This window comes from Pseudomonas capeferrum, from assembly GCF_013523055.1.
In the GTDB taxonomy this organism is placed as follows: Bacteria; Pseudomonadota; Gammaproteobacteria; order Pseudomonadales; family Pseudomonadaceae; genus Aquipseudomonas; species Aquipseudomonas capeferrum_A.
The window spans coordinates 114,377-164,592 of record NZ_JAAMQM010000016.1 but is presented as its reverse complement, the minus strand read 5'-3'; the positions used below and the strand labels follow the sequence as shown (position 1 = coordinate 164,592).

Here is a 50,216-nt window from a genome sequence, read left to right as displayed (position 1 = left end):
CTACGGACAGCGCGGCAGCGGCCTGAAACTCAAGCCGGGGATGGTGTTCACCATCGAACCGATGATCAATCAGAAAGGTCGGGGCGTACGGACCTTGCGCGATGGTTGGACGGTGATCACTCGCGACAGGGCCGGCAACGACACAGAAGATCTCGGAATCCGGAAAATGCGTTACTGCACCAAAATAGAATGTTTACTCTGACTGACGGGCACTGAGGGCCTAGTGGTTCACACGAGGCAGGTCTCGGAGCCCCCTATTACGCCGGAGCCCCGAAGCGGGAACGAAAAAAAAGCGACCCTAAGGTCGCTTTCTTCGTTGCTTCAGGGAGTTCAGTGGGCCCTGGAAGCTAAATATGGCGCAGCGGACGGGACTCGAACCCGCGACCCCCGGCGTGACAGGCCGGTATTCTAACCGACTGAACTACCGCTGCGCGATACACTGAGAAGTGGTGGGTGATGACGGGATCGAACCGCCGACCCTCTGCTTGTAAGGCAGATGCTCTCCCGGCTGAGCTAATCACCCTTCGTCTCGGTGTGGCGCGCATTCTACGGAGCACCCGCCACCCTGGCAAGCACTTTTTTAAATTATTTTTTCAGCCCTTTCAAAGACCTACGGCTCTGGCCTGAAACTGCCACTCGGAGAATAATGCCCTCCTTATGCATTAAGGAGAGATTCACCCAATGTGGTTCAAGAACCTGCTGACCTACCGCCTCACCCAGGACGTCGAGTTCGACCCTGAAGCACTGGAAACCGCCCTGGCCACCAAGCCGGCGCGTCCCTGTGCCAGCCAGGAGCTGACCACCTATGGCTTCGTCGCGCCGTTCGGCAAGGGCGAGGATGCTCCCCTGGTACACGTCAGCGGCGAGTTCCTGCTGATCGCTGCGCGCAAGGAAGAACGCATCCTGCCTGGCAGCGTGGTTCGTGACGCGGTCAAGGAAAAGATCGACGAGATCGAGACCGAGCAGATGCGCAAGGTCTACAAGAAGGAACGTGACCAGATAAAGGACGAGATCATCCAGGCCTTCCTGCCGCGCGCGTTCATTCGCCGCTCGATGATCTTCGCCGCCATCGCTCCACGCCAGGGCTTGATCCTGGTCAACTCGGCCAGTGCCAAGCGCGCCGAGGACCTGCTGTCGACCCTGCGCGAAGTCATGGGCTCGCTGCCGATCCGTCCGGTCACCGTCAAGAGCGCGCCCAGCGCGACCATGACCGAGTGGGTCAAGTCGCAACAGGCCGCGCCTGACTTCTTCGTCCTGGACGAGTGCGAACTGCGCGATACCCATGAGGATGGCGGCATCGTGCGCTGCAAGCGCCAGGACCTGACCAGCGACGAAATCCAGCTGCACCTGGGAACCGGCAAGGTCGTCACCCAGCTGGCCCTGGCCTGGCAGGACAAGCTGTCGTTCCTGCTGGACGACAAGATGGTGGTCAAGCGCCTGAAATTCGAGGAGCTGTTGCAGGAGCAGGCCGAGCAGGACGGCGGCGACGAGGCCCTGGGGCAACTGGATGCCAGCTTCACCCTGATGATGCTGACCTTCGGAGAGTTCCTCCCGGCGCTGTTCGAGGCATTGGGCGGGGAAGACATCCCGCAGGGCGTCTGAGCCGCGAATCACCCGTTTCAAGCTGCAAGCAAGACAAGATCCCAAAGCAATCAACGATATGACTTCGGGACAGGGCTGCAGGCAAGACGCGCACGCAGGGACGGCAACGTCCTTGCTGGCGCCTGCGGCCTGCCGCTTGAAACCTGAAGCACGATCCGGAGGTCCTCCTCGTGCGTGTGCTCGCCGCCTTCAGCCGCTTCATCGGCAATACTTTTGCCATCTGGGTGCTGCTGTTCTCCTGCCTGGCATTCTTCCAACCCCAATGGTTCATCGGCCTGAAAGGCGCCATCGTGCCTTTGCTGGGCCTGGTCATGTTCGGCATGGGCCTGACCCTCAAGCTTGAGGATTTCGCCGTCCTCGCCCGCCAGCCCTGGCGGGTAGCCCTGGGGGTGGTGGCGCATTTCGTCATCATGCCTGGCATGGCCTGGCTGCTCTGCCAGCTGTTCCACCTGCCGCCGGAGATCGCCGTGGGCGTGATCCTGGTCGGTTGCTGCCCGAGCGGTACCGCTTCCAATGTCATGGTCTGGCTGTCACGAGGCGATCTGGCCCTGGCCGTGGCCATCGCCGGTGTGACCACGCTGCTGGCGCCGCTGTTGACCCCGGCGCTGATCTGGTTCCTGGCTTCGGCCTGGCTGCCGGTGTCCTTCATGGATATGTTCTGGTCGATCCTGCAACTGGTGATGCTGCCGATCATCCTCGGCGTGCTGGCCCAGCGTCTGCTCGGTCCACGGGTGCAACTGGCGGTGCAGGTGCTGCCGCTGGTCTCGGTGGTGAGCATCGTCATGATCGTCTGTGCGGTGGTCGCCGCCAGCCAGGCGAAGATCGCCGAGTCGGGTCTGCTGATCATGGCGGTGGTGATTCTGCACAACAGCTTCGGCTACCTGCTCGGCTACCTCACGGGCAAGCTCTGCAAGCTGCCGCTGCCCCAGCGCAAGTCGCTGGCACTGGAGGTGGGCATGCAGAACTCGGGGCTGGGCGCAGCCTTGGCGGCGGCGCATTTCTCGCCGCTGGCGGCGGTGCCCAGCGCGCTGTTCAGCGTGTGGCACAACATCTCGGGGGCGCTGCTTTCCACCTGGTTCCGGCGCATGGGAGCGCCTGGGGCTGAAGGTGAGCAGGCGGCACCGGTTAAGCATTGAGGTTTCCTGTACTGGCCTTTTCGCGGGTAAACCCGCTCCTACTGGCTCGGCAAAACCTGTAGGAGCGGGTTTACCCGCGAAGAGGCCAGTACAGGCTTGCCCCAGGATCTGCACATAGGCACCATGGTGCGCACTGTGAGGACGGCCTCACGACGCGCAGCGTGAACATCCTGGGGACGGCCCCGTCATTGACGATGGAGAACCCTCATGTCCTGGATCATTCTGTTCTTTGCCGGCCTCTTCGAAGTGGGTTGGGCGGTAGGCCTGAAGTACACCGACGGCTTCAGCCGCCCGCTGCCCACGGCCCTGACCGTTGCGGCCATGGCTATCAGCCTCGGGCTGCTCGGTCTGGCCATGAAGGAACTGCCGCTGGGGACGGCGTATGCCATCTGGACCGGCGTCGGCGCGGTCGGCACCGTCATTGCCGGGATCATCCTGTTCGGTGAGTCCATGACGATCGTTCGGCTGGTCAGCGTAGGGCTGATCGTGGCCGGCTTGATCGGCTTGAAGGTCAGCGCCAGCTGACCTTTCCCGCCCCGCTACCTCGATTGGCCGCGCAGGGCAGAGACCTGGGCGCGCAACGCGTCAGGCTGCGCCGCCTCCACCGGGACGGCGGCGCCAGCCACCAGGGTCACGCGCGACCAGAGCCGACGGAAGAACCCTTTCTGCGGATCACGGCTGAAGAAGCTGCCCCACAGCCCTTGCAGGGCCAGCGGGATCACCGGTACCGGTGTCTCGCGCAAGATGCGTTTGATGCCGCTGCGGAACGCATCGATTTCGCCATCGCTGGTCAGCTTCCCTTCCGGGAATATGCATACCAACTCCCCCGCCGCCAGGTACTGGGCGATACGCGCGAATGCACGCTCATAGGTGGCTTCGTCTTCACCGCGTCCCGCGATGGGAATGGCCCCGGCCGTGCGGAAGATGAAATTGAGTACCGGTAGACGATAGATCTTGTAGTACATGACAAAACGCACGGGACGACGAATCGCGCCGGCGATCAGCAGTGCATCGACGAAGGACACGTGGTTGCACACCAGGAGCGCCGCGCCCTCATCGGGAATGGATTGGAGGTTGCGGTGCTCGACGCGGTACATCGAATGGCTGAGCAGCCAGATCATGAAACGCATGGTGAATTCCGGAACGATCCGGAATATATAAGTATTGACCGCGATGTTGAGCAGCGAGACCACCAGAAACAATTGCGGGATGGTCAGCTCGACGATGCTCAGCAGGACGATGGTGACGATGGCGGACACCACCATGAACAGCGCATTGAGGATGTTGTTGGCGGCGATGACCCGGGCACGCTGCTCGGGTGGCGTGCGAGCCTGGATCAGAGCGTAGAGCGGCACTATATAGAAGCCACCGAATATCCCCAGACCGACGATCGATCCGAGAATCCACCAGGCCTGCCCCATGCCCAGCAGCGCCAGCCAGTCATGTGGAGCCTGCGCTGCCGGTACATCGCCCGAATGCCACCACCAGAGCAGACCGAACACGGTCAGACCGAACGAGCCGAACGGGACCAGGCCGATCTCCACCTTGCGGCCGCTGAGCCGTTCGCAAAGCAGGGAGCCGACGGCGATGCCGACCGAGAACAGGGTCAGCACCAGGGTCACGACCGTTTCGTCGCCGTGCAGCCAGTCCTTGGCATAGGTCGGGATCTGGGTCAGGTAGATGGCGCCGACAAACCAGAACCACGAGTTGCCGACGATCGAGCGCGACACGGCGGGCGTCTGCCCCAGCCCCAGGCGCAGGGTCGCCCAGGATTGGCTGAAGATGTTCCAGTTCAGCTTCATCTGCGGCGCGACGGCGGCCGTGCGCGGAATCGCGCGGCTGGCCAGGTAGCCGAGCACGGCGACGCCTACCACGCCCGCGCCCACCAGCGGGGCATAGCCACTGCTGGACATCAGTACGCCCGCGCCGATGGTCCCCGCCAGAATGGCGATGAACGTGCCCATCTCGACCAGCCCGTTACCGCCGACCAGTTCGTTTTCGTGCAAGGTCTGGGGCAGGATCGAATACTTGACCGGCCCGAACAGGGCCGAATGGGTGCCCATGGCGAACAGCGCCAGCAGCATCAGCTCCAAATGATGGGTGATGAAGCCAACGGCACCGATGGCCATGATCACGATCTCGGCCAGCTTGATCGCCCTGATCAGGGCATCCTTGGCGTATTTCTCGCCGAATTGACCGGCCAGGGCGGAAAACAGGAAGAACGGCAGGATGAACAGCAAGGCGCACAGGTTGACCCAGATCGAGCGATCGCCTTCCAGCGTCAGCTTGTAGAGGATCGCCAGGATCAGTGACTGCTTGAACAGATTGTCATTGAAGGCGCCTAGCGACTGGGTGATGAAGAAGGGCAGGAAACGCCGCTTGCCGAGTAGTGAAAACTGCGAAGGGTGGCTCATCGTCCATGTACCTGGGGTGGGCTTTGTGATTGGAGGCACGAAAGGCGCTTGGGGCCACAAATCTGCATGGAGTCGACGGGCGAGGCAAGCGTTGGTCGCGCGGCGTGGGGCAGTCGTTAGGTTGGCAACTCCAGCCTCGAAGGCGAAGGTGATTTGCGACGAATGTGGCTGGCTTGCGTGCCACCACTTCCCTCGCGTCGCTTGATGATCTGTATTGCCAGGCGAGCCCTTCGGACTCGGTCGCGGGACAAGCCCGCTCGCCACCGGGACTGTGTGCACTCACAACAACATGGGAACACCCCACTGCTGACGGATCCCTCAGGCCATCCCTATTAACCGGTATCACCCCAGTGGCGAGCGGGCTTGCCCCGCGACCGAGTCCGCAGGGCTCGCCTGGCAATACAGATCATCAAGCGAAGGGTCAGTCGGGGGTGAACAGCTATAAGGCCCCCTACGGTAGCAGGGATACCTGAATACCAGACCGTCCGCGAAACACCCTGTGGGCGGCGTTCGATCTCAGGCCGTCAGGAAATCCAAGGCATACTCCAGGCCTCTCTCATGCAATCTTCTGCACGGCCATATCCAGGCTATCCTTCGCTCCCTGCGACGCTCTGCCACTGCGACCATCGTCGGCGCTGACGAGGCGCGGGCGGCGTGCCAGACTGACCTATCGGGCATGGAGCCCGTCACGGTGCGTCATTCATTGCCTCGGAGTTGTCATGTCGTTGTCCAGCGGGCTGATCGCGGTGGTCGCCCTGGCCTATATGGCCATCATGTTCGCTATCGCCTTCTACGGTGACCGTCGCCGCAGGCCCTTGTCGCCGCGCGTACGGGCCTGGGTCTATAGCCTGTCATTGGCCGTGTACTGCACGAGCTGGACCTTCTTCGGTGCGGTGGGTCAGGCCGCCGAGCAACTCTGGGCATTCCTGCCGATCTACCTGGGCCCGGTGCTGCTGATGCTCTTCGCGCCCTGGGTGCTGCAGAAGATGGTGCTGATCAGCAAGCAACAGAACATCACTTCCATCGCCGACTTCATCGCGGCCCGCTACGGCAAATCGCAAAGCCTGGCCGTGGTGGTGGCGCTGATCTGCCTGATAGGCGTGCTGCCTTATATCGCCCTGCAGCTCAAAGGCATCGTCCTGGGGGTGAACCTGCTGATCGGGGCTAGCGCCGACGCCACCGGTAGCCGGGTCCAGGACACGGCCCTGGTGGTATCGCTGGTCCTGGCGCTGTTCAGTATCGTCTTCGGCACTCGCAGCCTGGATGTGACCGAACACCACCGGGGCATGGTCCTGGCGATCGCGTTCGAAGCCATGGTCAAGCTGCTGGCGTTTCTGGCCGTCGGCGCGTTCGTCGTCTTCAACCTGTACGACGGCTTCGATGACCTGTTCAGCCAGGCCTTGGTATCGCCTCATCTGGACAGTTACTGGCAAGAAACCATCAATTGGCCGTCGATGGTGGTTCAGACCGCGGTGGCCATGATGGCGATCATCTGCCTGCCCCGGCAATTCCATGTCACCGTGGTGGAGAACATCGAACCACAGGACATGCGCCTGGCACGCTGGGTCTTCCCGCTGTACCTGGTGCTTGCCGCGCTATTCGTGGTGCCGATTGCCCTGGCCGGCCAGATGCTGCTGCCCGGCACCGTGATCTCCGACTCCTTCGTCATCAGCCTGCCCCTGGCCGAAGCCCACCCGAGCCTGGCCCTGCTGGCGTTCATCGGCGGCGCTTCGGCCGCGACCGGCATGGTCATCGTGGAAGCCGTGGCGTTGTCGACCATGGTTTCCAACGACATGCTGCTGCCCTGGCTGCTGCGGCGCAACAACGCGGAGCGACCGTTCGAGGTGTTCCGCCACTGGATGCTGTCGGTGCGCCGCGTGACCATCGTGGTCATTCTCCTGCTTGCCTATGTCAGCTACCGCCTGCTCGGCTCCACGGCCAGCCTGGCGACCATCGGCCAGATCGCCTTCGCCGCGGTGACTCAACTGACCCCGGCCATGCTCGGCGCGTTGTACTGGAAACAGGCCAACAGGCGTGGTGTGTTCGCCGGCCTGGCTGCCGGTATCTTCCTCTGGTTCTACACCCTGGTGCTGCCCATTGCCGCCCATAGCCTCGGCTGGTCGCTCGAACTCTTTCCAGGGCTGGCCTGGCTGCACGGCAACCCGCTGAACTTGCCGATCACCCCTCTGACCCAGGGTGTGGTGCTGTCGCTTGCCGGTAACTTCACCTTGTTCGCCTGGGTGTCGATCCTCTCGCGCACGCGGGTCTCGGAACACTGGCAGGCCGGACGCTTCATCGGCCAGCAGACCAGCGCCAGGCCCAACAGCCGGTCACTGCTGGCGGTGCAGATCGACGACCTGCTCAGTCTCGCCGCACGCTTCGTCGGTGAAGAACGCGCGCGGCAGAGCTTCATTCGTTTCGCCTACCGCCAGGGCAAGGGGTTCAACCCCAACCAGAACGCCGACGGTGAATGGATCGAGCACACCGAGCGCTTGCTTGCCGGCGTGCTGGGCAGCTCGTCGACGCGCGCAGTGGTCAAGGCAGCCATCGAAGGCCGCGACATGCAGCTCGAGGATGTCGTGCGCATTGCTGACGAAGCGTCGGAAGTGCTGCAGTTCAACCGGGCGTTGCTGCAGGGCGCGATCGAGAACATCAATCAGGGCATCAGCGTGGTCGACCAGAATCTGCGCTTGGTGGCTTGGAACCGGCGTTACCTGGAGCTGTTCAACTACCCGGACGGCCTGATCAGCGTGGGTCGCCCGATCGCCGACATCATCCGTTACAACGCCGAGCGCGGCCTGTGCGGTCCGGGCGAGGCCCAGGTCCATGTAGCCAGGCGCCTGCACTGGATGCGTCAGGGCCGGGCACATACCTCCGAGCGTCTGTTCCCCAACGGACGCGTCATCGAGTTGATCGGCAACCCCATGCCCGGTGGCGGCTTCGTGATGAGCTTCACCGATATCACGCCGTTCCGCGAGGCCGAGCAGGCGCTCAAGGAAGCCAACGAGAGCCTGGAGCAGCGGGTCGCCGAACGGACCCATGAACTGTCGCAGCTCAACCAGGCACTGAGCGAAGCGAAGAGCCACGCCGAAGCAGTCAGTCAGTCGAAGACGCGCTTCCTGGCAGCCGTCAGCCATGACCTGATGCAGCCGCTGAATGCCGCTCGCCTGTTTTCCGCCGCGCTTTCCCAACAGGACGAAGGGTTGTCGGAAGACGCCCAGCAGTTGGTCCAGCACATGGACAGCTCGCTGCGCTCGGCCGAGGAACTGATCAGCGACCTGCTGGACATTTCGCGCCTGGAGAACGGCAAGATCACCCCGGATGCCAAACCCTTCGCCCTCAACGAGCTGTTCGACACCCTGGGCGCGGAGTTCAAGGCGCTGGCCCAGCAGAAAGGCCTGGAGTTCCGCCTGCGCGGCAGTCGCTTGCGGGTGAACAGCGATATCAAGCTGCTGCGACGGGTATTGCAGAACTTCCTGACCAATGCCCTGCGCTATGGCAAGGAGCCCATCCTGCTCGGCGTTCGCCGACGTGATGGCCGCCTGTGGCTGGAGGTCTGGGACCGTGGGCCGGGAATTGCCGACGACAAGCTGCAGGTGATCTTCCAGGAATTCAAGCGCCTGGACAGCCACCAGACCAGGGCCGAGAAAGGCCTGGGCCTGGGCCTGGCGATCGCCGATGGGCTGTGCCGGGTCCTGGGGCATTCGCTCGAGGTGAACTCCTGGCCGGGCAAGGGCAGCGTGTTCCGCGTCAGCGTACCGATCGATCGGACTCCCGCCAGCGCGCCTGCGGTTTCCGTGGAGCAGGCCAAGCAGCCGTTGGCCGGCCTGCAGGTCCTGTGCGTGGACAACGAAGACAGCATCCTCATCGGCATGAACAGCCTGCTCGGTCGCTGGGGCTGCCAGGTCTGGACCGCGCGTAACCGGGATGAGTGCGAGGCCTTGCTGGCCAGCGGCATGCGCTTGCACCTGGCGCTGGTGGACTACCATCTCGATGACGGCGAAACCGGCACCGAGCTCATGGCCTGGCTACGTACCCGCCTGGGCGAGCCGGTGCCGGGCGTGGTAATCAGTGCCGACGGACGCAGCGAGACCATTGCCCAGGTGCATGCCGCGGGTCTCGACTACCTGGCCAAGCCCATCAAGCCCGCGGCCTTGCGAGCGCTGCTCAATCGCCATCTGAGCCTGGTTCAGTAAGGGACTCGTCGCTCAGCGCGCGCTCTAGCAGATCGGCAGGCAGGCTCTTGCTGGCGCGCGCGCCCAGGAGCTTGAGCTGCTCGCTGCGGCTGACCAGGTTGCCGCGCCCTTCGCAGAGCTTGTTGCGGGCCGCGGCATAGGCCTTGTCTACCTGCTGCAGGCGATTGCCCAGCTCGTCGAGGTCCTGGATGAAGAGCACGAACTTGTCGTAGAGCCAGCCAGCACGCTCGGCGATTTCACGTGCGTTCTGGCCCTGCCGCTCCTGCTTCCAGAGGCTGTCGATGACGCGCAGGGTCGCCAGCAACGTGGTCGGACTGACGATCACGATCTGCTGATCGAACGCTTCCTGGAACAGATTGGGTTCAGCCTGCAGCGCCGCCGAGAATGCCGCCTCGATGGGCACGAAGAGCAGGACGAAGTCCAGGCTGTGCAAACCTTCGAGACGGTTGTAGTCCTTGCCGGAGAGGCCTTTGACGTGACCGCGTAGCGACAGCACGTGCTGCTTCAGCGCGGCCTGGGCCTGGGCCGCGTCAGGGTCGCTGACGAACTGTTGATATGCCGTCAGGCTGACCTTCGCATCCACCACTACCTGTCGACCGCCCGGCAGCATGATCAGCACATCGGGCTGGAAGCGTTCGCCTTCGGCGCTCTTGAGATTGACCTGGGTGTGGTATTCGCGGCCCTTCTCCAGCCCCGCATGCTCCAGGACCCGCTCCAGGATCAGCTCGCCCCAGTTGCCCTGGGTCTTGTTGCCCTTGAGAGCCTGGGTGAGGTTGGTGGCTTCGTCGCTCAGGCGCTGGTTGAGCTGCTGCAGGCGCTCGAGCTCCTTGCCAAGCGAGAAACGTTCGCGGGCTTCCTGCTGATAGCTTTCCTCTACCCGCTTCTCGAAGGACTGGATGCGCTCCTTGAGTGGGTCGAGCAACTGCCCGAGACTCTGCTGGCTGGTCTGCGCGAACCGCTGCTCGCGCTCGTCGAAGATCTTGGTCGCCATTTCCGCAAACTGGGCACGCAGGGTGTCGCGGGCCTGCTGCACGTCTTCGAGACGCTGCTGATGGCTTTCCTGTTGCTCGCGCAGTTCTGCCTCCAGGCGCGCGGCCTGAGACTCCAGGCGCCGCAGCTCGGCTTCGCGCGCGGTCCGTTCGGTCTGCCAGCCGTGGATGGCATCACGGGCGTTGTCGCGATCGATCTGCAGGAGTTCGAGCTCGCGCTGCTGGGCAGCCAGATTGGCCTGTTTGACGGCATTGGCCTCACTGAGGTCGCTGATCTCGTCGCGGCTGGCCTCAAGTTGAGCCTGCAATCCCTCCTGAGCCAGCTGCGCGCTGCCCAAGCGCTCTTCAAGCATTGCCATTCGCGCTTGCAGGGCCCCTGCACGGCGCTGTCCGTGTAGGGCCCAGGCCAGACACGGCAAGGCTGCTGCCACGATGCCCAGCAACAGGCTGGCCAGATCCACTGTCATGGTTACCCCGGTGTTGGCTGATCCTGACGGCAGCTTATCAGGCCGACGCCCCGCTGGTCTCAGTGCAGAGGCAACTGCGTGAGCAGGCGTTGTGCCTCGTGCGAACCCTGCGCAGCCGCCAACTCCAGCCAGTAGCGTGCCTGTTCGGGCTCGTTGAGCTGCGGCTGGGCGCACAAGCGGCCATATTCGAGCTGCGCGCGACGGTCGCCGGCCCGCGCGGCCTGACGCAGCAGTTCGTGACCAATGCGACGATCCCGTGCGTTGCCACAGTCACGACACAGCATCTGCCCCAGTCGACTCTGGGCCACGACCACGCCCTGGCGCGCGGGTTGCTTCAACAGACGCCCGGCGAAGTGCTTGACCCTGGGGCTGCCACCCAGACTCGGGCTGTCGAGCAGCCACAAGGCTACCTTGAGTGAAAATCGCCCGGTATTGGGCGTTGAGGAAGATGACGCGAAAGCGAGAGGTTTACTACGAGGCTTCATGACAAACAGTGAGGACAGCTCGAGAGGCGCGCACTCTACTCCTTTTTCCTGCATATGGCCCGAGCGATTTCCATACGATTTGGAAAAAATTTTACCGTACATTTCTTGACGTTTTCCGTAACAACCAGAAACAAGGACTTTCCACGTCAGATTGTCAGACAGACCTCAATTGGCTGGCACGCCCGTCCTAGAGCAACCGCTCGCGACAATCCACAGAAGCTGTGGATAACTCAGTGGACAACCTCCTCAAGCTGCCTTAAAACCCTTATGGAATGGGGCCTGCAGTCAAACTGACGATTTTTTCACCAGTAAAAATTAGTGTTTTTTTTCATTGACTTAACGCCTCCGTCAAGTCATTGGCTATGACTTTCAGGGCTGTAGCGGCCGTGTTACATCTTTAATTTCGCGTGTGCACAAGTGCCGATCCCACGTAACAATCCACCCTCTCGTCGATAAGCCGAGGTCATCGCCCCTTGTTGTTGCCCCTTTCCAATCGTCCGCGAAGCCGCCATACTGCTCGGCTACCTACGGCAGAAGCAAAGCTTGCCAAGTACACTTTATCGGTGTAATGTGGCCGCCGTTAGTACCCAAGCTGAAAGTCAACTCTGGCCAAAGCAGTCTCTGCAACGTGTCATCCACCACTTGGATTTTCACCTCTTGCCGTCAGACCGGCCCATTCGATGATTTCCTCGACAGCCAAACGCTGCTCAAGCACGAATCACGTATCAGATTGATCAGGATCTTCACCCTCGGCATCGAACCTTGGCCGTCGTGTGTTGCCTGCCTTCCCAAGTACCTACCAGTCAGCTCAGCGCCCACTTTTGCATGCGCCACTACTGGCTGCCCTGTTCCAGGCAGGTTCTGCGCCATCCTTTTCGGCGCCACTGGAACGTTTCTATCGTGCACGGTTCCAATCCGTGTCTATAGCAGGAACATCCAAATAATCATGACTACACATCACAATATCCAGGCTGCCATTGGCACCCTCTCCCAGGCGTTTGCTCCCCTCAAGTGCGTCATTCAGGCTCCACGCAAGGGAAGCTTCAGTTTCACTCTGGTCGACCAGTACGGTATCGCCTGTCATAGCGAACGGCTGTATCCCGAGCAGTACCGTAATCCAGCACCTTTGCAGGCTGTCATCGAGCGCACTCGACAGTCGTTGGTCGCATAACGCACCGTGGGCCTAATTGCCTTGTGGCATATAGGCCGGGCGTTGAGACCGTAAACGATTTAAAAACAGCCCTTTACATCATGTTGATCACACTACACTTCAACTCAGGTGGTACACGCCGCCTCCGACGGGCCTGATCATTCATCAGCTGCCAAGCTCCAGAGCCCGTCGACCTCTGACAGTTCGGGGGCACCATGGGCATCGCTGCTAACGAGTTGAGCCAGTATGTGATCAGACCGACCCTTGTTTATCTGGATCGGCAATGCGACAGCGCGCAAGCCTTGCTCCTGGGCGTTGCCGCCAGCCAGTCGGCACTGGGTTCGGCACTGCATGACCGACGCGGGCATGGCCTGTATCGGATCGGCGAGTTACGTCATCAGACTCTGTGGGACGACTTCCTTTCCAAGGATCCCGATCTCGCCAGCCTGGTCCGAGGGTTGGCCAGCCAGCATGCGTTCCTGCGCGGACCGCATCTGGAATTGACGGTCAATCTGCGTTATGCCACGGCAATCGCCTGGCTGTTGATCGAACAACAGACGACTACCCTGCCCGCCGCCGACGACGTGCTCGGACTGGCTCGGATCTGGCGGCAGATATTCCACCCGCAAGGCCGCCTGCGAGACTTTACCCAAGCCTGGCAAACATGCATCGATCCGGCGATCCTCATCGCCTCATGAGAAGGATCTCAAATACATCGGAAAAATCTTACGAATCTGGTCGGATTGTCCTACAAATCCGCTAAAACTCCTGAGATCTCGCCTATAGCGCCCCATGAAAAATGTTGGTAGCTTCTGGCCCCGGAGATCTCAAGGAGTTCTAATAATGAAAAAAGTAATGCTCAAAACCTCCCTCGGCATTGCCGTCACCCTGGCATCCAGCCATCTGCTCGCCAGTGGCTTCGCCATCAACGAGCAAAGCATCAGCAGCATGGGGACGGGCTTCGCCGGTCGTTCATCTTCCGCGGACGATGCCAGCACGATCTACGGAAACCCTGCCGGCATGTCGCGCATCAAGCGTGAACAGGTCACCGTCGGTGGCGCCGCCATCATCGCCAAGACCGATATCAGCGGCGGCAGCAACCTGGGCGGCGAGACAGACGGTGATATGGTCCCTGTCGTCGGCGTCCCCATGGGCTATTACGTCAAGCCGATCGATGATCACTGGAGCGTCGGCTTCGGCCTGTATGTGCCATTCGGCCTGGTGACCGACTACGGCAGCGATGACGCCGCCCGCTATTGGGGCAAGAAGAGTCACGTCGAGGTCATCACCTTCCAGCCAACGGTCAGCTATGCCTTCAACGACAAGGTCTCCATCGGCTTCGGTCCGACGATCAACCGGATCAAGGGCGAACTCGGCTCCAGCCTGATCAATCCGGCCAGCCCTGGCCGCAACGACGGTGAAGTGAAGATCAAGGGCGACGATACCGCCGTGGGCTATAACATCGGCATCCTGGTCCAGGCTACCGACCGCACCCGCCTGGGCCTGACCTATCACTCGATGGTCGATTACAAGCTCGAAGGCAAGACCCGCGTCAGTTCCACGCTGATCGGCCCCTTCAGCGGCAGCAAGTTCGACGCCGAGCTCAAGATCAAGACGCCCGAGTCGGTCGACTTCTCCGTCACCCACGAGCTGGATGACCAGTGGACCCTTCATGCAGGCAGCACCTGGACCCGCTGGAGCCGTCTGGAAGACATCACGGTCAACAACGAAGTGCCGGCGCCGCTGGCATCGACGCCCTTCGCTACCATCAGCGAAGAGCAGAACTGGCACGACACCTGGGCACACGCCGTGGGTGCATCGTACAAGCTGAACAAGCAGTGGACCCTGCGTACCGGGTTCAGCGTCGATCAGTCGCCAACCAACAACCAAGACCGTTCGCCACGCATCCCTACCGGTGATCGCCGAATCTTCAGCCTCGGCGCAGGCTGGAGCCCGACCGACGACTTGACCGTGGACGTTGCCTATTCCTATCTGTGGGAAGAAGACACCAAGGTCAACCAGGTCAGTGCGACCAAGGGTGCCTACCAGGCCAAGTACGAAAACAGCGCGCATGGCGTGGGTGCCTCTCTCACCTATCGCTTCTGACTCGCCTAGCTCGTTGGAAAGACCGTCTTCGAGGCTGATGCCTGTCAGTTAAGCCCCACAATCTGCAACTGGGGCTGCTTCGCCCCCCCTTCGCGGGCAAGCCCGCTCCCACAAGTTGAGCGCTGAATTCAGGAACTGCGCACTTCCTGTGGGAGCGGGCTCGCCCGCTAAGGGGGACGAAGCAGCCCCATTGCCTTAACTGACCAGCATTAGCCTTCTAAGCGGTTTTTTTCATGCCTGATCGGCCAGTTTTCTCCCAGACAGGCCTGCAGGTAGTCCATGAATGCTCGCACACGGGTCGTCATGGCGAAGCGGTCCGCCAGACACAGGAAGACATCCATTGGCTCCGTCTGGGCGTAGACCTCGTTATCCTTGCCATATTCGAACAGTGGCACCAACCGTCCTGCATCCAGGTGAGGTCGAGCAACGAACTCGGCCAGGCGGGTGATCCCACCATCGTTGATAGCCATCTGGGCCAAGGCGTCGATGTCGTCACTGATCAGCACCGTACCGAATTCTGCCTCGAAACGTAGCCCATCGCGCACGAAGCCCCAACGCATTAATCGACCGTCGACGGGATAACGCAGCACCAGACATCGGTGCTCGCGGATGGCCTCGGGAGTAGCAGGCAAGCCGGCAGCGGCAAGGTAGGCCGCAGAGGCGCAGCAGATGAAAGGGATCCTGGCGATATGTCGCGCCAGCAGGCTGTCTTCCAGTTGAGGCGTGATCCGCACACTGAGATCGATGTCCTCACGCGCATGATCGACCCTGCGATCAGTCGCTATCAATTCTATCGAAAGCTGGGGGTAGCGAGCGCTGAAGCCGGGAAGCAAGGGGGCAATCACATGCCGCCCGAACGCAGAAGTCGAGGCAATGCACAGACGCCCTTGGGGAATGCTTTCTGGCGTCGTCACGGCCTGCTCGGCCATCAGCAGGTCACGCTCGACATTGCGGATCTTGTCGTAATAGACCCTTCCGGCAGGTGTCAACGCCATGCTGCGCGTGGTACGCGATATCAGCCGCACGCCGAGGTGCTGCTCGAGGCGAGCCAGGTTCTGGCTTACCGCCGCAGGTGTCACGCCCAGCCGACGCGCGCCACCGGCAATGCTGCCGGCTTCGGCCACTTTGATGAAGCTGCGAATGGCATTGAGCAGGTCCATGTGCCTTTCCTGGATTCGTAATGATTTCTTTATAAAGAACTCACCGGGTCGGGTCTACCGTCTATTGCCAGGGCATTGCTAACCTCGCCTACCTATTTCCAGGAGGCATCATGAATACATCGACCCAGCAAACATCCAGGCGCAAACTCCATCCCAGGACCACGCCCTATGTCTTCGCCTTTTTCATGTCGTCCATCATGGCCTTGCTTATGTGCTTCGTGATCACCGCTGCCAATGGCGGGCTGGACGCCCACTACCTGCGCAATGTGCTGAACGCCTATCAGCTGGCAATGCCGGTGGCGTTCGTCTGTGTCCTGATGGTGCGCCCGCTGGTCACGCGCCTGGTTGCACTGACGGTTCATGCGGGCTGAGCGATCATGGCGAGGAGGCAATGGCCTTTTCGATAGCCGCCCGGAAGGCGGGATCTTCCGGCTTGGTCAGGCTGGAAAAGTTGCCGATCACCTTGCCTCGACGATCGACTACATACTTGTAGAAATTCCACTTGGGCGCACTGCTTTGCCGAGCCAATTCGTTGAACAGCGGGACGGCGTCCTTGCCACGCACCGCTTGGGCCTTGGTCATGGTGAAGGTCACGCCGTAGTTGGCGTAGCAGACGTTGGCCGTCTTTTCGCTGTCGGCGTCCTCCTGCTTGAAGTCGTCGGAAGGCACGCCGAGCATCTCGAGGCCTTGCTCGTGATATTCCTTGTAGACCTTCTCCAACCCCTCGAACTGAGGCGCGAACCCGCAATAGCTTGCGGTATTGATGACCACCAGGGGCTTGCCGGCAAACGCCTCGCAGAGATCGACCTGGCCCTTGCCACGCAGCTCCGGCAGGCTGCCCTCCAACAGTGCCGGACATTGCGTCGCCCAGCACGATGTCGCGGCGAACAGGCTCAACAGCGGTACCGCCAACCAGCGTACGTGCATTTTCGGTCTCCTGAGCAAACGGTCCTTGAGCTTGCAGAGTAGCGCCTGAGACTTGATGTTGCCCGCTCGAGATGCAGGGTATGTGGTCCCTGTCGCCTTCTACCCGCGACGAATCCTTGCCAATGATCATGAGAACGTCAGATGAACCGTTCGGCAGGTAACGGCAACCGTTGCCGCCAAGTTGGCTCAGATGCAGTGAAGCATCCCAATAACAGGTAGACCTGGAGATGTAACCATGACCAATCACCACAAGCCGCACTACGGCCCGTCGGATCCGGAAAAGGCAAGCCATGGCGGCGGCGGCACGCCACCACCTGTCGACATCAAGACCGATCGCGCGGAGAAGGCAAGGGTAGGCGGCCAGCACAGTAATGGCGGTACGCGTCGGCGTGATGACAAGTAGCACAACCGACAGACTCTGATGGCTTGTCCATGAAAGTGATGCCACAACTCACTGCATGGAAGTCATCAGAGCCGCTTCGATCCGATGTACACCCGACGTTCGCCCTGCCTCAGAAAAGGTAGTGAATGATCTCTTTCGAGCATGCCCTACCCTACGGAACAACCGAGCGTGCCTGCAGCATTTCCGCAGGGTCGTGGCTGCAGAAGATCTCCACATGCCCTGCCTGGCCTAATGCCAGCGCACGTAACCGTTGCTGGTTATGAAGGCGCGCCTGCCGATCGGTGTCCATCATGCGTTGATACAGCCGCATCCCCGGCGGGCATTGCCGCTGGGAAAGATGGACTTCATCGTGATGGAAATAAGCGTCACCGGCGTGCAATTTCCACCCCTCGGGCGTACGAACCGCCACGCCCGCATGACCTTCGGTATGTCCGCGCAGAGGCACCAGGAGAATGTCTTCGCGCTCGGCGCCTAACACGGCCCGTACCGAGTCGAAGCCGAACCAGGCCTCGCCCTCGGGACCGTAGAGCTGCCAGTCTTCGACACCACGCCATTGGGGTGCGCGAAATCTGCGTCGCCCCTTCCAGCCGACTGCGCCGAAAGCCTGCTCCCGTTCCGCGGCCATGACGTGGACCCGGGCCTTGGGAAAGTCCTGCAAGCCACCGGCATGATCGAAATCGAGGTGGGTAAGGAGGATATGACGAACATCGTCAGGGCTGAAGCCCAGGCGCCGTACCTGGTCCAGCGCGGTAAAGCGATGCTCCAGACGGATATTGTTCAGCACCCGGAAGAACAGACTCAAACGCTCCGGATGCTGGACGTCACCCTGGCCAAAGCCGGTGTCCACCAATACCAGGCCACTGTGATCGGTTTCGATGAGCAGACAGTGGCAAGGTACCGAGGCGGTCAGGCCACGACTGTAGCCGTCGAACAGCGCCCCGCCCAGGGGACACATGCAACCACAGTTGAGATGATGGACATGCATGGCCTGTCTCCTTGCGCATTGTGCGGTGCCGGATGGTCCCCGGTGGCCTGTGGGGCCACTAGGCAACCGACTCGACACCGTCCGCCGGATTCCACCTAGACGACAGGTGGCTAGGTGCTCAACAGGCGCCCATGCCCAATTGCATCAATGCCAGGCCACCCTGCTGCCAGCCCCACCAGACAACGGCCAAGAGCAGCGAGCCAGCCGCCAGCACGGCCAGTCGCGTCATCCAGAGGTTCATGCGCCCTGGGCCTGCAGCCGTGCCACGGGCCGTTCGCGCACAGGCCAGTTCAGCGCAGCGGCCAGGAGGCTGAGCAGTATCGATATCTGCCAGACCAGGTCGTAGCTGCCGGTAGCGTCATAGACCACCCCGCCCAACCAACCGCCAAGGAAGGCACCCAACTGGTGGAAGAGAAAGACGATTCCGCCCAGCATCGACAGGTTGCGCACACCGAACAGCGTGGCCACCGTGCCGTTGGTCAGCGGCACCGTGGAGAGCCACAGCAAGCCCATGGCGATGCCGAACAAGTAAGCGCTGATCTGCGTGACGGGTGCCAACAGGAACAGCACGATCACCACGCCACGCAGCAGATAGAGACCAGTCAGCAAGCGCGGCTTGGACATGCGTCCACCGAGCCAGCCAGCGGTAAAGGTGCCGACGATGTTGAACAGGCCAACCAGCGCCAGCACGGTCGTGCCGGTGGTCGCGGGTAAATGCTGATCCACCAGGTAGGCCGGCAGGTGTACGCCAATGAACACCACCTGGAAGCCGCAGACGAAAAAGCCAAGCGCCAATAACCAGAAGCCTGAATGCGAGCAAGCCTCGCGTAGCGCTTGGCCGAGAGTCTGCTCGGCGCCACGGCTGGGCAAGGGGCGGTCACGCAGCATGCCGACCAACGGCACGATGAGGGCGACCAGTCCGCCAAGTACCAGCAAGGCAGCCGACCAACCGAGCCAGCTGATCAGACCCAGGGTGCCCGGCAACATGGCGAACTGGCCGAATGAGCCGGCCGCACTGGCGATGCCCATGGCCATGCTGCGCTTTTCGGCCGGCACCGCACGCCCTACCACGCCGAGGATGACGGAAAACGACGTGCCGGACAGTCCGATTCCGATCAGTAGCCCGGCACTCAGCGACAGCGACCAGGCCGAGTCGGCCATGCCCATCAGCCCCAGGCCCACCGCGTAGAACAGCCCACCGAGGATAACGACCCGCGCGGCGCCAAAACGGTCCGCCACGGCGCCCGCGAAGGGCTGCGCCAGGCCCCAGATGAGGTTCTGCAGCGCGATCGCGAAAGCGAACACGCCACGTCCCCAGCCGTAATCGGCGCTCATCGGTGCCAGGAACAGGCCGAACCCATGCCGGACGCCCAGCGACAGCGCAAGGATCAACGCTGCCGCCAACAGAACCCAACCGCTGGTTCGCCATACCGAGGTCATTATTGTTATCTCCAGCAGTTCGCAAGGCTCGCGGGTGTAGACCCGCTTATGGTTGTCGTCGCTCTCGACATGGATAGGTGTCTATACCCGCAACTCAAAGGTTGCAAGATATATCCGGCAACGTTTTATCCCCCATAGGCTACATAGAGTCAGTTTCCGGTTAGCGGTAACATCGGGATAAGGCGATCCAATTGCTCCTGTGCCCGACGGCCGAACACCAGTAACAGGTCGTTCAACGTATGGGGCAGCGCTTCGGTGGCACGAGTCACCGCGTATAGGGTAATGGGCAACGACGGTTCCAAGGGGCGAATGGTCGTTGCGGCGGGGGAGGCACCGAGCGCAGTGAATGGATCGATCAGCGCCAGACCGGCACCGGATTCCACCATCGCCCTGGCCAGTGAATAGGTCTGTACGGCAATGCGCACCCTGGGCGGTGGCTCGACCGCTTCGAAGTAGCTGTCGAGCCGGGCCGCCAATGGGTCGGTGCTGGACAAGCCAATCAAGGGTGCATCGGCCAGGGCCATCAGCGGCAGGGGTTGCCCAGCCTCTTCGTCCAACCAATAACCTTTCGGCGCCAACCCCACCATTACCCCCGAAGCCAAGGCTTGAGCCTTCAATCCAGGATGATCCGGCCGCTGCAGGGTCAGGGCAACATCTACTTCGCGCATCAGCAGGTTTTGCACCAGTTCGCGGCTATGGGCGCTGGACAGCTCGCAGGCAATGTCGGGGTAACGCCTAGCCCACTCGTGGATGGCCGGTGGCAGTAATGACAGGGCCAGCGCTGGGGTGGCGCCGATCCGCAGGCTGTGGCCCGGTTCACGTCGCAGGCTCTGGGCCAGGCGCCGCACGCCTAGCAGGCTTTCGCTGACCTTGTCGACTTCGCGTTCCAGCTCCAGCGCTTCCGGCGTCGCCTGCAACTTGCCCCGTACGCGCAAGAACAACGGAAACCCCAGTTGCTGCTCGGCATGCTGTAGCACCTTGGTCACCGCTGGTTGCGAGACGTGCAGCAATTGCGCGGCCGCGCTGATCGAACCGGTCTGGCGGATGGCCTGGAAAATCTCGATATGACGTAGTCGCATGGGCAGGTCCATAACCTTCGCTTATGGGGTTGGCATCTTTATTCATTGTTCGCCGCTTGTCATCTGGCTCTACTCTCGGCCTGGTCTTCACGGTTTTAGGGACGGACATGGCTCAGCGTATATGTATTATCGGCGGCGGCGTGATTGGCCTGACAACGGCCTATGCGCTGGTGCGTGACGGCTTCGAGGTGACAGTGGTTGAAGCCAGGGACTCGCTGGGCAGCGAAACCAGTTTCGCCAACGGCGGCCAGCTCTCCTACCGCTACGTCGCGCCACTGGCCGATGCCGGTGTGCCGTGGCAGGCGATCGGCTGGATGCTGCGCGGCGATTCGCCCTTGAAGCTGCGCCCGCGGCTGGACCCGGCACAGTGGCGCTGGATGGCTTCATTTCTCGGGGCTTGCCGCCGCTCGATCAACCGCGAGAACGCCGCGCACTTGCTGCGCCTAGCGCTGTTCAGTCAGGACACGCTGAAGACCTGGCGCGAGGAAGATGGGCTGGCGGGCTTTCAATGGCGACGTAACGGCAAACTGGTGACTTTCCGCCAGCGCAGCAGTTTCGAACATGCGCGCCGTGGTCTGGCAGATCCCCGGCAACAGCAAGTGTTGTCGCCGGCCGAATGTGCGCAACTGGAACCGGCACTGGCCGATACGCCTTTTGTCGGCGCGATTTATACCCCGGACGAAGAAGTCGGCGATTGCCACGCGTTCTGTCACCAACTGGCTGCGCGCCTGAAAGCATCCGGTCGCTGTGAGTTCCGCCTAGGGCAAGCGGTGACCGGGATTCGTCAAGCCAATGGCTGTGTCAGTACCATCGAGTTGGGCGAAGAAGTGCTAGCAGTCGAACAACTGGTGATTGCCGCTGGCCATCGCAGCCCTCTGCTGGCGTTGCCCGGTCTGCAATTGCCACTGTACCCACTCAAGGGCTACAGCCTGACGGTGCCGATTGGTGCCGAGCACCGGGCTCCGGAGGTAAGCATCACTGATTACGATCGTAAGATCGTCTACGCCCGCATCGGCGAACAGTTGCGGGTGGCGGCGATGGTCGACATCGTCGGCTTTGACCCCGCTGTGGACCCCAAACGCCTGGCGCTGATCAAGCGCCAGGCCCGTAGCACCTTTCCCGATGCCGGCGATTACGAGGCTGCCGTGCAATGGGCCGGCATGCGCCCGGCCACCCCCAGCGGGGTGCCATTGCTGGGTGCTACGGCATATCGCAACCTCTGGCTCAACCTCGGCCATGGCGCGCTCGGCTTTACCCTGGCCTGCGGCAGTGGGCGCTTGCTCAGCGAACTGATCGGCCAGCGTCAGCCTTCTATCGACCTGCACGGTTTCAATCATCGTGCGGCGTGAATTTCTGCTCAAAAGGATACCGTCATGAATATTCAATGCCTGCATAGCAACCCGCGCCTCTCCGGTGCCGTGATCTTTGGCGATCTAGTGTTTCTCTCCGGCCAGGTACCGGGCGATGCCCTGGACGCGAGTGGCCAGACCCGCGAAGTACTGGCGAAAATCGACGCCTTGCTGGCCGAGGCCGGCAGCGACAAGGAGCATCTACTCAGCGCAACCATCTACCTGAAAAACATCGCCGAGGATTTTGCCGCAATGAACGAAGTCTGGTCGGTCTGGCTATCGCCCGGGCATGCACCGAGTCGCACCACCGTGCAGGCCGAACTGGCTCGCCCACAGGTGCTCGTGGAAATCACCGTCATCGCCGCACGCGTGAAATGACCAGCACCCAACACCCACAACGGAGAATAACAATGCAAAAAATCACGTTGCTCGGCTGCACCCTCGGGCTCCTGTTCGGTAGTCAAGTCCTGGCCAATGAAGCGGCACAGACCGGCACCTTAGGCAAAATCGCCAGAACCAACTCCATCACTCTGGGCTATCGCGATGCGTCGGTGCCGTTTTCTTATGTGGGTGATCACACCGGCGAACCGATGGGCTATTCGGTGGATCTGGCGAGCAAGATTGTCGAGCGTATCCAGCAGCAACTGGTGCTGCCAGATCTCAAGGTGCGGCACAATCTGGTGACCTCGCAAACCCGCATTCCACTGGTGCAGAACGGCACCGTGGATCTGGAGTGCGGCTCCACGGGCGTGACCGCCGAGCGGCAGAAACAGGTGGCGTTCTCCTACGGCTTCATCTACGTCAAAGGCCAGTTGCTGACCGCCAGGGACAGTGGGATCAAGAATTTCGCCGACCTGCGTGGCAAAAACGTGGTGACGACCGCCGGCACCACCAACGAACGCTTTCTGAAAAGCTACAACGTCGACCATAAGATCGACATGTTCGTGATCAGCGCCAAGGACCATGGCGAAGCCTTCCAAATGCTGCAATCGGGGCGCGCCGCGGCGTTTTACATGGACGACGCGTTGCTCTACGGCGAGCGAGCAAAGGCTCGCGACCCGCACAAGTGGGTGGTGGTCGGGGAGGAGCAATCGCGGGAAATCTACAGCTGCATGGTGCGCAAGGACGATCCGCAATTCCTGGCCCTGGTCAACGGTGTATTGGGCGATTTGTATAGTTCAGGGGAAATCAACGGCATCTATCGGCGCTGGTTCGAACAGCCGATTCCGCCGAAAGGATTGAACCTTGAGTTTCCCATGACCAGCGAACTCAAGGCGATCATTGCCAAGCCGGTGAGTGATCCGGTGCAGTAGTTCTTCAGCGTTTGCCCTCTAGACCGTGGCGCGGCTATTCAGGCACGCTGGTCGTTCACGGTCAACGACACCCAGTACATGGACCTGGATTGTCCGATTCAGTGGAAACCTGCGTGAAAGCCGGTCGATTCCCTTATCGCCCGCCTCCATCCCTCTGAAGTCAATCTGCGCCAGTAATCACTGCGCAAGCCGCCGCCGTATCGGCTCGAACGCCAGCGCGGCCTTGCGCATTATCGGATCAGGCTTCCCCTGCTCGATCGCCTGCCAGTACGCCCACGGCACCTTGGCCGAGCCCAGCTCGTAGTCCATCCCATCCCAGCTGTCTTCGCGGAAACTGTAGAACGCCCAGTGCAAGCGGTGCTCGTCGAGCACGGTCAGGACATCCTCCAGGTATTGCCGACAACCAGGCAACCTGCGCATGCAGCCGAACTCGCCCACCACCAGCCGCGAATGCGGTAGCTGCACGGCATCGGCCCAGCGCAGCGGTTGCTGCAGATACTCCTTGACCCGAGCCGCGTCCCAGTACTCGGTCTCCCCGGCGAAAGGCACGCTTCCCGGATAATCCAGCGGCTGTTGCCGAACCATGTTGGGCGCACTGGTGGCGGCATAGGGTTCATACATGTGCACGCTGTAGAGCACGCGCTCGTCGGCCAGCGCCCGTGGCCAATAGCTGAAGGCATCGGCACCGGCATACCAGCCGGCATCGACCATCACCGGGGTCACGGGGTCGACTTCGCGAATGGCCGCGATGACATGGGCATAGAACTCAGGCAGATCACGCGCGGTGCCTTGCGCCTGCGCATACCACTGGCGCATCGCCTGGGCATTGGCATGCTCCATCAATCCGCTCTCCTTCTCCGGCGCAGGCTCGTTGATCAGGTTGTAAGCGGCGATGGCTGGATGGTCCTTGAGCGCCTCGGCAAGGTCGCGCCAGAAACGCGCGGCTTGTGTCCAGTAGGCTTTGTCCTGCCAGAGACGGTCGTCGAAGCGACCCTGGTTGTTCTGGGACCAGCGCATGCCCGGCAACGACAGTGGCGCGATCACTACCTTGAGCCCGGCTTCGTGCGCGTGATCGAGCGCTCGCTTGAGTCGTTCCAGATCGGCCGGAGCCAGCCCCTCGTAGTGGTCGGCGTTGCCCAGGAGAAAGTCCCGATCAGCCGCCTGCCATTTGTCGTACGACAGCCTTGTCCACGTCGCGCCGTAATCGCTCAGGGCCTGAAAATAGGCCTGGTCCGGTGGCAAGCGATTGAAGCTGTTGCCACCGTAACGAGGGATATTCCAGAAGCTGATCAGGTCAGCAGCAGCGGTGGGCAGGCTGCACAGTACCAACAGCCATGCCAGTAACGTTCGACGCATAAGGGGCCTCCCTGGCCTGGATGAAAGGAGTGCAATCTTAAGTCCTCATTGGCCGGGAAAGCAGTCTCGGAAATTTGACTGAAGGTTACGTTTAGCCGCCCAGGCCCAGTGCCAGGCTCAACAGCACCACCAATTCCAGCAGCTCGAGCACTGCGCCCGCAGTATCGCCGGTGGTGCCCCCCAGCCGTTGGCACATCATCTTTCTCAAGGCACCGAAGGCCACTGCTGCGAGCACCAGCGCGGTGACGCCTGCCACGCCGGCGAGCAGCACGCATGCAATTGCGCTGCCGAACAATACCCACCGCGCCAAGTGGCGTGGCAGATGCTTGGCCAGGGCATCGCCAAGCCCACCGGGTCGCACGTAAGGGGTCGATAGAAACAGCCCCAGCAACCCCGCGCGACCGATGACCGGCGCCAGCAGCAGCGCGACAGGTTGCTCATGCTCGACCAGCACCCAGAGCGCGCAGAACTTGAGGAGCAGCACCAGCATCAGGGTCACGACGGCGATGGGGCCGCTGCGGGGGTCCTTCATGATGCGCAAGGTTCGCTCGCGATCGCCGAAGCCACCGAGCCAGGCATCGGCGCTGTCGGCCAGGCCATCGAGATGCAGCGCGCCACTGAGCACGACCCAGAGCGTCAACAGCAGGGCCGCGTGCAGAGGCGCCGGCGTACCTTGGAGCAATGCGCTTGCCCCCCACAGCAACAGGCCGAACAACAGCCCGACAACGGGATACCACAAGAGCGAACGGCCCATCTGCTCGGGGGCCGGCATGCCGGGCAAACGCACCGGCAGACTGCTGAGAAATTGCAGTGCAATCCAGAATGGCAGCATCTCAGCGCACCTCGCTCATCCAGTTGTCGTCCTCGACACGCAGCCGCATCAGGGCGCCATGGCCGACCTCGACCTGGAGCAGCTGTTCGCGGGGCAAGCCGCGAGCACTCGCCAGCAGCAAGCGCATGACGCCCCCATGGGTCACCAGCAGGACGCGCTTGCCGGCATGTCTGGAGCGCATGCGCTGAATGGCGGCCGTTACGCGCTCCGCAAAGGCTGCCACCGGCTCGCCCTCGGGTGGCGTGAAGGCATAGGGATCGGTCCAGAACCGCCCCAGCGCGTCGGCATCGGTCTCCATCAACTGCGCCGCGCTGCGACCTTCCCATTGCCCGAAATGCAGCTCCTGCAGGGCGGGGTCGCGGAACACCGGCAACCGCAGGCGCGCGCCAAGTTCGTCGGCGAAGAGGCCACAGCGCTGTAACGGCGAGCTGACCAGGACGTCCCAACCACCGTGGTTCGCCACGGCCTCGCGCATCTGGGCCCAGCCTTTGGCGGTCAGGGCATCGTCGAGACTGCCGCGCAATCCGCCGCCTTGTTCGGTTTCGCCGTGGCGCAGCAGGTCGAGGATCATGCCGGGCGATCCGCTACGGCGGCTTCGGCGAAGGTCGCCATCTGGCCGTGCAGGGCACAGGCCAGGCGCAGCAACGGGACCGCCAGGGCCGCACCGCTGCCCTCGCCCAGGCGCAGGCCGAGGGCAAGCAACGGCTCGGCATCAAGGGCGCCGAGCACCGCCTGATGGCCGGGCTCGGCGCTCTGATGACCGAACAGCAACCATGGCTGGCAGTGCGGATTGATACGGACCGCGACCAGCGCGGCGACGCTGCAGATGAAACCGTCCACGAGCACGGCGATGCCTAGCTGGGCACAGCCCAGGTAGGCACCGACCAGGGCGGCGATCTCGAAACCGCCCACACAGGCCAAGGCCTTCAGCGGATCGCCAGGCTGTAGCGCGTGCAGCGTCAATGCACGTGCTATGACATCTGCCTTATGCCGCACGCCGGCGCTGTCCAGGCCGGTGCCAGGCCCGCTCAGCTCGGACGGCGAGCACGCCAGGAGCACGCTGGCCAGGGCGGCGGCGGCCGTGGTATTGCCGATGCCCATCTCGCCACCGATGAACAACTGCGCGCCCTGTTCGTTCGCACGCATGGCAGCCTCGCGGCCTGCCTGCAGGGCTGCCTCGAGCTGCTGCTCGGATATCGCCGCCTGCCGGGCAAGATTCGCCGTGCCCGGGCCGATATGCAGATGCCGAACGCCCGGCAGTTCCAGGCTGGGATCGATGGTGCCCAGGTCGATGACATCGAGCCTGGCACCCAGCTGCTGCGCCAATACGCTGATCGCCGCGCCGCCACCGACGAAGTTGCGCAGCATCTGCCCGGTCACTTCCTGCGGATACGCCGAGATCCCCTCTTCCGCCACGCCATGGTCAGCCGCGAAGATCGTGATGCTGACCTGCTCAAGGGCGGGTCGCTCGCACCCTTGCAGACCCGCCAGGCGCACGGCCAGGGCTTCCAGCTGGCCGAGCGAACCGCTGGGTTTGGTCAATTGTCGTTGACGAACCAGAGCCAGCTCCCTGGCGGCGCCGTCAGGTGTTTGGCAGGCATCGCGCCACCAGGCTTGAGTCATAAGGTAGGTCCCTTGAGCATGAGAGGAAGGCCGGCGACCGTGAGCACCACGCGCTGGCAACGTTCGGCCACGGCTTGGTGCAGCCAGCCGGCCTGATCGACATAGCGACGGGTCAATTCGCCCATGGGTACCACCCCCAGGCCGGTTTCGTTGCTGACCAGGACAAGCGTCCCTGGCAGCGTTTGCAGGCAGTCGAGCAGTGCGTCGCGCTCGGCCTCGAGCCGCTGCGGGTCATCGAGCATCAGCAGATTGGTCAGCCACAGGGTCAGGCAGTCCACCAGCAGGCAGCGATCCGCCGCCGCTTCGGCGCGCAACACCGCGGCCAACGCCAGCGGTTCCTCGATCAGACGCCACTCGGCCGGGCGGCGATCGCGGTGCAGGCGAATACGCTCGTTCATTTCGCCATCCAGGGGTTGGCTGGTGGCGATGTAGGTCACCGCCAGGCCGCTGGACGAGGCCAGTTGCTCGGCCAGCCGGCTCTTGCCGGAACGGGCGCCGCCAAGGATCAGGTTGAGCATGTCAGTCGAGTCCACAGAGTTGTCGCAGGCGCGCACCGTCCAGGTGTTCTTCCACCAGGTCGGCCAGGCGCTCGATATCGCGTTCACGCAGGGCTGCATAGTCGATGAGCCGGACGTCTTCGAGCCCGGCCCAGCGCAGCAGCGCGGCACAGGACTCGCCGCTTTCGAACAGCCCGTGGAGGTAGGTGGCAAGCACCTGGCCATCCTCGCTGATCGCACCGTCGTGGCGTCCATCCGCCAGGTGCAGCGCCGGGCGCTCGAGGGCGGCGCCCGTGGTCACGCCGGCATGAATCTCGTAGCCGCTGACCGGCATCCGCTCGAGCTGCAGCGTTCCCGAGACATTGCGCAGCTGCTTGTCCGCTTCCAGGACCGTCCTGTAGTCGAGCAGGCCCAGCCCGGAACTGTCGCCGGGCGCGCCTTCCAGGCCCAGCGGGTCGCGCACCTGCAGGCCGAGCATCTGCAGGCCACCACAGATGCCGATGAGCTTGCCGGCATAGCGCAGGTGCCGTGCGATGGCCTGCTCCCAGCCACGGGCACGCAGCTGGGCGAGATCGCTGCGGACACTCTTGGAGCCGGGCAGGATGATCAGGTCGGCGGGCGGAATCGGCTGACCGGGGCCGATGAATTGCAAGTCCACCTGAGGATGCAGGCGCAGGGGGTCGAAATCGGTGTGGTTGCTGATGCGCGGCAGCACGGGGACGATGACCTTGAGAACGCGTCCCTCCTTGGCGGGCTGACGCGCATCGACGGCATCCTCGGCTTCCAGGTGCAGATCGGTGACGTACGGCAGCACGCCCAGCACCGGTTTGCCGGTACGTTGCTCCAGCCAGTCCAGGCCCGGCTGCAGCAGCGCGATATCGCCACGGAAGCGGTTGATGACGAAGCCCTTGACCCGCGCCTGTTCGCTGGGCGAAAGCAGCTCGAGCGTGCCGACCAGGTGGGCGAAGACGCCGCCGCGGTTGATGTCGGCGACCAGGATCACCGGGCAGTCGACCGCCTCGGCGAACCCCATGTTGGCAATGTCGCCGGCACGCAGGTTGATCTCGGCCGGGGAGCCCGCGCCTTCGACCATCACCACCGGATAGGCCTGGCTCAGGCGCTGGTGCGACGCCAGCACCGCCTGCATGGCGATGGCCTTGTAGTCGTGGTAGGCAACGGCGTTCATGCAGGTCACGGCGCGACCGTGGATGATCACCTGGGCGCCTGTGTCGCTATTGGGCTTGAGCAGGACCGGATTCATGTCGGTATGCGGCGCCAGACGGCAGGCCTGGGCCTGTACCGCCTGGGCCCGGCCGATCTCGCCGCCATCGTCGGTCACGGCGCTGTTGAGGGCCATGTTCTGAGGCTTGAACGGCACCACGGCGACGCCTTGGCGCAGTAGCCAGCGACACAGCGCGGTCACCAATGTGCTCTTGCCGGCATCGGATGTGGTGCCTTGTACCATGAGGGTAGTCATGCCGATTCCTTCTGATAGATCGCGAGGGCCTGGCCCAGTCGTTGCCAGTCTTCCTCCGTGGCGGGCAGGCCTAGACGCAAGGCCGAGGGCTGTTCGAACAGGCGTACCAGGATGCCGCGTCGGGCGAGGAACTCGTGCAGCCGCGCAGCCCGCTCGATCCGCACGTACTGGAACAGCTCGCAACCGCCAGCAGGGCTCAGGTCGGCGCTGTCGAGCAGGCGTGCCAACCGTTGGCTGGCGGCCGCGCAACGGTGTTTCTGCGACGCATGGGCAGCGGTGTCCAGCAGGCATGCCTGGGCGAGTGCGCGGGTCGGTCCGCTGATGGCCCAGGGGCCAAGCCATTCCGCCAGTCGCTGCAACAGCGAGACCTGGGCCACAACGAACCCGAGGCGCACCCCGGCCAGGCCGAAGAACTTGCCGAACGAGCGCAGCACGATCAGGCCAGGCCGCTGGGCAGCCCCGACGATGCTGTGCTGGGGCGTCATGTCCATGAAGGCTTCGTCGACCACCAGCCAGGCGCCGCGACGGCTGAGTCGGGCATGCCAGTCCAGCAGGCGCTGCGCGGACAGCAGGCCGCCGGTAGGATTGTTGGGGTTGACCACGACCAGTACATCGAGGCTGTCGAGCGCCTGTTCGGCCCGGGTTTCATCCATGTCCACCAGCGCATGGCCAGCCCGTTGCCAGGCGTGGGCGTGTTCGGCGTAACAAGGTGACAGCACGCCGACTTTGCCGGGGCGGCGCAGGTACGGCAGTGCCTGGATCGCCGCCTGCGATCCGGCGACCGGCAACAGGTGTTCGACCTGGTAATAGGTACGCGCTGCCTGCTCCAGACCATCCTCCATCTCCGGCAGGCGAGCCCAGGCCTGCGTGGCAATCGGCGGAATCTCGAAAGACCAGGGGGCAATCCCGCTGGACAGGTCGAGCCACTGCTCCCGGGGGATGCCATAGTGCTGCACGGCCCGCAGCAGGCGACCGCCATGTTCAAGCATGGAGTTCCGCTCCCAGGCAGATCAGCAACAGCCACAGCCAGACGCCCTTGCGTACCAGCTGCCAGCCACGCTCGACGGAATCGGCGTTCGCCTCCGGCCCCTCGCCCAGGCGCGGACGCTCGTGCAACTCGCCGTGATAGACCGCTGGCCCGCCCAGTTCCACGCCCAGCGATCCGGCGCCCGCCGCCATCACCGGGCCAGCATTCGGGCTGTCCCATAAGGGTGCCTGGCGACGCCAGCAGGCCAGAGCCAGGCGGGTCTTGCCAAGCACCGCATAGGTCAAGGCCACCAAGCGCGCCGGCACATAGTTGAGCACGTCATCGATGCGCGCCGCCGCCCAGCCGAAGCGCTCGAAGCGTTCGTTGCGATAGCCCCACATGGCGTCCAGGGTATTGCTCAGGCGATAGAGGACCACGCCCGGCGCGCCCGCGACAATGAACCAGAACAGCGCCGCGAACACCGCATCGCTACCGTTTTCGAGTACCGACTCGGTGCCGGCGCGAGCGATGGCGGGCGCGTCCAGTTCGCCGGTTTCGCGGCTGACCAGGTAACCCACGCGTCGTCGCGCCTCTTCCAGGTCACCGCGGCGCAGGGCTTCTGCCACGGGCAGCACATGTTCGCCCAGGCTGCGCATGCCCAATGCGACATACAGCGCGAGAATGTCGACCAGCCAGCCGATATACGGCAGCCAGGACAGGATCAGGGCAACCAGGGTCAAGGGCACCACGGCGATGAACCAGGCACTGACGCCATGGCTGCGCCAGCCTCGGCCACCGGCGTTCAGACGCTGCTCCAGGCGCGATGCCAGACGACCGAACGCGACCAGCGGATGGCGGCGTTGCGGCTCGCCGAGCAAGGCGTCCAGCGCGACGCCGGTCACGGTCAACAAGGCCACGCTCATCGTCTGGTCCCCCATTGGTTCTCATACAGCATTTCACTCAAGGGTTTCTCTTCGGCCCAGCCTTCCCGAACCAGCATGGGGGTCGGGTAGAACTCGGCGACCGGTCCCAGGCACAGCACTGCCAGCGGCTTGGCGCCAGCGGGCATGCCCAGCAGGTCGGCCAGGGCGCCAGGCTCGAACAGGGACACCCAACCCATGCCCAGCCCTTCGGCGCGGGCCGCCAGCCACAGGTTCTGGATCGCGCAGGACAACGAAGCCAGGTCCATCTCCGGCAAGGTGCGGCGACCGAAGATGTGCGGCTCGCGATTGTCCATCAAGGCCGCCACCAAGACTTCGGCGCACTCGCCAATGCCTTCGACCTTGAGTTGCATGAAGGCATCGGAACGTTCTCCCAGGGCCTGGGCGGTGCGCACGCGCTCTTCCTCCACCAGTGCCTGGATCCGTTGCCGCAATGCGCGATCGCTGATGCGGATGAAGCGCCATGGCTGCATCAGGCCCACGCTGGGTGCCTGGTGCGCGGCGCCGAGCAGTCGCGTCAGCAGCTCGGGGGCCACCTCGCCACCCGTGAAGTGGCGCATGTCGCGTCGCTCGCCAATCACGCGGTAGACCGCGGCGCGCTCGGCTTGGCTGAAATCCTGTGTACTCATGGTCGTAGCAACGCCGCCGCCACGTCGGGCCCGGAGGGGAAATAGAAATGCACGTACGACGCCGTGAGCCGACCGCATCGATAGACCGCTTCGGCTCCGCGCCCGCCATTGGGGCTTTGCCCTCGGGCGATCGGGTCGAGCGGCGTGCTGGTCAGCGAGTGGTGATAGGTATGCCCACGCAGGCTGCCTTCGGGCAACTCGACCTGCTGCAGGGCCAGGGCCGCCAGGCGCTTCTGCATGGTCGCCTCGCCAGGCAGCAGGCCGAGCAGGTGCGCACGTTCGCCGGCGACATCGGTCAAGGCATCGAGCAGGTAGAGCATTCCGCCGCACTCGGCGAGCAAGGGTTTGCCTGCCTGATGATGGGCACGAATGGCTTCCAGCATCGACCCATTGGCCGCGAGGGCATGGTGGTGCAGCTCAGGGTAACCGCCTGGCAGGTAGAGGCTGTCGACGCTGGGCGGACGCTGGTCATGCAGCGGCGAGAAGAAGGTCACATCGGCACCCATGGCGCGCAGCAGATCGAGGTTGGCCCCATAGAGAAAGGCAAAGGCTTCATCACGGGCCACGCCGATGCGCACGCCCTCCAGTAGCCGCTCCGGCGGCGACAGTTCGGGCGCGGCAAAGGTCACTGGCGGCGGCAGCGTGGCGTCACAGCTGGAGCCCAAGGCGTCGGCGGCCGCATCCAGGCGCGCATCGAGGTCGTTCAATTCGCTGGCCTGGACCAGGCCCAAATGTCGGCTTGGCAATTCGATGCCGCTTTCGCGCGACAGCCCACCGTACCAGCGCAACCCTTCGGTCAGGCTGCCTTCGAGCAATTGCGCATGGCGCAGGGTGCCGACCCGGTTGGCCAGGACCCCGGCGAACGGCAGGTCCGGCTGGTAGCGCGCCAGACCCAATGCCAGGGCGCCGAAAGTCTGCGCCATGGCCGTCCCATCGATCACGCCAAGCACCGGCACACCGAAGTGACGGGCCAGGTCCGCACTCGACGGGGTACCGTCGAACAGGCCCATGACCCCTTCGATGAGAATCAGGTCGGCGTCGGCGGCAGCCTCCCAGAGCAGGCGACGGCTTTCCGCTTCGCCGATCATCCACATGTCGAGCTGGTACACGGGCGCACCGCTGGCGCGCTCGAGGATCATCGGATCGAGGAAATCGGGCCCGCACTTGAACACCCGCACCTTGCGACCGAGGTTGCGGTGCAGGCGCGCCAGGGCCGCGGTGACCGTGGTCTTGCCTTGCCCGGAGGCCGGTGCCGCGATCAGCACCGCCGGACACTGTCGGGGCTGGCTCACAATTCGACGCCCTTCTGCGCGCGAATCCCGGTCTGGAAGGCGTGCTTGATCATGCCCATCTCGGTGACGGTGTCGCCCAGCTCGACCATTTCGGGCTTGGCGGCACGTCCGGTGACGATCACGTGCTGCATGGGCGGGCGGGCCTGCAGGTCGTTCAGCACCTGTTCCAGGTCGAGGTAGCCATGCTTGAGCGCGATGTTCAATTCGTCGAGCACCACGAACTGGATCGAAGGATCCTGCAGCATCTGCCGCGACACCGCCCAGGCCGCTTCGGCGGCGGCGACGTCACGCTGGCGGTCCTGGGTCTCCCAGGTAAAGCCCTCGCCCATCACGTGGTAGCGCACCTGCTCGGGAAAGCGCCGGAAGAACAGCTCTTCGCCCGTGCTGTTGCGGCCCTTTATGAACTGCACCACGCCGCATTGCATGCCGTGACCGAGGGCCCGCGCCAGCATGCCGAAGGCTGAGCTGCTCTTGCCCTTGCCGTTGCCGGTCAGCACCAGCAGCAGGCCGCATTCGTTAGGGGCGTTGGCGATACGCTCGTCGATTATCGCCTTCTTGCGCTGCATGCGCGCGAAGTGGCGTTCGTCACGCTCGGTGGATTCGCTCATCGAAGTTCTCCGCAAGCTGTCGGTGCATCGGCAAGGCGACGCACGCTGGCGGGTACCAGGCGACGACAGGTAAATGGACAGGCTCACGGGAACACGCAGGGCTACGGCAGACACCGCCATGCACCGCGCATCACCCTCCGTGATGCCGTTGGCTGTAACAGGCCGGTCTCCGGACTCGTGAGCGGGGCTGATAACCCGGAACCGCGCGCCTTCCCGGGTACGGGCACCCAGTGGCCATGCGCAGCCTTGACTCACTTACCGTTGCGGGGGCAGCGCCGGACTCGCGCCTTTAAAGGCGCCCACCGGCTTCCCAGTTTCACTCTGCCGGACCATGGTCCGCAGAGCACCTGAAACACGCCGCGAAGGGTAGAGGGTTGCACCCTGAGCGTCAATGAAAGGGGCAGGATTCGACCGCTTGCGGCTTTCCAGAAGCGCTTTAGCCACACAGTCGCCCTGCCCTGCCGGCAAATGAACCTACAGGCGACTCGTCGCATCTCAATCTTGACACCCAACGAGGACATCGAGCATGGAGAAGTCACGCATTGCGGTACTGCTGGTACTGGCTACGGGTCTGGCAGGCTGCGGCGAGACCGCCCTGCTCAATGTCAGCGATGGCACCGGACCGTCGCCCCGGTTACCCGCGCCCAACAAAACCCTGCTGCCCACCGTCAACATCGCACCGGCAATCGGCTGGCGGGACGGAGCGTACCCCACCGCCGCATCAGGCACGCGCGTGGTCGCCTTTGCCGAGGGGCTCGACCATCCGCGCTGGCTGTACGTGTTGCCCAATGGCGACGTGCTCGTGGCCGAGACCAACGCGCCACCCCGCCCGGAGGAAAACAAGGGGATTCGCAACTGGGTCCAGGCCAAGGTGATGAAGAAAGCGGGTGCGGGCGTCCCGAGCGCCAACCGCATTACCTTGCTGCGTGATGCCGACCACGATGGCGTCGCGGAGATGCGCCTGCCTTTCATCGAAGGGCTCAACTCGCCATTCGGGATGACCCTGGTAGGCAAGGACTTCTATGTCGCCGACACCGATCGTCTGCTGCGCTTCCATTATGAGCCAGGGGCCATGCAGATAAAGGCGCAGGGCGCCAAGGTCGTCGACTTGCCGGGCGGAGAACTGAACCATCACTGGACCAAGAACGTGGTGGCCAGTCGCGATGGCAAGAAGCTCTATGTGACGGTCGGTTCGAACAGCAACGCCGGTGAAAACGGCCTGGACAAGGAACAGGGTCGCGCGGCGATCTGGGAGGTCGACCCGAGCACTCGCCAGAAGCGGCTATTCGCCTCCGGCCTGCGCAATCCTAACGGGCTTGCCTGGGAGCCCAACAGTGGAGCGCTTTGGACCGCCGTCAACGAGCGCGACGAAATCGGTAGCGACCTGGTGCCCGACTACATCACTTCGGTCAAGGATGGCGGTTTCTACGGATGGCCCTACAGCTACTACGGCCAGCACGTGGACGAAAGGGTCAAGCCGCAAGACCCGGCCAAGGTGGCCCAGGCCATCGTGCCGGACTATGCGGTCGGTCCCCATACGGCGTCGCTGGGCCTGACCTTCGCCGAACCGGATGCGCTGCCAGCCCCTTTCGACCGCGGCGCCTTCATTGGCCAGCATGGCTCGTGGAACCGCAAGCCGCTCAGTGGCTACAAGGTGATCTTCGTGCCGTTCGACGCCCAAGGCAAGCCGGCCGGCAAGCCGGTCGACCTGCTCACCGGCTTCGTCGACAAGGATGGCAACGCGATGGGGCGCCCTGTGGGCGTGGTGAACGACAGGCAGGGCGGTCTGTTGGTGGCCGACGACGTGGGCAACGTGATCTGGAGAGTCAGCAAGGCGCCCTGATGACAAGCTCGGGGCCATTCGGCCCGAGCCCGGGATCTCAGGGATTTTGCGCCAGATGACCTTGAGGCAGTACGCGCTTGGCCTGCAGGTAGGCCCTGGCCCAATAGCTGTTGGACAGGAAGTCCAGACGTACGGTACCGCCGGTGCGCGGGGCATGCACGAAACGCCCTTCGCCGACATAGATTCCGGCATGGCTCACCTGCGAGCCGCCGTTGGTGGCGAAGAACACCAGATCACCGGACTGCAACGAATTGATATCGATGCTCGGAGCACGCATGACGATCATCTCGCGGGTCGATCGCGGCAGACTGATACCGGCGGCATCGCCGTAGACGTATTTGATCAGGCCACTGCAGTCGAAACCGGAATCAGGGGTATTGCCACCCCAGCGGTACGGGGTACCGACCAGACCGATGGCGCGGAACAGCACGTCCGCGGCAACGGGAGAGAATGACGGTTGGCTCGACATCACCACCGGCTTGGCTACGACGACCGGAGGAGGAGCCGGAGCGTGACTCGAGCAGGCAGCGAGCAAGGCTGCCAGAGATAGGAATGCGAAGCGCGCCAACATCGCCATGTCTGAACTTCCTGTCAGAAGCTGTTCGGTCGGAACCGGAAAGAGTTGAGAAACTAGATTAGACGCTTTCTGTAAATACGCACGGCGGCTCGCTTTTCAGCTACGCCGCCGTGTCAGAGTATTGCGCGGGAGATTCAGTTCCGAGAAATCATCGTCGGTGCCATCGCCAAGGCGCGCTTGGCCTCGATGAAAGTCTTGCTCCAGTAGCGATCGCCGAGGTTGTCGATGCGCACGCCACCGCTGCGGCGGCTGCTGGAATGGATGAACTGGTTGTCGCCCAGGTAGATGCCCGCATGGCTCACACGACCACGACCGTTGGTGCTGAAGAACAGCAGGTCGCCCGGCTTGAGCTTGTTGCGCGACACCTTGGGGGCATCGACATTGATCATTTCGCGGGTCGAACGCGGCAGGGTCATGCCGGCTTCCTCGCGGAACAGATAACCGATGAAGCCACTGCAGTCGAAACCGGACTTCTCCGAGGTGCCGCCGAAGCGGTAGCGCGTGCCGATCAACGCCATGCCGCGCTCGAGGATGCTGTCGGCAAGGGCTGGCAACTGGTAAGGCTTGCTGTTGCTGGAGAAGGCTTCGAGCTCTTCTTCACCCGCCACTTCCGGCTCGCCGAATACGGCCGAAACCGATGGCTTGGCCTTTACGGGGGCCTGGGTGACAACAGGGGTGTGTTCCTGAGGCTGGGTAATCGGGCCATTGGCCGCGCAGCCATAAAGCAGGGTCACGAGTGCGAGTGGCACGAGGGGTGCGAAGCGACTGAGCATGGGCACGACCGTGGCTGAGATCCTGGAAGCGGGAAACTATGCCTTCTATCGAATCCATTTGCAAATTCAATCGAAAAAAATGTGACTTTTTCGTTTTGGCGCTGTAGTCCGCGGTTTTCCAAGCTACCAGCCGAGGGTTTCCTTGAGGAAAGGAATGGTCAATTTGCGCTGGGCCTGCAAGGAAGCCTGGTCGAGTCGTTCGAGCAGATCGAACAGCGCGCTCATGCTGCGCGTACCTCGGGTAAGAATGAAATGACCGACTTCATCGGTCATCTGCAGACCACGCCGCGATGCCCGCAGCTGCAGGGCACGCAGCTTGTCTTCGTCGGTCAGGGCGCGCATCTGGAAGATCAGTGCCAAGGTCAGGCGCGACTTCAGGTCGGGCAGCTTGATCGGCAGTTCCCGCGGCGAGCTGGAGGCCGCGAGCAACAGGCGGCGACCGCTGTCACGCAGGCGGTTGAAGAGGTGGAACATGGCCTCTTCCCACTCCGGCTTCCCGGCGATGACATGCAGGTCGTCGAGGCAGACCAGCTCGTATTGCTCGAGATGGTCGAGCAGTTCGACCCCACGGTTGAGCAAGTGCGCCAGCGGGAGGTAGACGGCGGGCTCGCCGCATTGCTGGAAACGGTGAGTGGCGGCCTGGAGCAGGTGGGTGCGACCCACGCCCTGTTTGCCCCACAGGTAGATGAGGCTTTCGGTCCAGCCGGCGTCGGCTTCGCACAGCCGCTCGACGTAGCCCAATGCCGCGGCATTGGCGCCCGGATAGTAGTTGATGAAGGTGGCGTCATCGCGCAGACGCACACCCAGGGGCAACTGGATCGGTTTCATGCTGGCGGGCGGTCGCGAGGGACCACAGGGGGCCTTTGGAGGACGGTGCGCAAAGTCTATACCTGCTACGCCAGCGGCACAATCAGCCCGGGGAAGAGCGCAAGGAAAATCAAAGGCTTGCGCCCTGCCCCGGTATTCACAGTTCCGGGTCCACATCGCCCGCATACAGGTCCGACCCTTTGTACAGGTCATGGACATGACGCAGCAGCACCATGATCACCGCCGCCACCGGCAAGGCCAGCAGCACGCCGGTGAAACCGAACAGCTCGCCGCCCGCGAGGATGGCGAAGATCACCGCCACCGGATGCAGGCCGATGCGATCGCCGACCAGCAACGGCGTCAGCACCATGCCCTCCAGCGCCTGTCCCACTATGAACACCGCGACGATACCGAGCATCGGGTAGAAGTCGCCGCCGAACTGGAACAGACCGGCAATCAGCGCCGCGCCGATCCCGATGATGAAGCCCATGTACGGCACGATCGCCGCCAGCCCCGCCAGCAGGCCGATCAGCAGTCCCAGTTCGAGCCCCACCAGCATCAGGCCACCGGCATAGATTATCCCCAGCGCGACCATCACCATCAGCTGGCCACGAATGAAGGCGCCCAGCACTTCGTGGCACTCCCCGGCCAGCTTGATCACCTGACCCTCGCGCTGGCGCGGGAGCAGGCCGCGCAGCTTGGCCATCATCAGGTCCCAGTCACGCAGCAAGTAAAAGCCGACGACGGGAATCAGCACCAGGTTGGCGAGCCAGGCGATCAGCGCAAGGCTCGAAGCCGTCGCCTGGGAGAGCAGCATGCCGACGATGTCGGTCGTCTGCCCCATGTGCGCGCCAATGGCGGCCTTGATCTTGTCGAACTTCCAGAACCCGTCGGCCAGGCCCAGTCGACTCTGCACCCAGGGCAGGGCCACGTGCTGCAACCAGTCGAGCATCTGTGGCGTCAGCTCGTACAGGCGCACCAGCTGCTTGGCGAGCATCGGGATGAGCACCAGCAGCAAGGCCAGGAACACCAAGGTGAACAGGCTGAATACCACGACGACGCCCCAGGTACGCGAGAGGCCCATCCGTTCGAGACGGTCGACCAGTGGGTCGGCCAGGTATGCCAGCAGGATGCCGATCAGGAACGGCGAGAGGATACCGTGCAGCAGGTACAACAGCACGGCAACGAGCAGGGCGATACCCACCCAGGCCCAACGGCGCATGTCCGTCATAGGTGACACTCCTTACCAGCCAAACCGCAGGCCATCGAAAGGCACCGGCGCAGGTGTGGGCGTAAGCGCAGGCGCTTCACCGGGTTGTTGCGCGGTCGGTGCTTCGGGCGTGACGGGCATCGCCGCCTCGGGAGGCAGCTCACGCAGTTTCGCCAGGCCGAGCTGCGCGCGCAGTTGGTCCGGGTTGCCGGTAAGGGCGTAGGTCAGGGTCGTGCCATCGGCCAGTTGCAGGCGCGGACCGTAAGATTCAAGGACTCGACCCAGTTCGGCATAACGCTGCAGGGTCATGTCTTGCACCTGGATCCGCAGCTCGCCGCTGGCGCCTGGCCGGGTGACGAAGCGTGGCGCGAGGCGGCTGCCGACCGCCGACATGACCGCATCGGCCAGGGCCGCCTGATCGGCGGCTTCCACCGTCCCCTGTTCGCGCTGGTCGCCTAGCCACAATTGCCATTTGCCTTGCCACTTGCCATCGGCCTCGACGGCATGGACGGTCAAAAGCGCATCCGCCCCATAGCGCTCGGAGGCCTCACGCAGGGGGCCGGGGTCCTTGTCGTCCAACTGCTTGCCATTGGCCACCAATTGCTCCTGCAGGTCGGCCAGCGGCAGGCGCAATGGCAGGCCCCGGTGCTGCGCCGCCCGGCGCAGCGTCACGGCACTGGATTGACCGTCGCCGACCAGACTGCTGCCCTCGACACTGTCGAAAAGCCACCAGCCGAGAATCGAAGGTCGGTTGCTCCCCCACAGTGCCAGCCCAGCCTTGCGCAATGCCCGATCGGTGCTGCCAGGATCGAACTCGACCATTACCGTTTCCGGCGGCCCGGCCTCGAAGCCGAACTGACTGATGATCTGCTGCGGATCCTTGCGCAGCTCGGCCAGCGCAGGGCTGCGGGCTGCCTTGGAGTCGCCGGTGAATCGCTGCACCAAGGTGTCCAGCGCCTTGCCGGTGGCGTCGGCGCGCGCCTGGGCGCCCTCCCCGACGACAGGCTCGCGCACTTGGTACAACCCGGTAACGGTTTCGGCCTGGGCCGCGACGCTGACGAAAGCGAGGCAAGCCACTGCCAGATAATTTAGAAGACGCATGGGGTATTCCTGTCCTGTTGACCTGGGGGCGCGGAGCCCGGGCATGCTGACTGTGACCGCGAGGCCGCGATGAACGCTCAGCGTCGCCGGGCTATCTGGTCCCGTCGCCATGCCTATACCTTATACAGCCAACGGCGCGGCAACCAGTCGCGTACGGTCTGCGGAAGTTTTTGGCGTTTTCCGGCCTGCCCGTCGGCCTGAGGATGGCCGCTGCCCGGCAACCCTGATAAAATCGCGCGCCTTCGCAGACCAGCGACGTTCAGGCAGCCGCACCTCCATATCCGGCCTTGTCCCTCGCGGTCGATTTTTCGAATCCCTCCCCCTAAAGGCCTGGATCATGAGCAAGCAACCCTCCCTGAGCTACAAGGACGCCGGTGTAGACATCGACGCCGGTGAAGCATTGGTCGAACGCATCAAAGGCGTGGCCAAGCGCACGGCGCGCCCGGAAGTCATGGGTGGCCTGGGCGGTTTCGGCGCTCTCTGCGAGATCCCGGCCGGCTACAAGCAGCCAGTCCTGGTCTCCGGCACCGACGGTGTCGGCACCAAGCTGCGTCTGGCACTGAACCTGAACAAGCATGACAGCATCGGCCAGGACCTGGTCGCCATGTGCGTCAACGACCTGGTCGTCTGCGGTGCCGAGCCGCTGTTCTTCCTCGACTACTACGCCACCGGCAAGCTCAATGTCGATGTAGCCGCCACCGTGGTGACCGGCATCGGCGCCGGCTGCGAACTGGCCGGCTGCTCGCTGGTTGGCGGCGAAACCGCCGAAATGCCAGGCATGTACGAAGGTGAAGACTACGACCTGGCCGGTTTCTGCGTGGGTGTAGTGGAAAAGGCCGAGATCATCGACGGCTCCAAGGTTGCCACCGGTGATGCCCTGATCGCCCTGCCTTCGTCCGGTCCGCACTCCAACGGCTACTCGCTGATCCGCAAGATCATCGAAGTCTCCGGCGCCGACATCGAGACCATCGACCTGGACGGCAAGCCGCTGACCGAACTGCTGATGGCGCCGACCCGCATCTACGTCAAGCCGCTGCTGCAACTGATCAAGCAGACCGGCGCGGTCAAGGCAATGGCCCACATCACCGGTGGCGGCCTGCTCGACAACATTCCGCGCGTGCTGCCCAAGAACGCCCAGGCAGTGGTCGACGTGGCCAGCTGGCAGCGTCCAGCCGTCTTCGACTGGCTGCAAGAGAAAGGTAATGTCGACGAGCACGAGATGCACCGCGTACTGAACTGTGGCGTCGGCATGGTCATCTGCGTGGCCCAGGACCAGGTCGAAGGCGCCCTGCAATCCCTTCGCGATTCCGGCGAACAGCCCTGGGTCATCGGCCACATCGCCGCCGCTGCCGAAGGTGCCGCGCAGGTCGAGCTGCAGAACGTCAAGGCGCACTGATGCCTGGCAAGACCTGTGATGTCGTGGTGTTGCTGTCAGGATCCGGCAGCAACCTGCAAGCGTTGATCGACAGCAGTCTCGAGCAGGACAACCCGATGCGCATCCGGGCGGTGGTTTCCAACCGCGCCGACGCCTACGGGCTGCAGCGCGCCCAGGCAGTGGGCATCGAAACCGCCGTGCTGGAGCACAGCGGTTTCGATGGGCGCGAAGCTTTCGACGCGACCTTGATGGACCTGATCGACGGTTTCGCACCGGACCTGGTGGTGCTGGCAGGTTTCATGCGTATTCTCAGCGCCGGCTTCGTGCGCCACTATCAGGGACGCCTGCTCAATATCCATCCCTCGCTGCTGCCCAAGTACAAGGGCCTGCACACCCATCGCCGGGCCATCGAGGCAGGCGACGCCGAGCACGGTTGCAGTGTGCACTTCGTCACCGAGGAACTCGATGGCGGCCCCTTGGTCGTACAGGCTGTGATATCGGTGACGCCCGACGACACCCCGGAGTCCCTGGCTAAGCGGGTCCACCGCCAGGAACACCAGATCTACCCACTGGCAGTGCGCTGGTTCGCCGAACAACGCTTGCGTCTTGGCGACGAGGGTGCATTACTGGATGGCCAACCGCTGACGGCCAGCGGTCATTTGATTCGACTCTAGGAGAGATTATGCGTCGCGCCCTGCTCTTGGCTCTCGCCGTGCTTGCCCTGCCCCTCCAGGCAGCTGAACTGAAGCCTTTCTCGGCGAGCTACACCGCCGACTGGAAGCAGCTGCCCATGAGTGGCACCGCTGAACGTAGCCTGGAAAAGAATGCCAACGGTACTTGGAACCTGAATTTCAAGGCGTCCATGATGATCGCCAGCCTGACCGAGCAAAGTACCCTGCGCATGGAGAACGACACCTTGCTGCCGCAGACCTACCACTTCGAACGCGGTGGGCTGGGCAAGGCCAAGAAGGTCGACCTGGACTTCGACTGGAACAGCAAGAAGGTGACCGGTAGCGACCGTGGCGATGCGGTCAACCTGCCCTTGAACCGCGGCGTGCTCGACAAGTCGTCCTATCAGCTCGCCTTGCAGCACGACGTTGCGGCGGGCAAGAAGAGCATGACCTACCAGGTGGTCGACGGTGACGAGATCGATACCTACGACTTCCGCGTGCTCGGTGTCGAGAAAGTCACCACCAAGACCGGCCAGGTCGATGCGGTCAAGGTCGAGCGCGTGCGAGACCCGAGCCAGAGCAAGCGCATCACCGAGCTGTGGTTCGCCAAGGAATGGGAGTATCTGCTGGTGCAGTTGCGTCAAGTGGAGACCGATGGCAAGGAGTACGTGATCGTGCTGCAGGACGGCACGGTCGATGGCAGGTCGGTCAAGGGCAAGTGATGGTGTGCTGATCTGGAAACCCCGCCTGGTGCGGGGTTTTCTGTTTCAGGGTTGCAGGAAGCCTCGCGGGGCCAGCCCCCCTCACAACGGGTACGGTGCAACGCAGACACGCTCCAGGTGGCGAGCGGGCTTGCCCCGCGACGAGGCCCTCAGCCTCACAGAGGATTTAAAGGACACAATGCCAAGCCTCAGCATCTGGAATCCCGAACGCTCGTCCTTAACTAACCGGCATTGCACCCAGTACAAGATTTTCTGATCGTGACTGCAGAGAAGCTGCACTCAGTAACTCTGACAATGGCTGAGCCCTACCCTTCTCAGCTCCACATGAAAGATCTTTCATCCCCATTTTATTTACTTAGTCAGCTAACAAACCCTATAAAGAAGGCGTGCGACACAGTGTCGCATCTAACCGAAAAGTGGAGTTTGCCGATGACTGTTCAAGTAACCGAACGTGACGAATCGAAAATGTCCCACGAAGGCCTGGCCGCCGGTGTGCGGATCTGGGATGTCCATCAGCAAGGTCAGCTGGTCGGGATGTTCCATGATGAATCCGAGGCCAATCAGTACCGCAGCGAGCTGGAATCACTCGAGACCCAGCGCGCCACGCAATAACCCGTATTGCACGAAAAACCCCGCCAAGGCGGGGTTTTGTCTTTTACCACATCAGATCGTCCGGGATCTTGTAAGCCGCATACGGATCGTCCGCATCCGGTTCCTCGACCTGGGTGTTCAGCAGCAGGATGCGCCTGGCATCACGCTCCTGGATCTTGACTGCCGCTTCGCGAGGGATCACCTCGTACCCGCCGCCATGAGCAACGATCGCCAACGAACCGCTGCTCAGCTTGCTGCGCATGAGGGCGTTGACCGCGATGCGCTTGACCTTCTTGTCATCGACGAAGTTGTAGTAGTCCTCGGTGGTGAGCTTGGGCAGGCGCGACGCTTCGATCAGTTGCTTGACCTGGGCGGCACGGGCCTTCTGTTCGGCCTTTTCCTGTTGCTGACGATTCAGCTCCTGGTCGCGCCTGGCCTTCTCGGCCACGGCCTCCCTGGCCTGACGCTGCTGGCTGTCGTCGATTTCCACCTGGCCTTTCTGCTCCAGGCGTTTCTGTTTCTTTTCGGTTTTGTTGACCTGCTTGACCTGTTTCTGGTTGACCAGTCCGGCCTTGAGCAATTGGTCGCGAAGGGAAAGGCTCATCGATGTTCACTCACTTATGCATCGGCTCAGCCGCAGCTGGGCAGGTTCTTTTCCTGACGCTTGGCTTCACCCCAGAGGGCGTCCAGCTCGTCGAGAGTACAATCTTCAATCGGCCGGCCATTATCGCGCAATGCCTGCTCGATGAAACGGAAACGACGTTCGAACTTGCGGTTGGCACCGCGCAGTGCGTTTTCCGGGTCCAGCTTGAGGTGCCGGGCAAGGTTGACGGTGGCGAACAGCAGATCGCCGACTTCGTCCTCGATCGCCCTGGGGTCGCTGCCGGCCATGGCCTGCAGCACCTCGTCCAGTTCCTCGCGCACCTTGTCCAGTACCGGCAATGCGTCGGGCCAATCGAAGCCGACCTGGGCCACACGTTTTTGCAGCTTGGCCGCCCGTGACAACGCTGGCAAGGCCGCGGGCACATCGTCGAGCAACGACAATTGCTCCGGCACCTGCTTTTGTGCCCGTTCCTCGGCTTTGATTTCTTCCCAGCGCCGCTTGACCTGGGCTTCGCTCAGGCTCGGCGTGTCCAGCGGCGCATGCAGGTCGCCGGTGGGGAAGACATGCGGGTGACGACGAATCAGCTTGCGGGTAATGGCATCCACCACCCCGGCGAACTCGAAGCGTCCCTCCTCACGGGCCAGCTGGCTGTAGTAGATCACCTGGAACAGCAGGTCACCCAGCTCGCCCTGCAGATGCTCGAAATCGCCACGCTCGATGGTATCGGCGACTTCATAGGCTTCTTCCAGGGTATGCGGGACGATACTGGCATAGTCCTGCTTCAGGTCCCATGGGCAACCGTGCTGCGGATCACGCAGGCGGGCCATGAGCTGGAGCAGATCATCAAGGGTGTAGGTCATCTCGGGTCCTATGGATCGCGGGCCCACTCACGGGCCCGCGATCGATGTGATCAGGGCGTGCGGTTACGGCGCGTCTCGATGATGTTGGGCAACTGCGAGATTCGTCCCAGCAGGCGCCCGAGGGCATCCAGGCCGGGGATCTCGATGGTCAGCGACATCAGCGCGGAGTTGTCTTCCTTGTTCGAGCGGGTATTGACCGCCAGCACGTTGATCTTCTCGTTGAGCAGCACCTGCGAGACATCGCGCAGCAGCCCCGGGCGATCGTAGGCACGGATGATGATGTCGACCGGGTAGGTCTGCACCGGCACCGGCCCCCAACTGACCTGGATGATACGTTCGGGCTCGCGGCCCGTCAGTTGCAGCACCGAGGCGCAGTCCTGGCGGTGAATGGTCACCCCGCGGCCCTGGGTGATGTAGCCGACGATGGCTTCGCCCGGCAACGGCTGGCAACAGCCGGCCATCTGCGTGAGCAGGTTACCGACACCCTGGATCTGGATATCGCCCCGCTTGCCCGAACGCACGCCGGTAGCCTTGCGCAATACCAGCTCGACCTGCTCGCTGCGTTCCGGCTCGAGCAGTTGCTGGGCAGCGTTGACCAGGTGCGCCAGGCGCAGGTCGCCAGCGCCGAGAGCGGCGAACAGGTCTTCGGCGGTCTTGAGGTTGGCCTTCTCCGCCAGGCGCTCGAAGTCGACCTGCGGCAGGCCCAGGCGGCTCAGCTCACGCTCGAGCAAGCTCTTGCCGGCCGCGACGTTCTGGTCGCGCGCCTGCAGCTTGAACCAATGGACGATCTTGGCCCGCGCGCGCGAGGTGGTGACGTAGCCCAAGTTGGAGTTCAGCCAGTCGCGGCTCGGGTTGCCGTGCTTGCTGGTGATGATCTCCACCTGCTCGCCGGTCTGCAGGCTGTAGTTGAGCGGGACGATGCGCCCGTTGATCTTGGCGCCACGGCAGTTGTGGCCGATCTCGGTGTGCACCCGGTAGGCGAAGTCCAGCGGCGTCGCGCCCTTGGGCAGATCGATGGCGTGGCCGTCCGGAGTGAAGACGTACACCCGATCAGGCTCGATATCGACGCGAAGCTGCTCGGCCAGGCCGCCGATGTCGCCCAGTTCCTCGTGCCACTCCAGCACCTGACGCAGCCAGGAGATCTTCTCTTCGTAGTGGTTGGAGCTGGGTTTGACGTCGGTGCCCTTGTACCGCCAGTGCGCACAGACACCCAGCTCGGCCTCTTCATGCATGCCATGAGTACGGATCTGCACCTCGAGCACCTTGCCCTCGGGCCCGATGACGGCGGTATGCAAGGAGCGGTAGCCGTTTTCCTTGGGGTTGGCGATGTAGTCGTCGAATTCCTTGGGAATATGCCGCCAGAGGGTGTGGACGATACCGAGCGCGGTATAGCAATCACGGATTTCGGGAACCAGCACGCGCACGGCGCGCACGTCATAGATCTGGCTGAACTCGAGACCCTTGCGCTGCATCTTGCGCCAGATCGAATAGATATGTTTGGCTCGGCCGCTGATATCGGCGTTGACGCCGGTAGCCAGCAATTCATTCTGCAACTGATTCATCACATCGCTGATGAAGCGTTCGCGATCGAGCCGACGCTCGTGCAGGAGCTTGGCGATCTGCTTGTACTGATCCGGCTCCAGGTAGCGGAAGGACAGATCCTCCAGCTCCCACTTGATGTGCCCGATACCCAAGCGATGGGCCAGAGGCGCATAGATGTCGAAGACCTCGCGCGCAACGCGCAGTCGTTTCTCGTCGTCGGCAGCCTTGACCGCGCGTATCGCGCAGGTACGTTCGGCCAGCTTGATCAGCGGCACGCGTACGTCGTCGACCATGGCCACGAGCATCTTGCGCAGGTTCTCGACCTGCGCCTGCGAACCCAGCACCAGCGATTGGCGCGGGTTAAGGCTTGCACTGATGGCAGCCATGCGCAGGACGCCATCGATCAGCTTGGACACCACCGGCCCACATCGCTGCCCCACTTCGGCAAGGGTGACCTTGCCTTCGCGGACCGAGCGGTAGATCACCGCGGCCACCAGCGAATCCTGATCCAGCTTGAGGTCGGCAAGAATTTCCGCGATTTCCAGGCCAGCCTGGAAACTGGAGGTCCCGTCGGCCCAGGAATGCTTGGTCGGGTTACCTTTCTTCTCGACCTCCAGGGCGAACTCGCAGGCCTCCTTCAGCGCCGCGCGATCGAGCGCCGAATCGACGCTTACCACATGATCCAGCCATCCTTCGAGATTGATACTGCCGTCTTTGTTGACCGGCTGGTGTACTCTCACCTGTACCATCTTTTATCTACCTTTCCATACAGCGCACCACGCGGGCGCGCTGGCAAACACCTGCGCCGCTCCCGATCCGTGGGAGCCGCACCAAGGGGCCAGTCGTGACTAGCCCGCTTCGAATAACGCCATGGCCTCGACATGTGCCGTCTGAGGAAACATGTCGAGAATCCCGGCCCTTTTTAACCGGTAACCCTGACCGACCAGCACCTGCGCGTCTCGCGCCAGCGTGGCCGGGTTGCACGATACGTAGACCAGGCGCTTGGCGCCCAGTCGTGCGATGTGTTGCACCACCTCGAAAGCACCGTCGCGCGGTGGATCCAAGAGTACCGCAGAAAAGCCTTCGTCAGCCCATCCCGCTTCGGCCAGAGGCTGCGATAGATCGGCCTGGAAGAACCGCGCGTTCTGCACATTGTTGGCCCGCGCATTGGCCGCGGCGCGGTCGACCATGGCCTGCACCCCTTCCACCGCCACCACTTCGCGCACCTGCCTGGCCAGCGGCAAGGCAAAGTTGCCGAGGCCGCAGAACAGGTCGAGCACCCGCGCATCCTTATCCGGCGCCAGCCAATCCAGCGCCTGCTCGATCATTGCCGTGTTGACCTGAGCGTTGACCTGGATGAAGTCACCTGGACGCCAGGCCAGTTCGAGATTCCAGGGCTCGAGCCTGAAGCCCAGCTCTTGCCCGGCCTCGACCGGCGTGGGCGGTCCTTCACCCTGCAGCCACAGTTGCGCGCCGGCCTCATAGCAGAACGCTAGCATGCGATCGAGATCCTGGCCCGACAAAGGCGCTACATGACGTAACAAAAGCGCCTGCGCGGTACCGCTGAACAATTCGACGTGGCCCAGCGCCTGCGGCTTTTCCAGGCTTCGCAAGAGCGTTGGCAGATGGCGCATGATCGACTGCAAGGGCTGTACCAGAACCGGACATTCCTCGATGGCCACGATTTCCTGGCTGGCCTCGGCGCGAAAGCCGACATCCAGCTGGCGCGTCTTCGGGTCCCAGCGCACCGCCACGCGTGCTCGTCGCCGGTAGCCGAACTCCGGGCCGACCAGAGGCGCGGCCCAACTTTCCGGTACCACGCCAGCGACGCGCTGCAATTGCTCGGCCAGTTGCCGTTGCTTGAGCCCGAGCTGATCCTCATGCGGCAAATGCTGCAGATTGCAGCCTCCGCACCGGTCGAAATGCTTGCAAGGGGCCAGGCGACGTTCCGCGCTGACGTTCAGTACCCGCTCCAGCCGTGCCTCGACGATCTTGCCCCGGGCATTGAGCACCCGCGCCTCGACGGTTTCACCGCCCAACGCGCCACTGACGAACCAGGTCCGCCCGTCATGGAACGCGATGCCGCGGCCGTCACCGGCAAGGCGCTCGATGTCCAGACGCTGCTTCTTGCCGACCGGCACCTGGGAAGGGCGATCACCGCCGGCGGGCTGGAAGCGCAGGCCACTCGTACGTTTCTGTCTGGACATCAGGTAGCGTCGAACAGGCCGGTGGACAGGTAGCGGTCGCCGCGGTCGCAGATGATCGCCACCATCACGGCGTTCTCGACTTCACGCGACAGACGCAACATGGCTGCCACGGCGCCGCCGGAGGACACGCCGCAGAAGATGCCCTCTTCACGCGCCAGGCGACGGGTGGTCTGCTCCGCCTCTTCCTGGGACATGTCGAGCACACGGTCGATACGCTCGGCGTCGAATATCTTCGGCAGGTACTCTTCCGGCCAGCGGCGGATACCGGGAATGGACGAGCCTTCCATCGGTTGCAGGCCGACGATCTGTACTGCCGGGTTCTGTTCCTTGAGGTAGCGCGAGCAGCCCATGATGGTTCCGGTGGTGCCCATGGAACTGATGAAATGGGTAATCGTGCCTTCGGTCTGGCGCCAGATCTCGGGGCCGGTGCTGGCGTAGTGAGCTTCCGGATTATCGCCGTTGCCGAATTGGTCGAGTACCAGGCCGCGACCCTCGGACTGCAGTTTCTCGGCCAGGTCGCGAGCCCCTTCCATGCCCTCTTCCTTGCTGACCAGGATCAGCTCCGCGCCATAGGCGGTCATCGCGGCCTTGCGTTCGGGGGTGGAGTTGTCCGGCATGATCAGGATCATCTTGTAGCCCTTGATCGCCGCCGCCATGGCCAAGGCGATGCCGGTATTGCCCGAGGTGGCTTCGATCAGGGTATCGCCGGGCTTGATCTGGCTGCGCAGTTCCGCGCGCGCGATCATCGACAATGCCGGCCGATCCTTGACCGAGCCGGCCGGATTGTTGCCTTCGAGCTTGAGCAGAAGCGTGTTGCTGGTCTCGCCACCCAGGCGCTGCAGGCGAACCAGGGGCGTATTGCCGACGCAATCGGCGATAGTTGAGTACTGCATGGTCATGGCGTATTTCGCAATCTGGACGGCAGGGGCGACTATCATACCGGCAAACCTTTCCAGGCCATATCACGCAATCGATGGTCGATATAGCGTCGAGCTATAACGACCGATGGGCTCAGGCAATGCCAGGCGCGATCCTTTTCAAGACAGGCTCGCAGGCCCTCAGATACATGCACAGCCGCAGGCCGCTCCCGGAATTTTCGGCCCAGAGCGTGCCGCCTTGGCGCTGGATGGCACCACGGGCAATGCTCAGGCCCAGGCCGAACCCGCCATCCCCAGGACGCGAGCCATCCAGCCGGGTAAACGGCGCGAATATACGTTCAAGGTCCCGATCCGCGACGCCCGAGCCCTGATCTTCCAGCCAGATCTTCCAATACTCACCCTCGCGCTGCCCGCCGAGGCGGATCAGACCCTCGGCGGGAGAGTGTCGGATGGCATTGCGCAGAAGGTTCTCCAAGGCTTGCGCCAGGTGATCGAGATTGCCCTCGACCCAGCACGACGGCGGCAGGTCGCATCGCAGTCGTTCCGACGCCCAGCCGCTTTCGAAGCACGCGTCCTCGACAAGCATGTCCCACAAGGCCTGAAACTGTATGGCCTCAAGGTGCATGGGCGCCCGCTCGGTATCCTGCCAGGCCAATTGCAGCGCATTTTCCACCAGCTGTTGCATACCATCCACTTCACGACCGAGCCGCTCGCGCAGGCGCGTGATATCGAGCTCGCTGTCACAGGCGACCCGCAGGCGACTGAGCGGAGTGCGCATCTCGTGGGACAGGTCGCGCAACAGTTGCTGCTGCGCGGCAACGGTGCCTTGCAGGCGCTCGGCCATCTGATCGAAGGCTCGCGCCAGCTCACCCAGTTCGTCGCGCCGGTTGATGGTGCGACGATCGAGTCGCGCCGACAACTGATCGGCGCGCCAGGCATTGGCCTGCTCGCGCAGCTGATTCAACGGTACGATCAGCATGCGATAGAGACCGACACACAGCAGCAGCGTGAACAGCCCTGGAATGATCCCAT

At 63.0% G+C, this 50,216-nt stretch carries 48 protein-coding genes, 2 tRNA genes, 1 pseudogene and 1 riboswitch (1 of these 52 cut by a window edge); of the genes and pseudogenes, 18 read left to right on the top strand and 33 right to left on the bottom strand.

The window, feature by feature from the left end; all coding sequences use genetic code 11:
* Positions 1-202 (top strand): annotated as a pseudogene (locus G7009_RS27525) (hypothetical protein); the annotation flags it as partial.
* Between the two features lie 152 nt (positions 203-354).
* Here the strand turns inward: G7009_RS27525 and G7009_RS19005 are convergent.
* Together G7009_RS19005 and G7009_RS19000 are read right to left on the bottom strand one after the other, a co-directional pair.
* Positions 355-431, bottom strand: a tRNA-Asp gene (locus G7009_RS19005).
* A gap of 16 nt (positions 432-447) precedes the next feature.
* A tRNA-Val gene (locus G7009_RS19000) sits at positions 448-523 on the bottom strand.
* Positions 524-681: 158 nt separating this feature from the next.
* Between G7009_RS19000 and rdgC the strand changes: the two genes are divergently transcribed.
* The 3 genes from rdgC (at position 682) to sugE (ending at position 3,263) form a co-directional block, all read left to right on the top strand.
* Entirely contained in the window at positions 682-1,602 is a 921-nt protein-coding gene (rdgC, locus tag G7009_RS18995) for a recombination-associated protein RdgC (RefSeq protein ID WP_181131629.1), read from the top strand.
* A gap of 170 nt (positions 1,603-1,772) precedes the next feature.
* Entirely contained in the window at positions 1,773-2,738 is a 966-nt protein-coding gene (locus G7009_RS18990) for a bile acid:sodium symporter family protein (protein WP_181131628.1), read from the top strand.
* Positions 2,739-2,945: 207 nt separating this feature from the next.
* Positions 2,946-3,263, top strand: coding sequence for a quaternary ammonium compound efflux SMR transporter SugE (sugE, locus tag G7009_RS18985; RefSeq protein WP_181131627.1), 318 nt, complete (start codon positions 2,946-2,948; stop codon positions 3,261-3,263).
* A 14-nt stretch (positions 3,264-3,277) separates the two neighbouring features.
* Here the strand turns inward: sugE and G7009_RS18980 are convergent, their stop codons facing one another.
* Complete coding sequence (locus tag G7009_RS18980) at positions 3,278-5,152, bottom strand: MFS transporter (protein WP_181131625.1); 1,875 nt, start codon at positions 5,150-5,152, stop codon at positions 3,278-3,280.
* Positions 5,153-5,871: 719 nt separating this feature from the next.
* Between G7009_RS18980 and G7009_RS18975 the strand changes: the two genes are divergently transcribed.
* Positions 5,872-9,348 carry a hybrid sensor histidine kinase/response regulator gene (locus G7009_RS18975; RefSeq protein ID WP_181131623.1) on the top strand — a complete coding sequence of 1,159 codons (3,477 nt, stop codon included), beginning with the start codon at positions 5,872-5,874 and terminating at the stop codon, positions 9,346-9,348.
* Here the strand turns inward: G7009_RS18975 and rmuC are convergent.
* Both rmuC and G7009_RS18965 read right to left on the bottom strand, forming a co-directional pair.
* The gene (gene rmuC, locus G7009_RS18970) at positions 9,320-10,690 is read right to left on the bottom strand and encodes a DNA recombination protein RmuC (protein ID WP_181131640.1); all 1,371 of its coding nucleotides are present in this window, start codon (positions 10,688-10,690) and stop codon (positions 9,320-9,322) included. The two genes, G7009_RS18975 and rmuC, sit on opposite strands and share 29 nt — an antisense overlap.
* A gap of 173 nt (positions 10,691-10,863) precedes the next feature.
* The gene (locus tag G7009_RS18965; RefSeq protein ID WP_181131621.1) at positions 10,864-11,289 is read right to left on the bottom strand and encodes a tetratricopeptide repeat protein; all 426 of its coding nucleotides are present in this window, start codon (positions 11,287-11,289) and stop codon (positions 10,864-10,866) included.
* 946 nt (positions 11,290-12,235) lie between these two features.
* On the opposite strand from G7009_RS18965, the gene G7009_RS18960 reads away from it, so the two are divergent.
* The 3 genes from G7009_RS18960 (at position 12,236) to G7009_RS18950 (ending at position 14,545) form a co-directional block, all read left to right on the top strand.
* On the top strand, positions 12,236-12,460 hold the full coding sequence (locus G7009_RS18960) for a hypothetical protein (RefSeq protein ID WP_181131619.1): 225 nt from the start codon (positions 12,236-12,238) through the stop codon (positions 12,458-12,460).
* Between the two features lie 194 nt (positions 12,461-12,654).
* Positions 12,655-13,137, top strand: coding sequence for a hypothetical protein (locus G7009_RS18955; RefSeq protein WP_181131617.1), 483 nt, complete (start codon positions 12,655-12,657; stop codon positions 13,135-13,137).
* A 145-nt stretch (positions 13,138-13,282) separates the two neighbouring features.
* Positions 13,283-14,545 (top strand): OmpP1/FadL family transporter, encoded by a 1,263-nt coding sequence (locus G7009_RS18950; protein ID WP_181131615.1) that lies wholly within the window; start codon positions 13,283-13,285, stop codon positions 14,543-14,545.
* Positions 14,546-14,754: 209 nt separating this feature from the next.
* Here the strand turns inward: G7009_RS18950 and G7009_RS18945 are convergent, their stop codons facing one another.
* Entirely contained in the window at positions 14,755-15,705 is a 951-nt protein-coding gene (locus tag G7009_RS18945) for a LysR family transcriptional regulator (RefSeq protein WP_181131613.1), read from the bottom strand.
* A gap of 110 nt (positions 15,706-15,815) precedes the next feature.
* Between G7009_RS18945 and G7009_RS18940 the strand changes: the two genes are divergently transcribed.
* On the top strand, positions 15,816-16,076 hold the full coding sequence (locus tag G7009_RS18940; RefSeq protein ID WP_181131611.1) for a DUF2798 domain-containing protein: 261 nt from the start codon (positions 15,816-15,818) through the stop codon (positions 16,074-16,076).
* Positions 16,077-16,080: 4 nt separating this feature from the next.
* Here G7009_RS18940 and G7009_RS18935 read toward each other — a convergent pair whose 3' ends face one another.
* Positions 16,081-16,632 (bottom strand): glutathione peroxidase, encoded by a 552-nt coding sequence (locus G7009_RS18935; protein ID WP_181131609.1) that lies wholly within the window; start codon positions 16,630-16,632, stop codon positions 16,081-16,083.
* Positions 16,633-16,867: 235 nt separating this feature from the next.
* Between G7009_RS18935 and G7009_RS18930 the strand changes: the two genes are divergently transcribed.
* On the top strand, positions 16,868-17,035 hold the full coding sequence (locus G7009_RS18930) for a general stress protein (protein ID WP_181131607.1): 168 nt from the start codon (positions 16,868-16,870) through the stop codon (positions 17,033-17,035).
* Positions 17,036-17,186: 151 nt separating this feature from the next.
* Here the strand turns inward: G7009_RS18930 and G7009_RS18925 are convergent, their stop codons facing one another.
* From G7009_RS18925 to G7009_RS18915, 4 genes are all read right to left on the bottom strand, one after another.
* Complete coding sequence (locus G7009_RS18925; protein WP_181131605.1) at positions 17,187-18,020, bottom strand: MBL fold metallo-hydrolase; 834 nt, start codon at positions 18,018-18,020, stop codon at positions 17,187-17,189.
* A 118-nt stretch (positions 18,021-18,138) separates the two neighbouring features.
* Complete coding sequence (locus G7009_RS27825; protein ID WP_258197981.1) at positions 18,139-18,261, bottom strand: hypothetical protein; 123 nt, start codon at positions 18,259-18,261, stop codon at positions 18,139-18,141.
* Positions 18,258-19,460, bottom strand: coding sequence for an MFS transporter (locus G7009_RS18920; protein WP_181131603.1), 1,203 nt, complete (start codon positions 19,458-19,460; stop codon positions 18,258-18,260). The genes G7009_RS27825 and G7009_RS18920 overlap by 4 nt, the downstream gene beginning before the upstream one ends.
* A gap of 149 nt (positions 19,461-19,609) precedes the next feature.
* A complete protein-coding gene (locus tag G7009_RS18915) occupies positions 19,610-20,539 on the bottom strand; it encodes a LysR family transcriptional regulator (RefSeq protein WP_181131601.1) in 930 nt (309 codons plus the stop codon).
* A 107-nt stretch (positions 20,540-20,646) separates the two neighbouring features.
* Here G7009_RS18915 and G7009_RS18910 point away from each other — a divergent pair, with 107 nt between their 5' ends.
* From G7009_RS18910 to G7009_RS18900, 3 genes are read left to right on the top strand one after another with little or no spacing between them, the layout of a single operon-like run.
* A complete protein-coding gene (locus tag G7009_RS18910; RefSeq protein ID WP_181131599.1) occupies positions 20,647-21,888 on the top strand; it encodes a D-amino acid dehydrogenase in 1,242 nt (413 codons plus the stop codon).
* 24 nt (positions 21,889-21,912) lie between these two features.
* A complete protein-coding gene (locus tag G7009_RS18905; protein WP_181131597.1) occupies positions 21,913-22,266 on the top strand; it encodes a RidA family protein in 354 nt (117 codons plus the stop codon).
* A gap of 32 nt (positions 22,267-22,298) precedes the next feature.
* Positions 22,299-23,201: a transporter substrate-binding domain-containing protein gene (locus tag G7009_RS18900; protein ID WP_181131639.1), complete on the top strand. Its 903-nt coding sequence runs from the start codon at positions 22,299-22,301 to the stop codon at positions 23,199-23,201.
* Positions 23,202-23,378: 177 nt separating this feature from the next.
* Here G7009_RS18900 and G7009_RS18895 read toward each other — a convergent pair whose 3' ends face one another.
* The 11 genes from G7009_RS18895 to cobO form a co-directional block, all read right to left on the bottom strand.
* Positions 23,379-24,491, bottom strand: coding sequence for a glycoside hydrolase family 5 protein (locus G7009_RS18895; RefSeq protein WP_375139565.1), 1,113 nt, complete (start codon positions 24,489-24,491; stop codon positions 23,379-23,381).
* Positions 24,492-24,648: 157 nt separating this feature from the next.
* Positions 24,649-25,389, bottom strand: coding sequence for an adenosylcobinamide-GDP ribazoletransferase (locus G7009_RS18890; RefSeq protein WP_181131594.1), 741 nt, complete (start codon positions 25,387-25,389; stop codon positions 24,649-24,651).
* Between the two features lies 1 nt (position 25,390).
* Positions 25,391-25,960: a histidine phosphatase family protein gene (locus G7009_RS18885; RefSeq protein ID WP_181131593.1), complete on the bottom strand. Its 570-nt coding sequence runs from the start codon at positions 25,958-25,960 to the stop codon at positions 25,391-25,393.
* Entirely contained in the window at positions 25,957-27,012 is a 1,056-nt protein-coding gene (cobT, locus tag G7009_RS18880; protein ID WP_181131591.1) for a nicotinate-nucleotide--dimethylbenzimidazole phosphoribosyltransferase, read from the bottom strand. Before cobT ends, G7009_RS18885 begins: the two co-directional genes overlap by 4 nt.
* Positions 27,009-27,530 carry a bifunctional adenosylcobinamide kinase/adenosylcobinamide-phosphate guanylyltransferase gene (gene cobU, locus G7009_RS18875; protein WP_181131589.1) on the bottom strand — a complete coding sequence of 174 codons (522 nt, stop codon included), beginning with the start codon at positions 27,528-27,530 and terminating at the stop codon, positions 27,009-27,011. The genes cobT and cobU overlap by 4 nt, the downstream gene beginning before the upstream one ends.
* 1 nt (position 27,531) lies before the next feature.
* Entirely contained in the window at positions 27,532-28,986 is a 1,455-nt protein-coding gene (locus G7009_RS18870; protein WP_181131587.1) for a cobyric acid synthase, read from the bottom strand.
* The gene (gene cobD / locus G7009_RS18865) at positions 28,983-29,975 is read right to left on the bottom strand and encodes a threonine-phosphate decarboxylase CobD (protein WP_181131585.1); all 993 of its coding nucleotides are present in this window, start codon (positions 29,973-29,975) and stop codon (positions 28,983-28,985) included. The genes G7009_RS18870 and cobD overlap by 4 nt, the downstream gene beginning before the upstream one ends.
* Positions 29,968-30,876, bottom strand: a complete 909-nt coding sequence (gene cbiB / locus G7009_RS18860) for an adenosylcobinamide-phosphate synthase CbiB (RefSeq protein WP_181131638.1) — start codon at positions 30,874-30,876, stop codon at positions 29,968-29,970. The genes cobD and cbiB overlap by 8 nt, the downstream gene beginning before the upstream one ends.
* The gene (bluB, locus tag G7009_RS18855) at positions 30,873-31,523 is read right to left on the bottom strand and encodes a 5,6-dimethylbenzimidazole synthase (RefSeq protein ID WP_181131583.1); all 651 of its coding nucleotides are present in this window, start codon (positions 31,521-31,523) and stop codon (positions 30,873-30,875) included. The genes cbiB and bluB overlap by 4 nt, the downstream gene beginning before the upstream one ends.
* A complete protein-coding gene (locus tag G7009_RS18850; RefSeq protein WP_181131582.1) occupies positions 31,520-32,815 on the bottom strand; it encodes a cobyrinate a,c-diamide synthase in 1,296 nt (431 codons plus the stop codon). The genes bluB and G7009_RS18850 overlap by 4 nt, the downstream gene beginning before the upstream one ends.
* Positions 32,812-33,423, bottom strand: coding sequence for a cob(I)yrinic acid a,c-diamide adenosyltransferase (cobO, locus tag G7009_RS18845; protein ID WP_181131580.1), 612 nt, complete (start codon positions 33,421-33,423; stop codon positions 32,812-32,814). The genes G7009_RS18850 and cobO overlap by 4 nt, the downstream gene beginning before the upstream one ends.
* A gap of 143 nt (positions 33,424-33,566) precedes the next feature.
* A riboswitch (cobalamin riboswitch) is annotated at positions 33,567-33,789 on the bottom strand.
* A gap of 160 nt (positions 33,790-33,949) precedes the next feature.
* On the opposite strand from cobO, the gene G7009_RS18840 reads away from it, so the two are divergent.
* Positions 33,950-35,266, top strand: coding sequence for a PQQ-dependent sugar dehydrogenase (locus tag G7009_RS18840; RefSeq protein WP_181131578.1), 1,317 nt, complete (start codon positions 33,950-33,952; stop codon positions 35,264-35,266).
* 37 nt (positions 35,267-35,303) lie between these two features.
* On the opposite strand, the gene G7009_RS18835 is transcribed toward G7009_RS18840, so the two are convergent.
* The 5 genes from G7009_RS18835 to G7009_RS18815 all read right to left on the bottom strand — a co-directional run bounded on the left by G7009_RS18835 (position 35,304) and on the right by G7009_RS18815 (position 39,734).
* Positions 35,304-35,843 carry a C40 family peptidase gene (locus G7009_RS18835; RefSeq protein WP_181131576.1) on the bottom strand — a complete coding sequence of 180 codons (540 nt, stop codon included), beginning with the start codon at positions 35,841-35,843 and terminating at the stop codon, positions 35,304-35,306.
* A 134-nt stretch (positions 35,844-35,977) separates the two neighbouring features.
* A complete protein-coding gene (locus G7009_RS18830) occupies positions 35,978-36,616 on the bottom strand; it encodes a C40 family peptidase (RefSeq protein ID WP_181131574.1) in 639 nt (212 codons plus the stop codon).
* Between the two features lie 123 nt (positions 36,617-36,739).
* Complete coding sequence (hda, locus tag G7009_RS18825) at positions 36,740-37,444, bottom strand: DnaA regulatory inactivator Hda (protein WP_181131572.1); 705 nt, start codon at positions 37,442-37,444, stop codon at positions 36,740-36,742.
* A 136-nt stretch (positions 37,445-37,580) separates the two neighbouring features.
* On the bottom strand, positions 37,581-38,654 hold the full coding sequence (locus G7009_RS18820; RefSeq protein WP_181131570.1) for an AI-2E family transporter: 1,074 nt from the start codon (positions 38,652-38,654) through the stop codon (positions 37,581-37,583).
* 12 nt (positions 38,655-38,666) lie between these two features.
* Complete coding sequence (locus G7009_RS18815) at positions 38,667-39,734, bottom strand: DUF2066 domain-containing protein (protein ID WP_181131568.1); 1,068 nt, start codon at positions 39,732-39,734, stop codon at positions 38,667-38,669.
* Positions 39,735-40,071: 337 nt separating this feature from the next.
* On the opposite strand from G7009_RS18815, the gene purM reads away from it, so the two are divergent.
* The 4 genes from purM (at position 40,072) to G7009_RS18795 (ending at position 43,114) form a co-directional block, all read left to right on the top strand.
* Positions 40,072-41,130: a phosphoribosylformylglycinamidine cyclo-ligase gene (gene purM / locus G7009_RS18810; protein WP_181131566.1), complete on the top strand. Its 1,059-nt coding sequence runs from the start codon at positions 40,072-40,074 to the stop codon at positions 41,128-41,130.
* Positions 41,130-41,783, top strand: a complete 654-nt coding sequence (gene purN / locus G7009_RS18805; protein WP_181131564.1) for a phosphoribosylglycinamide formyltransferase — start codon at positions 41,130-41,132, stop codon at positions 41,781-41,783. Before purM ends, purN begins: the two co-directional genes overlap by 1 nt.
* Positions 41,784-41,791: 8 nt before the next feature.
* On the top strand, positions 41,792-42,502 hold the full coding sequence (locus tag G7009_RS18800) for a DUF3108 domain-containing protein (RefSeq protein WP_181131562.1): 711 nt from the start codon (positions 41,792-41,794) through the stop codon (positions 42,500-42,502).
* Positions 42,503-42,931: 429 nt separating this feature from the next.
* Positions 42,932-43,114 carry a hypothetical protein gene (locus G7009_RS18795; protein WP_181131560.1) on the top strand — a complete coding sequence of 61 codons (183 nt, stop codon included), beginning with the start codon at positions 42,932-42,934 and terminating at the stop codon, positions 43,112-43,114.
* Positions 43,115-43,157: 43 nt separating this feature from the next.
* Here G7009_RS18795 and G7009_RS18790 read toward each other — a convergent pair whose 3' ends face one another.
* The 6 genes from G7009_RS18790 to G7009_RS18765 all read right to left on the bottom strand — a co-directional run.
* On the bottom strand, positions 43,158-43,697 hold the full coding sequence (locus tag G7009_RS18790) for a DUF2058 domain-containing protein (protein ID WP_181131558.1): 540 nt from the start codon (positions 43,695-43,697) through the stop codon (positions 43,158-43,160).
* 26 nt (positions 43,698-43,723) lie between these two features.
* A complete protein-coding gene (mazG, locus tag G7009_RS18785) occupies positions 43,724-44,557 on the bottom strand; it encodes a nucleoside triphosphate pyrophosphohydrolase (RefSeq protein ID WP_181131556.1) in 834 nt (277 codons plus the stop codon).
* Between the two features lie 50 nt (positions 44,558-44,607).
* Positions 44,608-46,848 carry a GTP diphosphokinase gene (gene relA, locus G7009_RS18780; RefSeq protein WP_181131554.1) on the bottom strand — a complete coding sequence of 747 codons (2,241 nt, stop codon included), beginning with the start codon at positions 46,846-46,848 and terminating at the stop codon, positions 44,608-44,610.
* 99 nt (positions 46,849-46,947) lie between these two features.
* On the bottom strand, positions 46,948-48,306 hold the full coding sequence (rlmD, locus tag G7009_RS18775) for a 23S rRNA (uracil(1939)-C(5))-methyltransferase RlmD (protein WP_181131552.1): 1,359 nt from the start codon (positions 48,304-48,306) through the stop codon (positions 46,948-46,950).
* Complete coding sequence (gene cysM, locus G7009_RS18770) at positions 48,306-49,205, bottom strand: cysteine synthase CysM (protein WP_181131637.1); 900 nt, start codon at positions 49,203-49,205, stop codon at positions 48,306-48,308. The genes rlmD and cysM overlap by 1 nt, the downstream gene beginning before the upstream one ends.
* Positions 49,206-49,317: 112 nt before the next feature.
* On the bottom strand, positions 49,318-50,216 hold the 3' portion of the coding sequence (locus G7009_RS18765; RefSeq protein ID WP_181131546.1) for a sensor histidine kinase. The gene runs 478 nt beyond the window's last position; the window shows 899 of its 1,377 coding nt (coding positions 479-1,377); its start codon lies beyond the right edge, outside the window — the gene reads right to left on this strand; the stop codon is at positions 49,318-49,320.

Excerpts from the sequence above, each read along its gene's own strand:
- cbiB (WP_181131638.1), bottom strand. The coding sequence starts at position 30,876 with ATGAGCGTGGCCTTGTTGACCGTGACCGGCGTCGCGCTGGACGCCTTG.
- bluB (WP_181131583.1), bottom strand. The coding sequence starts at position 31,523 with ATGAGTACACAGGATTTCAGCCAAGCCGAGCGCGCCGCGGTCTACCGC.
- G7009_RS18975 (WP_181131623.1), top strand. The coding sequence starts at position 5,872 with ATGTCGTTGTCCAGCGGGCTGATCGCGGTGGTCGCCCTGGCCTATATG.
- G7009_RS18940 (WP_181131611.1), top strand. The coding sequence starts at position 15,816 with ATGAATACATCGACCCAGCAAACATCCAGGCGCAAACTCCATCCCAGG.
- relA (WP_181131554.1), bottom strand. The coding sequence starts at position 46,848 with ATGGTACAGGTGAGAGTACACCAGCCGGTCAACAAAGACGGCAGTATC.
- G7009_RS18935 (WP_181131609.1), bottom strand. The coding sequence starts at position 16,632 with ATGCACGTACGCTGGTTGGCGGTACCGCTGTTGAGCCTGTTCGCCGCG.
- G7009_RS18830 (WP_181131574.1), bottom strand. The coding sequence starts at position 36,616 with ATGCTCAGTCGCTTCGCACCCCTCGTGCCACTCGCACTCGTGACCCTG.
- sugE (WP_181131627.1), top strand. The coding sequence starts at position 2,946 with ATGTCCTGGATCATTCTGTTCTTTGCCGGCCTCTTCGAAGTGGGTTGG.
- cysM (WP_181131637.1), bottom strand. The coding sequence starts at position 49,205 with ATGACCATGCAGTACTCAACTATCGCCGATTGCGTCGGCAATACGCCC.
- rlmD (WP_181131552.1), bottom strand. The coding sequence starts at position 48,306 with ATGTCCAGACAGAAACGTACGAGTGGCCTGCGCTTCCAGCCCGCCGGC.
- G7009_RS18815 (WP_181131568.1), bottom strand. The coding sequence starts at position 39,734 with ATGCGTCTTCTAAATTATCTGGCAGTGGCTTGCCTCGCTTTCGTCAGC.
- G7009_RS18925 (WP_181131605.1), bottom strand. The coding sequence starts at position 18,020 with ATGCATGTCCATCATCTCAACTGTGGTTGCATGTGTCCCCTGGGCGGG.
- cobT (WP_181131591.1), bottom strand. The coding sequence starts at position 27,012 with ATGACTCAAGCCTGGTGGCGCGATGCCTGCCAAACACCTGACGGCGCC.
- rmuC (WP_181131640.1), bottom strand. The coding sequence starts at position 10,690 with ATGCTTGAAGAGCGCTTGGGCAGCGCGCAGCTGGCTCAGGAGGGATTG.
- G7009_RS18800 (WP_181131562.1), top strand. The coding sequence starts at position 41,792 with ATGCGTCGCGCCCTGCTCTTGGCTCTCGCCGTGCTTGCCCTGCCCCTC.
- purN (WP_181131564.1), top strand. The coding sequence starts at position 41,130 with ATGCCTGGCAAGACCTGTGATGTCGTGGTGTTGCTGTCAGGATCCGGC.
- G7009_RS18840 (WP_181131578.1), top strand. The coding sequence starts at position 33,950 with ATGGAGAAGTCACGCATTGCGGTACTGCTGGTACTGGCTACGGGTCTG.
- G7009_RS18900 (WP_181131639.1), top strand. The coding sequence starts at position 22,299 with ATGCAAAAAATCACGTTGCTCGGCTGCACCCTCGGGCTCCTGTTCGGT.
- G7009_RS18890 (WP_181131594.1), bottom strand. The coding sequence starts at position 25,389 with ATGCTGCCATTCTGGATTGCACTGCAATTTCTCAGCAGTCTGCCGGTG.
- rdgC (WP_181131629.1), top strand. The coding sequence starts at position 682 with ATGTGGTTCAAGAACCTGCTGACCTACCGCCTCACCCAGGACGTCGAG.
- G7009_RS18920 (WP_181131603.1), bottom strand. The coding sequence starts at position 19,460 with ATGACCTCGGTATGGCGAACCAGCGGTTGGGTTCTGTTGGCGGCAGCG.
- G7009_RS18870 (WP_181131587.1), bottom strand. The coding sequence starts at position 28,986 with ATGACTACCCTCATGGTACAAGGCACCACATCCGATGCCGGCAAGAGC.
- G7009_RS18885 (WP_181131593.1), bottom strand. The coding sequence starts at position 25,960 with ATGATCCTCGACCTGCTGCGCCACGGCGAAACCGAACAAGGCGGCGGA.
- G7009_RS18950 (WP_181131615.1), top strand. The coding sequence starts at position 13,283 with ATGAAAAAAGTAATGCTCAAAACCTCCCTCGGCATTGCCGTCACCCTG.
- G7009_RS18790 (WP_181131558.1), bottom strand. The coding sequence starts at position 43,697 with ATGAGCCTTTCCCTTCGCGACCAATTGCTCAAGGCCGGACTGGTCAAC.
- G7009_RS18910 (WP_181131599.1), top strand. The coding sequence starts at position 20,647 with ATGGCTCAGCGTATATGTATTATCGGCGGCGGCGTGATTGGCCTGACA.
- hda (WP_181131572.1), bottom strand. The coding sequence starts at position 37,444 with ATGAAACCGATCCAGTTGCCCCTGGGTGTGCGTCTGCGCGATGACGCC.
- cobO (WP_181131580.1), bottom strand. The coding sequence starts at position 33,423 with ATGAGCGAATCCACCGAGCGTGACGAACGCCACTTCGCGCGCATGCAG.
- G7009_RS18795 (WP_181131560.1), top strand. The coding sequence starts at position 42,932 with ATGACTGTTCAAGTAACCGAACGTGACGAATCGAAAATGTCCCACGAA.
- G7009_RS18945 (WP_181131613.1), bottom strand. The coding sequence starts at position 15,705 with ATGGACCTGCTCAATGCCATTCGCAGCTTCATCAAAGTGGCCGAAGCC.
- G7009_RS18835 (WP_181131576.1), bottom strand. The coding sequence starts at position 35,843 with ATGGCGATGTTGGCGCGCTTCGCATTCCTATCTCTGGCAGCCTTGCTC.
- G7009_RS18820 (WP_181131570.1), bottom strand. The coding sequence starts at position 38,654 with ATGACGGACATGCGCCGTTGGGCCTGGGTGGGTATCGCCCTGCTCGTT.
- G7009_RS18965 (WP_181131621.1), bottom strand. The coding sequence starts at position 11,289 with ATGAAGCCTCGTAGTAAACCTCTCGCTTTCGCGTCATCTTCCTCAACG.
- mazG (WP_181131556.1), bottom strand. The coding sequence starts at position 44,557 with ATGACCTACACCCTTGATGATCTGCTCCAGCTCATGGCCCGCCTGCGT.
- G7009_RS18960 (WP_181131619.1), top strand. The coding sequence starts at position 12,236 with ATGACTACACATCACAATATCCAGGCTGCCATTGGCACCCTCTCCCAG.
- G7009_RS18915 (WP_181131601.1), bottom strand. The coding sequence starts at position 20,539 with ATGCGACTACGTCATATCGAGATTTTCCAGGCCATCCGCCAGACCGGT.
- G7009_RS18905 (WP_181131597.1), top strand. The coding sequence starts at position 21,913 with ATGAATATTCAATGCCTGCATAGCAACCCGCGCCTCTCCGGTGCCGTG.
- G7009_RS18930 (WP_181131607.1), top strand. The coding sequence starts at position 16,868 with ATGACCAATCACCACAAGCCGCACTACGGCCCGTCGGATCCGGAAAAG.
- cobU (WP_181131589.1), bottom strand. The coding sequence starts at position 27,530 with ATGCTCAACCTGATCCTTGGCGGCGCCCGTTCCGGCAAGAGCCGGCTG.
- G7009_RS27825 (WP_258197981.1), bottom strand. The coding sequence starts at position 18,261 with ATGAACCTCTGGATGACGCGACTGGCCGTGCTGGCGGCTGGCTCGCTG.
- G7009_RS18980 (WP_181131625.1), bottom strand. The coding sequence starts at position 5,152 with ATGAGCCACCCTTCGCAGTTTTCACTACTCGGCAAGCGGCGTTTCCTG.
- cobD (WP_181131585.1), bottom strand. The coding sequence starts at position 29,975 with ATGCTTGAACATGGCGGTCGCCTGCTGCGGGCCGTGCAGCACTATGGC.
- purM (WP_181131566.1), top strand. The coding sequence starts at position 40,072 with ATGAGCAAGCAACCCTCCCTGAGCTACAAGGACGCCGGTGTAGACATC.
- G7009_RS18955 (WP_181131617.1), top strand. The coding sequence starts at position 12,655 with ATGGGCATCGCTGCTAACGAGTTGAGCCAGTATGTGATCAGACCGACC.